This window comes from Thalassospira sp. HF15, assembly GCF_011806525.1.
Lineage (GTDB): Bacteria > Pseudomonadota > Alphaproteobacteria > Rhodospirillales > Thalassospiraceae > Thalassospira.
The window spans coordinates 1-55,539 of the sequence record NZ_JAAVKI010000010.1; the positions used below are offsets into that span (position 1 = coordinate 1).

At 52.2% G+C, this 55,539-nt stretch carries 42 protein-coding genes; 32 read left to right on the plus strand and 10 right to left on the minus strand.

Annotation, left to right across the window (positions count from 1 at the left end; genetic code table 11):
• From HED22_RS18810 to HED22_RS18835, 6 genes are all read left to right on the plus strand, one after another.
• The coding region (locus HED22_RS18810) for a calcium-binding protein (protein WP_167725175.1) at window positions 1-1,143 on the plus strand (1,143 nt) is incomplete at its 5' end.
• Between the two features lie 445 nt (window positions 1,144-1,588).
• A complete protein-coding gene (locus HED22_RS18815) occupies window positions 1,589-2,650 on the plus strand; it encodes a PD40 domain-containing protein (protein WP_167725177.1) in 1,062 nt (353 codons plus the stop codon).
• 821 nt (window positions 2,651-3,471) lie between these two features.
• Entirely contained in the window at window positions 3,472-8,331 is a 4,860-nt protein-coding gene (locus tag HED22_RS18820) for a cadherin-like domain-containing protein (RefSeq protein WP_167725179.1), read from the plus strand.
• 236 nt (window positions 8,332-8,567) lie between these two features.
• Window positions 8,568-10,745, plus strand: a complete 2,178-nt coding sequence (locus tag HED22_RS18825) for a type I secretion system permease/ATPase (RefSeq protein WP_254870289.1) — start codon at window positions 8,568-8,570, stop codon at window positions 10,743-10,745.
• Complete coding sequence (locus tag HED22_RS18830; RefSeq protein WP_167725183.1) at window positions 10,729-12,177, plus strand: HlyD family type I secretion periplasmic adaptor subunit; 1,449 nt, start codon at window positions 10,729-10,731, stop codon at window positions 12,175-12,177. Before HED22_RS18825 ends, HED22_RS18830 begins: the two co-directional genes overlap by 17 nt.
• Before the next feature lie 332 nt (window positions 12,178-12,509).
• A complete protein-coding gene (locus HED22_RS18835) occupies window positions 12,510-15,917 on the plus strand; it encodes an Ig-like domain-containing protein (protein WP_167725186.1) in 3,408 nt (1,135 codons plus the stop codon).
• Between the two features lie 224 nt (window positions 15,918-16,141).
• On the opposite strand, the gene HED22_RS18840 is transcribed toward HED22_RS18835, so the two are convergent.
• Window positions 16,142-17,269 (minus strand): Gfo/Idh/MocA family protein, encoded by a 1,128-nt coding sequence (locus tag HED22_RS18840; RefSeq protein WP_167725187.1) that lies wholly within the window; start codon window positions 17,267-17,269, stop codon window positions 16,142-16,144.
• 107 nt (window positions 17,270-17,376) lie between these two features.
• Between HED22_RS18840 and HED22_RS18845 the strand changes: the two genes are divergently transcribed.
• The 9 genes from HED22_RS18845 to iolB all read left to right on the plus strand — a co-directional run bounded on the left by HED22_RS18845 (window position 17,377) and on the right by iolB (window position 28,198).
• On the plus strand, window positions 17,377-18,207 hold the full coding sequence (locus HED22_RS18845) for a MurR/RpiR family transcriptional regulator (protein WP_167725189.1): 831 nt from the start codon (window positions 17,377-17,379) through the stop codon (window positions 18,205-18,207).
• Between the two features lie 214 nt (window positions 18,208-18,421).
• Window positions 18,422-19,426, plus strand: coding sequence for an inositol 2-dehydrogenase (iolG, locus tag HED22_RS18850; protein ID WP_167725191.1), 1,005 nt, complete (start codon window positions 18,422-18,424; stop codon window positions 19,424-19,426).
• Between the two features lie 431 nt (window positions 19,427-19,857).
• The gene (locus HED22_RS18855) at window positions 19,858-20,799 is read left to right on the plus strand and encodes a sugar ABC transporter substrate-binding protein (protein WP_167725193.1); all 942 of its coding nucleotides are present in this window, start codon (window positions 19,858-19,860) and stop codon (window positions 20,797-20,799) included.
• Between the two features lie 70 nt (window positions 20,800-20,869).
• Window positions 20,870-21,967 (plus strand): ABC transporter permease, encoded by a 1,098-nt coding sequence (locus HED22_RS18860; protein WP_167725195.1) that lies wholly within the window; start codon window positions 20,870-20,872, stop codon window positions 21,965-21,967.
• Window positions 21,967-22,746, plus strand: a complete 780-nt coding sequence (locus HED22_RS18865) for an ATP-binding cassette domain-containing protein (RefSeq protein WP_167725197.1) — start codon at window positions 21,967-21,969, stop codon at window positions 22,744-22,746. The genes HED22_RS18860 and HED22_RS18865 overlap by 1 nt, the downstream gene beginning before the upstream one ends.
• Window positions 22,746-24,659 (plus strand): 5-dehydro-2-deoxygluconokinase, encoded by a 1,914-nt coding sequence (iolC, locus tag HED22_RS18870; protein WP_167725199.1) that lies wholly within the window; start codon window positions 22,746-22,748, stop codon window positions 24,657-24,659. Before HED22_RS18865 ends, iolC begins: the two co-directional genes overlap by 1 nt.
• Window positions 24,656-26,485 carry a 3D-(3,5/4)-trihydroxycyclohexane-1,2-dione acylhydrolase (decyclizing) gene (iolD, locus tag HED22_RS18875; protein ID WP_167725202.1) on the plus strand — a complete coding sequence of 610 codons (1,830 nt, stop codon included), beginning with the start codon at window positions 24,656-24,658 and terminating at the stop codon, window positions 26,483-26,485. Before iolC ends, iolD begins: the two co-directional genes overlap by 4 nt.
• Before the next feature lie 4 nt (window positions 26,486-26,489).
• Window positions 26,490-27,395 (plus strand): myo-inosose-2 dehydratase, encoded by a 906-nt coding sequence (gene iolE, locus HED22_RS18880; RefSeq protein ID WP_167725204.1) that lies wholly within the window; start codon window positions 26,490-26,492, stop codon window positions 27,393-27,395.
• Window positions 27,395-28,198, plus strand: a complete 804-nt coding sequence (iolB, locus tag HED22_RS18885; RefSeq protein ID WP_167725206.1) for a 5-deoxy-glucuronate isomerase — start codon at window positions 27,395-27,397, stop codon at window positions 28,196-28,198. Before iolE ends, iolB begins: the two co-directional genes overlap by 1 nt.
• Before the next feature lie 94 nt (window positions 28,199-28,292).
• Here iolB and HED22_RS18890 read toward each other — a convergent pair whose 3' ends face one another.
• A complete protein-coding gene (locus HED22_RS18890) occupies window positions 28,293-29,027 on the minus strand; it encodes a response regulator transcription factor (protein WP_167725208.1) in 735 nt (244 codons plus the stop codon).
• Window positions 29,008-30,213, minus strand: a complete 1,206-nt coding sequence (locus tag HED22_RS18895; protein ID WP_167725210.1) for a sensor histidine kinase — start codon at window positions 30,211-30,213, stop codon at window positions 29,008-29,010. Before HED22_RS18895 ends, HED22_RS18890 begins: the two co-directional genes overlap by 20 nt.
• A gap of 441 nt (window positions 30,214-30,654) precedes the next feature.
• Between HED22_RS18895 and HED22_RS18900 the strand changes: the two genes are divergently transcribed.
• From HED22_RS18900 to HED22_RS18920, 5 genes are all read left to right on the plus strand, one after another.
• The gene (locus tag HED22_RS18900) at window positions 30,655-31,767 is read left to right on the plus strand and encodes a substrate-binding domain-containing protein (protein ID WP_167725212.1); all 1,113 of its coding nucleotides are present in this window, start codon (window positions 30,655-30,657) and stop codon (window positions 31,765-31,767) included.
• A gap of 75 nt (window positions 31,768-31,842) precedes the next feature.
• Window positions 31,843-33,408, plus strand: a complete 1,566-nt coding sequence (locus HED22_RS18905; RefSeq protein ID WP_217701914.1) for a sugar ABC transporter ATP-binding protein — start codon at window positions 31,843-31,845, stop codon at window positions 33,406-33,408.
• Window positions 33,405-34,430: an ABC transporter permease gene (locus HED22_RS18910; protein ID WP_167725214.1), complete on the plus strand. Its 1,026-nt coding sequence runs from the start codon at window positions 33,405-33,407 to the stop codon at window positions 34,428-34,430. Before HED22_RS18905 ends, HED22_RS18910 begins: the two co-directional genes overlap by 4 nt.
• 9 nt (window positions 34,431-34,439) lie before the next feature.
• A complete protein-coding gene (locus HED22_RS18915) occupies window positions 34,440-35,441 on the plus strand; it encodes an ABC transporter permease (protein ID WP_167725216.1) in 1,002 nt (333 codons plus the stop codon).
• A 63-nt stretch (window positions 35,442-35,504) separates the two neighbouring features.
• Window positions 35,505-36,452 (plus strand): SMP-30/gluconolactonase/LRE family protein, encoded by a 948-nt coding sequence (locus HED22_RS18920; RefSeq protein ID WP_254870292.1) that lies wholly within the window; start codon window positions 35,505-35,507, stop codon window positions 36,450-36,452.
• Between the two features lie 34 nt (window positions 36,453-36,486).
• On the opposite strand, the gene HED22_RS18925 is transcribed toward HED22_RS18920, so the two are convergent.
• A complete protein-coding gene (locus tag HED22_RS18925) occupies window positions 36,487-37,539 on the minus strand; it encodes a LacI family DNA-binding transcriptional regulator (RefSeq protein WP_217701915.1) in 1,053 nt (350 codons plus the stop codon).
• 301 nt (window positions 37,540-37,840) lie between these two features.
• Between HED22_RS18925 and HED22_RS18930 the strand changes: the two genes are divergently transcribed.
• The 12 genes from HED22_RS18930 to HED22_RS18990 all read left to right on the plus strand — a co-directional run bounded on the left by HED22_RS18930 (window position 37,841) and on the right by HED22_RS18990 (window position 50,461).
• A complete protein-coding gene (locus tag HED22_RS18930) occupies window positions 37,841-38,821 on the plus strand; it encodes an NAD(P)-dependent oxidoreductase (RefSeq protein WP_167725218.1) in 981 nt (326 codons plus the stop codon).
• A gap of 36 nt (window positions 38,822-38,857) precedes the next feature.
• The gene (locus HED22_RS18935; RefSeq protein ID WP_217701916.1) at window positions 38,858-39,853 is read left to right on the plus strand and encodes a substrate-binding domain-containing protein; all 996 of its coding nucleotides are present in this window, start codon (window positions 38,858-38,860) and stop codon (window positions 39,851-39,853) included.
• A gap of 85 nt (window positions 39,854-39,938) precedes the next feature.
• Window positions 39,939-40,946 carry a Gfo/Idh/MocA family protein gene (locus HED22_RS18940; protein WP_167725221.1) on the plus strand — a complete coding sequence of 336 codons (1,008 nt, stop codon included), beginning with the start codon at window positions 39,939-39,941 and terminating at the stop codon, window positions 40,944-40,946.
• Window positions 40,947-41,080: 134 nt separating this feature from the next.
• Complete coding sequence (locus tag HED22_RS18945) at window positions 41,081-42,028, plus strand: sugar-binding protein (RefSeq protein ID WP_167725223.1); 948 nt, start codon at window positions 41,081-41,083, stop codon at window positions 42,026-42,028.
• 98 nt (window positions 42,029-42,126) lie between these two features.
• Complete coding sequence (locus HED22_RS18950) at window positions 42,127-43,644, plus strand: sugar ABC transporter ATP-binding protein (protein ID WP_167725225.1); 1,518 nt, start codon at window positions 42,127-42,129, stop codon at window positions 43,642-43,644.
• Window positions 43,645-43,647: 3 nt separating this feature from the next.
• Entirely contained in the window at window positions 43,648-44,631 is a 984-nt protein-coding gene (locus HED22_RS18955; protein WP_167725227.1) for an ABC transporter permease, read from the plus strand.
• Window positions 44,632-44,698: 67 nt separating this feature from the next.
• Window positions 44,699-45,439, plus strand: coding sequence for an ATP-binding cassette domain-containing protein (locus HED22_RS18960; RefSeq protein ID WP_167725229.1), 741 nt, complete (start codon window positions 44,699-44,701; stop codon window positions 45,437-45,439).
• 24 nt (window positions 45,440-45,463) lie between these two features.
• Window positions 45,464-46,459, plus strand: a complete 996-nt coding sequence (locus tag HED22_RS18965) for an ABC transporter permease (RefSeq protein ID WP_167725231.1) — start codon at window positions 45,464-45,466, stop codon at window positions 46,457-46,459.
• Between the two features lie 446 nt (window positions 46,460-46,905).
• A complete protein-coding gene (locus tag HED22_RS18970) occupies window positions 46,906-47,259 on the plus strand; it encodes a hypothetical protein (RefSeq protein ID WP_167725233.1) in 354 nt (117 codons plus the stop codon).
• A gap of 227 nt (window positions 47,260-47,486) precedes the next feature.
• Window positions 47,487-48,236, plus strand: a complete 750-nt coding sequence (locus HED22_RS18975; RefSeq protein ID WP_254870293.1) for a transglutaminase family protein — start codon at window positions 47,487-47,489, stop codon at window positions 48,234-48,236.
• Between the two features lie 54 nt (window positions 48,237-48,290).
• A complete protein-coding gene (locus tag HED22_RS18980) occupies window positions 48,291-49,160 on the plus strand; it encodes a transglutaminase family protein (RefSeq protein ID WP_167725237.1) in 870 nt (289 codons plus the stop codon).
• 449 nt (window positions 49,161-49,609) lie between these two features.
• On the plus strand, window positions 49,610-50,461 hold the full coding sequence (locus HED22_RS18990; RefSeq protein WP_167725239.1) for a DUF1989 domain-containing protein: 852 nt from the start codon (window positions 49,610-49,612) through the stop codon (window positions 50,459-50,461).
• Between the two features lie 73 nt (window positions 50,462-50,534).
• Here HED22_RS18990 and modC read toward each other — a convergent pair whose 3' ends face one another.
• From modC to HED22_RS19020, 6 genes are all read right to left on the minus strand, one after another.
• Window positions 50,535-51,665: a molybdenum ABC transporter ATP-binding protein gene (modC, locus tag HED22_RS18995; protein ID WP_167725242.1), complete on the minus strand. Its 1,131-nt coding sequence runs from the start codon at window positions 51,663-51,665 to the stop codon at window positions 50,535-50,537.
• On the minus strand, window positions 51,662-52,354 hold the full coding sequence (gene modB, locus HED22_RS19000) for a molybdate ABC transporter permease subunit (RefSeq protein WP_175581326.1): 693 nt from the start codon (window positions 52,352-52,354) through the stop codon (window positions 51,662-51,664). The genes modC and modB overlap by 4 nt, the downstream gene beginning before the upstream one ends.
• Window positions 52,351-53,172: a molybdate ABC transporter substrate-binding protein gene (gene modA / locus HED22_RS19005; RefSeq protein WP_167725243.1), complete on the minus strand. Its 822-nt coding sequence runs from the start codon at window positions 53,170-53,172 to the stop codon at window positions 52,351-52,353. The genes modB and modA overlap by 4 nt, the downstream gene beginning before the upstream one ends.
• 129 nt (window positions 53,173-53,301) lie before the next feature.
• Window positions 53,302-53,820 (minus strand): hypothetical protein, encoded by a 519-nt coding sequence (locus HED22_RS19010; RefSeq protein ID WP_167725245.1) that lies wholly within the window; start codon window positions 53,818-53,820, stop codon window positions 53,302-53,304.
• A 58-nt stretch (window positions 53,821-53,878) separates the two neighbouring features.
• The gene (locus HED22_RS19015; RefSeq protein ID WP_167725247.1) at window positions 53,879-54,568 is read right to left on the minus strand and encodes an exonuclease domain-containing protein; all 690 of its coding nucleotides are present in this window, start codon (window positions 54,566-54,568) and stop codon (window positions 53,879-53,881) included.
• Window positions 54,569-54,573: 5 nt separating this feature from the next.
• On the minus strand, window positions 54,574-55,539 hold a 966-nt coding region (locus HED22_RS19020), incomplete at its 5' end, for a DUF294 nucleotidyltransferase-like domain-containing protein (protein ID WP_254870295.1).

Sequence of the window (55,539 nt, forward strand, 5' to 3'; positions counted from 1 at the left end):
GGCAGTTACAGCTTCATGGCGGGTGATGGCTATGTCGGCGAGGACAGTTTCACCTATCGCGTGACCGATGAGCATGGCTTGAGTTCCGAGGGCCTAGTCTCGTTGAGGGTCGGGCAATTTTTGACGGAACAGAGTATTACCAAGACAACAGGTGCTGCGGGTTGGAACTCATCCGGATATTCCAAGCAAAGTTACTCAGGTGAGCTGTCTCTGAGCATAAACGTTTCCAAAACAACGGCTGGGCGCATGTTTGGCTGGTCGTCAGGTAATTCCGGGTCCAGCTATGAAACAGTCGATTTTGCACTTTATACGGCTTCGAATGGTGCTCTCCAAGTTTATGAGAAAGGTGCCTATCTCACTGGTGGGTCATATAGCATTGGCGACGTCCTGAGTGTTTCGCGGAACAGTTCAGGTCAAGTGACTTACAGCAAGAATGGAGCTGTTTTCTATACAAGTGGCTCAACTGTGCCAACGGGCACACCATTGTGGGCAAGTACGCCAATACACGACATTGGTGGAACGCTTTCAAATATAAGTGTCACGGTAAATGGAGAAGTTGTCGAAGATTTTGCCTGGGAGTTGGATCCCGGCATGGAGCTCTCCGAAACAGATGTAGTGATCGATCCAGAAGCAATGGAACTGTCAGGTACATCAGGCCACGATGTTCTGAGTGGTGGAGCCTTGGACGATACACTTACCGGTGCAGCTGGAGATGACGTTCTTGAAGGTGGCGCGGGTAACGATACGCTTGTTGGTGGTGATGGTGCTGACAACTTTGTTTTTGGAGATGGATTTGGTAAGGATATCCTTGCGGATGCTGAATCAAGTGACAGTGTTTCCGTAATCGGAAGCACTGGCGTCAATGACTTGTGGTTCCGTCAGGACGGGAGCAGTCTGACCATCCAGTTGCTGGGTAGTGACGATACATTGACGGTCTCTGAGTGGTTCGATGGCACCAGCCAGCACCAACTGGATCAGGTGGCTTTGGCTGGCGGTGAGACGCTAAGTGGTGCCAATGTCCAGGCGCTGGTTGAAGCAATGTCTGTATTTGGTATCGATGAAATTGCTGCAGACACAATTGATAAGAGCAGCGAGGCCTACACCAATGTGCAAACGGTGATTGCAGCGAACTGGCAAAGCTAGAGTCTCAGAAGAGGGGAATTGAAGCTGCTATCAACAAGTCAGTAGCTTCAATTCCTAACCTTTTCACTGACTACATTGTGTAAGTAATTACATGAGACGGAAATTGTCAGCTTTTCTGTCAATCCTGCAGCTTTTTGTCAGCTTATGTGTCAATTGATGTCAACTTATCTGGCAATCGGAAATGCCAAGTTGTTGATTTCGCTGCATGTCGAATGTCATCTTTTGTGGTGCGTGACACATTTTTTCAAAATAACAATTTAATATCAATGGCTTACACTGAATGTGTCCCACGGTCAGACTGGGCAGTGGGGCAAAAGCCATGTCTTGGAGGTGGCTCCGGGTTGTCTAAGTGCCTTGTCTGGTTATTATCTAGGTTGAGTTCAGTGTGCGTATTGAGTCGCCCGCTAAGAAAGCATTTTGATTTGAGAGTTTCGGAGTGATGGTGGTGATCGACCTGACGCGCTTTAAAAGAATGATATTACGGGCGGCTTCGATATCAATCACGGTTATTGGTCTTACCCATCTCCAAGCTTGCGCAATGGGCCAATATCCATCTTCCGCAGAGAGTGAAGTCAAGTTTCATTTCGGGTTGATGGATTTCACGCCAGATAATCAGATGTTGATCTTCGAGTATGTATTACCGAATGGCGCCGAGAAAGTCGGATTTTACTTTCTGGGCTCAAAAGAGAGATTTCCTGTCGACTTACCGTCAAACAGATATTGGAGCGAACCGGCTGTAAGTCCGGATGGTCGCTATCTGGCATTGACGAGTGCGTGTGTTGTCTCTTGTTTAAAAGAAGACATGGGAGCGCAAATAGCTCTTATTGATCTGTCAAATAGTGAGCCGAACTTCAAGCTTATGACGACTGGGCCGGGATATAAAAGTGGTCCTGTGTTCACGAACAACGGGAAACATATTGTCTATGCTTTTGGTCCAGATAACGGCAGGTCTCATAGAGGACTTGCGCGTGTAAACTTTGACGGAGAAGAGGAAGTTCTTCAGAGGTTTGATGACTGGGGGATCGTGCGTGCAGTTCGTCATGCCTTTTTCGACAGTCACGGTAACTATTATGCTGCCATATATTCGGCGGACTCCGCGATCCGGAAGCCTCTTAAAAAGTATAGATCGGCGATTAGTTTTCCTGTTCTCTACAAATTCCGCCGAGGCGATTACAAAGTTCTAGATGTTGTTGAGTTTGCAAAGGAGACCTTCATCTCATCCCCATCTATTTCAAAAGATGACGAAATCGTTTTCTTGGGTTTCTCTGAGGAGGGGGCTGACCGTTTCAGGACTGATATCTATGCGAGTAAAGATAATGTTGTGAGAAAGATTTTACCTATGAATGCAAGAAACTCGTTCATGAAATCTTCTCGCGATGGGAGTGTGATGGCGATTATCTCAGCGGAAGATTTCTACAGCCAGAAGGATATTTATATTTATCGGCCTTCATCCGGTTTGGAAAAGACCGGAATCTCAGACGAGATTATTGCTGATCTTCAGCCTTGAGCTGTCGGGACAATTCCAAAAGACCGGACGATAAAAGCGCGACCAAGTGAGCCAGGGTTATAGTGTCATTGACGCTCTTTGGCGTGGGACACTCTGCGGCTAACATATTGATATGTTTCAGGCTGAATTGGACTTGCCGTGGGACACATACCTATTGATTTCATTGGGTTTTTTGTGCTTGTGCTGCTCCCTCCGGGCCTACCGTGGAGCAGTGTTTATAGAGCGTAATCACTGCTCCATCGCTCTCTATTTTTCCGTTCAAAATCAGTCAGAATTACTGGTCCGCCTGAATTGTCGAAATTATAGAAATCGGTGCGGACTTTCCTTCAAGACGTTTCATGGCAGAGCTAATCCCTTTGTATTCAAGCGATGGATTTTATTGGCCTCGGTCGAATTTAAAGCTGGGTAGCGTAGGGCTGTTGAGTTTCTATTATCTCCCGTCATGAAGTGCCAAGATGAACAGTTTCGAGAGTGGCAGAGGCTCTGGCAATTTCGACCTCGAAATTGCCACCATAGTGGCCCGTGAACTTAAGAGCGTTTTCCTATATGGCAGGCTTAATCGGGTCTTGGATATCAAGAATCCGAGCGGGATTTAGTTGGTTGTTTTACTTATGCTATTTAGCCCGTAAGTCGCAAAACTTATTACGATACAATTATTAATTGTTAACTTGACTGCTATGTAATTATAGGGCGTAATTTCATTTATCATTCTGATAGATATGGATTTTCCTTAGCGTAGGGGCAGTTTTTATCCAAAGAGTGCCAATTATGGTCCTTCTATCAGAATACAATAATTTCCTTTGCTAACCGGAGAATGGTCGATGTCAGTGAGCAGTTTGAACTGGGGTTCTGGTGGGATTGTTGGAACCATCAATGAATTGATGGATAACGTAACGGGTGAGTCGCAAATTACGCATTCAGCGTTGGGGCTTATTTCGTTTTCCGATGTCGACATTGACCGGTATCACAGCATCACTGTGAACGGCCCGGATGGGGCCATTGGCGGGTTTACCGCAATGGTTGCTGACCCGGCGACGGGAGACGGTTCAGGTACGGTTCTTTGGCAGTATTCTATTCCAGATGCGGCGACAGAACATCTCGGCGAAGGTGAGACCGTAACCGAGGTCTTCACCATGCACTTGATAGATGATCAGGGTGAAGAAGTGACGCAGGATGTCACGGTTACCGTTACAGGCAAAAACGACGCACCGGAAATCATTGCCCAATCTCCTGATGTAACGATCACTGCCCTGGCTGACGGTGCGGAAGGGGAAGGTGAGGCCACTCACTCCGCCACCGGTTCTGTTGAGTTCGACGATCTGGATCTCACAGACTCACATAGCCTGACCGTTTTCTCGCCATATGGTCACAAAGGCGAGCTCGTTGCCAACATCGTGCAGTCTGCAACAGGTGACGGCACGGGTGTGATTGAATGGAGCTATGTTGTCTCTGATGGTTCTCTTGATGATCTGTCGTCAGGCGACACCTTTATTGAGAATTTCCTGCTGCAGATCGATGATGGGCACGGTGGTGTTGTCCTGACGTCTGTGAACGTGACGTTAAGCGCGCCAGAAAATACGGCGCCAATCATTTCTGCGGATATTAGTGCTGCTCTTTCCGAAGATGATGCTCCGACGATTATCAATCTGTTGGCAAACTCAAGCGACAGTGACGGAGATGATCTTGATGTTCAGAATGCAGCGATCACCGTAAGTGACGGACGTCCTCTTGCCTATTCCCTGAGCTCGGAAACAGGTGGTTTGGCCTTTGATCCCGGTCAGTTCAATTACCTGGCGGAAGGTGAAAGTGTAACAATCACCGTCTCGTATGATGTTACCGATGGATCGGCGGCTGTGCCGGCTTCTGCGGCTATCGTCATCGAAGGGCGAAATGACGGACCTGTCGCCGTTCAAGATGTGGTGCTGGCGACCGAAGACACGACGACTTCGCCGATTACAGGCAATGTTCTTTCAAACGATACGGATGTGGACGGTGACACCCTGGAGGTCATCTCCGTAAACGGAGAGGCCGGGTATGTCGGGCAGCAGATTCAGGGTGTTTATGGCCTGATTACGATCGGCGCGGACGGCAGTTACAGCTACGTTCTTGATAACACGCTTCAGGCTGTTCAGGAATTGGCCGAAGGGCAGGTTGTCAACGAGAGTTTCAGCTATCAGATCCGTGATGAACATGGCGAAACAGCCATTGCCTCAGTTGATGTCACCATACATGGAACCAACGACCTTCCGGTTGTTGGCAGTGTCAAGCTTGGTGAAGTTGACGATGACGAAACCCGTATCATTACTTCTGCGGAGCTTCTGGCCAACAGTAGTGATGTTGATGGTGGCGCTCTGTCGGTTGTTTCAGTTTCTGTCGATGCTGAAGCCGGGGCTGTTTACGACAATGGTGACGGTACATGGACCTTTGTACCCCAGCTGGGCAATGTTCAGGACGATGTGCAGATCGAATTCGTTGTCTCAGACGGGACTGCGGAAACCACTGGAACAGCATCTATCGATGTGCTTCTGGGGAACGAAGCACCCGTTGCCGGTGATGACACATTCGAGATATTGGCCAACTCGCCGACTGTTATCGCAGCAGAAACGCTCTTGGCGAACGACACCGATGCAGACGGGGACAGTCTCAGCATTGTTTCAGTGCAGAATGCGGCAAATGGAACCGTTTCGCTGGATGAAAACGGAGATATCGTTTTTACACCCGACACTGGCTACACGGGCGGAGCTTCATTTAGCTACACGGTTTCTGACGGTCGTGGGGGAACAGATGTCGGCAGTGTTTCAGTCGATGTCCAGCCAGCGGTAGATGACTCATCAACGGTTGGCGAAAATACTTATTATCAGCGCTGGAATGCCGCCACGCTTGCAGATGGCAGCCAAGTGGTAATATGGGTCGATAAAAGAACTAATAAGCAGTTCATGGATGTTTACAGTCCCGACGGATCGGTGGTGGTTGATGATCAATATGTAGCCGATGAAAGAATTCTTGGGAGCCTGGTGCCGCTAAAAAATGGTGGTTTCGTATGGGGAGGGAGACGGCAATACGCGGTATACGCCGCTGACGGGCAAATGGTCGGAGATCCGCAAGCCATTCAGCTGCCGGGTGTTCCAGCAGGCCCCAAGTTTTCTGCGCGATCAGATGGTGGTTTCATGGTCGTCGCGTACCGGAACCAGACCACAGAAACTTGGGGCCAACGTTATGACGCCTCGGGCAATAAGGTCGGTGATTATTTCGAAGTCAAATATCCCCGAGCACCTGATTCCCAAGGCAATTCACAAGATATTCTGGGCGAGACTGTCCTCTCGGACGGCAGGTTTATTATTTACTCTCGGGAGCGTGTTTCCGGCACCTACACCCTTAATTTAAGGCTTTATAGCCGCGATGGGTATGCTCTTGGAGACCCATATGCTTTGGGCGACAGTTCCAGTTCCGCTATTGGAGGCAAGACTTTGACTCTAAGCGACGGCAGGTATGCCACGCTGTCGCAAGGTTCTGTAACGATATATAGCGTCAGTGCGACGAATGAGTTTATAGAAGAAACCAGTTTTGCCGTTGCGGCAAATACCGATTTCATCGAGCTTGCTGACGGCGGGTTTTTCGTTGTCGGCCGTAAGGACATAAATGGTACCACTGGAATTACCGGGCAACGATATAGCGCGGACGGCGTTGCGGTAGGTGCAGAGTTTAATTACGTTGATTTTGAACGTGCTAGTATTGGCAGAGTTGATATTGACGTTGCTCAGGATGGTGGAGCCTATGTGGTTTATCAGACCGGTAACGATAAACTTAGACGGTTTCATTTGAGCCAGCTTGTCACAGGTGGCACGGCTGCAGAGGGCTTCTTTGATTGGGAAGAAGTGGCTGCTGGAGACTTTGTTGAAGTTCTTGCCAATCGCAGCAACGTAATTGAAGCCTCTACGTTGCTTGACAACGATGCCGGCGCCGAAGGTTATTCCATTGTTTCTGTCCACAATGTAGAGCATGGAACCGTATCGCTTGACGCGGATGGTAATGTCGTCTTCACACCCGAGGATAACTATTACGGTAATGCTGTTTTTGGATATACATTGGTCAATAGTGCCGGCGAAACCAGTACGGCTTTTGTCACGATTGATGTTCGGGCCACTTTGGACAACGGAGAGGTTGTGACTTCGGAGGTCGAGGGGCAGCAATGGTCAACCATTGAGCTTGCTGATGGTAGCCAAGTCATTCTATGGCGCACTGCAGCAAATGGACCAAGTTACATTGATATTTATGATGCTGATGGTCAGTTGATTGCCAAAGATCAGTATCTGCGCGATGGCGCAAACATTCAACCGCTAGCGGGCGGTGGGTTTGCGATCTCCGCAAGCAACCAAGTTGGAAGTGCAATTTACGATAGTACCGGTGCGCTCGTGAAAGCTTGGGAGCCGCTTGTTGTTGAGAACTACTCCATGAGCCGTTCTAGAATTGTGCCACATTCTGATGGTACTTATGCTGTTGTGGCCTTTGGTAATCAACCTGGTGTGGGCTTTAGTCTTTTTGTCCAGCACTATGACACCGACGGTAACAAGATATCCGATACGTTCGAGCTTGATTACACCGATGGACCAAATCCCTTGCGCGGTGTGGAGGCAATCTCGGATAGTGCGTACATTTTATACGTCCTTCATCAAGACGGTGATGATTGGGCAATGCGTATGCAGGTTTACGATGTGCAATTAGGTGCGGTTGGTGATGCCTTCGATCTTGAAATTGCTCCGCCTGCTCAGTATTGGCAGGTAACGCATACGACTATCCGGTTGGCCGATGGACGTATGGCAACGATGATAGACGGAAAGGTCAATATCTACTCCCTAGATGCGTCACATGCTATTTCACTCGACAGCTCGTTCGCTGTTGGCGGTAGGACCGATAGCAGCGATTTGGTTGCTCTTGCCGACGGAGGAGTGTTTGTTCTCAAACATGAGGGATGGCGTGTGTTCGGCCAACGCTTTGATGCGGCAGGGAATGCCGTTGGCGGGGAAGTGGATTTTGAGGAACTAGGTGCCGGAGATGAGATTAGGGTTCGTCTGGAGCCGGCTTCTGACGGCGGGGCGGATATCGTTTATCAAAATGGTAGCAGCCTCACGAGAACTCATATTGATTCTGCGGTAACGGGTGGTGTTCTTGTTCGGCATCAAATTGAAGGAACCGATATAGATGATACCCTTTCGGGAGACTTCGCGTTTGACACCATCAATGGTTTTGCGGGGAATGATGTCATTTCCGGCGGTGCAGGTGATGATACTCTCACTGGCGGCGATGATGCTGACACCTTTGTCTTTGGCCGTGACTTTGATAACGATGTCATTACTGATGCCGAAACAGCAGATAGCATCCTGCTTCAATCCGAATTAAGTGCGGACGATGTCTGGTTGTTCCAGCAAGGTGATGATTTGGTGATCCAGTTGCTTGGTTCGGATGACAGTCTAACAGTAGCAGATTGGTATGCATCGACGGCGCAACAGGTCGGTGAAATCGAAGTCTCGGGAAGTACGTTAGACGCGGCGAATGTTCAGAGCCTAGTCGATGCGATGTCTGTGTTCGGGATTGGTGATGTTAGCGCCGACACAATCGACCACAACAGCACTGAATTCCAAAACGTGCAGACAGTAATTGCCGCAAATTGGCAAAGCAGTTAGGCCGATTTCCTAGAGCAGAACGTTATAATGCGTTCTGTGCTCTAGGCAGGGCTGGCTATCGATATGTTTCAAGCTTGTGAGGACTCTCCAGTCCACATAGTCAAAACCGTGTGCCTAGTTAAATGTTTGGAGTTGCTAATTTAATCAATCTATAATTGCAGTTTTGAACTGGACGATTATTAATACCCTTTCGTGCGCAGATGCAGGAGCTTCTGCGCCAAAGGTGGGGAAGTCTTTTGCAAGACCAAAACGGGGACAACCGACCAGATGACGACGGACCCAAGGATAGCGGTCTATTGGCGCTGGTCACGATTTTACGCTTTTTCAATCTGCCTGCAGATGCAGAGCAGATCCGGCATCAGTTTGGCAAACCCGGTGCGCTTTTCGCTATTGAGGATCTGCAGCTTGCAGCCAAGCGTCTGAAGCTGAAATCCCGGATTGTTCAGTCGGGTTGGGATCGCCTTTCCAAAACAAACTTGCCCGCCATTGCCGAAATCAAAAACGGTAGCTTTGTTATCGTTGCCAAAATTGATGAGGAGCAAGGCAAGGTCCTTGTGCAGGACCCGATTGCCGGGCGGGCCGTTACCGTCGATAAAGCCGAGTTCGAAGATAAGTGGTCCGGGCGTTTGTTGTTGGCAACGCGTCGCGCCGCGATTCTTGGTCAGGGCGGCAAGTTTGATATTTCCTGGTTCGTTGCAGCTCTTTCAAAATATCGCCGGATCTTTATTGAGGTGTTGGTTGCCTCTTTCTTCCTGCAGCTTTTTGCTCTGATCTCCCCGCTGTTCTTTCAGGTCGTGATTGACAAGGTTCTGGTGCATCGCGGACTGACGACGCTGGATGTTCTGGTCTTCGGGTTGCTTGTGGTATCGGTATTTGAAGTGCTGTTGGGCACACTTCGAACCTATATCTTTTCGCACACCACCAATCGGGTGGATGTAGAACTCGGTGCCAGGTTGTTTAGGCACTTGTTGTCACTGCCGATGGGGTATTTTCAGGCCCGTCAGGTCGGGCAAAGTGTTGCACGCGTGCGTGAGCTTGAAAGTATCCGCAATTTCATCACCGGGTCGGCCCTGACCCTTGTGATTGATCTGTTTTTCACCATCGTATTCTTTGCGGTGATGTGGCATTTCAGCCCGCTTCTGACCATGATCGTTCTGGGTTCCATCCCGTTCTTTGTCATTCTGGCCTTTGTCGTAACCCCCATCCTGCGTCGGCGTCTGGATGAGAAATTCCAGCGTGGGGCAGAAAATCAGGCATTTCTGGTTGAAAGCGTTACCGGGGTCGAGACGCTTAAGGCGCTCGCAGTCGAGCCGCAAATGCAGCGGCGTTGGGAAGAGCAACTTGCGGGTTATGTGCATTCAAGCTTCAAGACCGCCAATCTTGGGAATGTCGCTGGCCAGTTGACCCAACTGATTTCCAAAATCACGACTGTTCTGACGCTTTATTTCGGCGCAACCGCCGTTGTTGGTGGGGATATGACGGTCGGGCAGCTTGTGGCTTTTAACATGCTGGCCGGGCGTGTGACCGGGCCAATTCTGCGCCTCGCGCAGCTTTGGAATGATTTCCAGCAAGCGCGCATTTCAATTGATCGTCTTGGCGATATCCTGAACTCACCGACCGAACCAGCCTACAACCCGAACCGCTCCACACTCAATGACATCAAGGGTGATATCAAGTTCGATCTGGTGACTTTCCGCTATCGCCCCGATGGGCCAGAAATCCTGCGTCGGGTGGATCTGTCGATCAAGGCAGGTGAAGTCGTCGGTATTGTCGGGCCAAGCGGATCGGGCAAAAGCACGCTGACCAAACTGGTGCAGCGCATGTATGTGCCCGAAAGTGGCCGTGTGCTTGTTGACGGGATCGATCTTTCGATGGTTGATACCGCCTGGCTGCGGCGGCAAGTCGGTGTGGTATTGCAGGAGAACATCCTGTTTAACCGGTCGCTGCGCGAAAACATTGCGCTGTCTGATCCCGGTATGCCGATGGAGCGTGTGATCGAGGCCGCAAAACTCGCCGGTGCCCATGAATTCATCCTGTCGCTTTCGGATGGCTATGACACCAAGATTGGTGAGCGGGGATCAAACCTGTCGGGTGGGCAGCGCCAGCGTGTGGCAATTGCCCGTGCCTTGGTCAACAATCCGCGGATTCTGATCTTTGATGAAGCCACCAGTGCTCTGGATTATGAATCTGAGAAGATCATTCAGGAAAACATGCGCCGTATCTGTAAAGGGCGAACGGTGCTGATCATCGCCCACCGGTTGGCGGCGGTGCGCGATGCCGATCGCATCGTCACGGTCGAAGCCGGTCAGGTCATCGAAGATGGCACCCATGATGAACTTCTTCGCAACGGAGGTCGATACGCCAAATTGTATCAACTGCAGGCAGGGACGGTAAGTGATGTCGCTGCGCAGTAAGTTTGCAGAGTGTTGGGCTTACGCCAAGGAGGCCTGCAGCAAGGCCTTGCTGAAACTTGTCGAACGGTTCCCGCGCTTGAACCCGAATTCGGATCAGGCAAAATCACGTCGCTCAGCCGAGGAACGCGAGTTTCTTCCTGCGGCGATTGAAATCATGGAAACCCCGGCCAACCCGATTGGCAGGACAGTGGCGCTGTCGCTGGCCGCGTTCTTTACCATTGCCGTTGGTTGGGCGGTGATTGGCGAAGTTGATGTGGTTGCTGTCGCCCAAGGGCGGCTTGTTCCAAATGGTGGTGTCAAGCAGATCCAGCCGCTTGAAATCGGAACTGTGCGCGCTATTCATGTGCGTGATGGACAACATGTCGAGGCTGGGGATTTGCTGATCGAACTGGACCCGACTGAAAGCGAAGCCGACAAGGGACAGCTGTTGCATGAGCGTGATGCAGCGGCCCTTGATATTGCCCGTCTTAAAACCTTTCTGGATGGTCTGGATCGCCGGGAAATTCCGGCACTGCCCAAGCACGCGGCACTCAATGACGAAATTCTGCAAACGGCAGAACAAAAACTGCGAAGTGACCTTGCAGCCTTCTTTGCCAAGCTTGCTGCAAAGGATGCAGAGGCAGCAAAGCTCCGCGCAGAGCGTGCCTCAATCGATGCCGAAATCGCCAAAAGCCGGGAGCTTTTACCACTACTGGTCGAACGAGAAGGATCGCTTTCCGGGCTTGTATCGGATGGCATCAGCACCAAGCCGGTCTGGCTTGAAGTCAAGCAACAGCTGATCGAAACCAAAAGCAATCTTGAGATTTATCGCAACCGTCTTGAGGAAGCCGACGCGTCGATCTTGGCGGCCGAGAAAGACCGGGAAAATTTGATCGCACAAACCAAGCAGCAGACGTTGGAACAGTTGCTTGAAGCGCGTAACAAGTACGAGACCGCTGTCATCACACTGCGCAAAGCTGAAAGCCGCGAAGACCGCCATCAATTGCGTGCCCCGGTCAGCGGTACGATTCAGCAATTGGCAGTCCATACAGTGCGGGGTGTTGTCTCGCCCGCTGAAAGCCTGATGGTGGTGGTGCCCGATGATGTGGAGCTTGAGGCCGTTGCCAAGGTGCAAAACAAGGATGCCGGGTTTGTCGCGACAGAGCAGGACGCGGTGATCAAGATCGACAGTTTCCCTTTCACTCGCTACGGCAAGATCGACGGCAAGGTCAAAAGCATCTCGCGCGATGCTATTCAGGATGAAGATCTGGGGTTGGTCTATGAGGTCCGAGCTACCCTTGATAATTCAGAAATCTTCGCCGATGGCCGGATGGTTAAGCTGGTGCCTGGGATGACGGCGTCAATCGAGGTGAAAACTGGGAAGCGTCGGATTATCGAGTTTCTGTTGTCTCCTGTAATGAAGTACGGCGATGAGGCCCTCAGAGAAAGATGAAGCTTGAGCATCCTGTTAACGCGATGATAGAGCTGTGATCTAAACAAACAGCCCCGCAGCAGTTGCTGCGGGGCTGTTTTACAACGCAAGCGGATCTGATTTCTAAGACTTCTGTGTTTTAGTATGTAATAGTTGAAATAATCTAATTTTATACTCCATTTTTAGTGCAATATCGTTCTTGTTTAAACTAATAGATGCTTGTAAAGATGTTTTACAATTTTATATCGTGACATTTTCCGCAATCTTCTTCTTAATATTCATCATTAAATTCAGAGAGATAGGGGGCTCATCTACGTCGCTTCCTCTTTCGTCAGGCACCAAGGGGAATAGTCATGGCTGATCAACAAAATGAGAATGTTGTAGCAACGTCGGTTTGGGGGGCTGGTGTAGATTCCGGTCCGATCAATGAGCTGGCAGATGGTGCTCCGGGGGAAGCGCAAAACACTCATGCGTCTTTCGGTTTGATAGCTTTTAGTGATACGGACATCGCGCATTCTCACAGCATTTCGGTTGTTGAGCCGAACTCGTCTCTCGGAACATTTACGGCTTTTGTTGGTGACCCTGCAAATGGTGATGGAAGTGGGACTGTAGTTTGGCAATATTACGTCAATGATGCTGCGATTGAGTATTTAGGGGCTGGAGAAAGTACCACAGAAACCTTTGTGATGGTGCTGCTCGACGATCAGGGTGGAGAGGTTTCAAAAGAAGTCAGCGTCACCATCACGGGCAAAAACGATGCGCCCGAGATTGTGGTGTCATCGCCCGGTGCCATTATCAGCGAACTTGCCGATGGCGATGCCGGTGAAGGCGCGACAGAGCACACAGCGGACGGTACGGTCGAATTTTCTGATCTTGATCTGAGTGACGGTCACACTGTGTCGGTTGCGTCGCCTTCTGGCCACAAGGGGGTGTTGACTGCAACGCTTTCGCAGGATGCGACGGGTGGCAATAACGGCCTCGTTGAGTGGAACTATGTTGTTTCTGATGGCGCGCTTGATGAACTTGCAGAAGGCGAGACGCTGGTTGAAAGCTTCGAGGTCAGTGTTGATGACGGCCATGGTGGTGTCACGACGACAACCGTCGATATCACGCTGACAGGGACCAATGATGCGCCGGTTATTGACGGTGCAGTTGCAGTGCTTGGCGATGAAGACCAAGCCTCTGTGGTAGTTGATTTGCTGTCAAATGCCACGGATGTGGATGGTGATGCATTAAGTGTTGAGAATGTCGGTGTGACTGTCTCTGACGGTCGGGTACTGGATTATTCCATAGACCTGCAGACGGGCGCATTGGTGCTGGATCCTGGCCAGTTCAATGACCTTGCCGCGGGCGAAAGCATTACCATCAATATCGACTATGCGGTTTCTGATGGCAGGGTGCCTGTTGGGGCGTCGGCGGTTGTGACGATTGAAGGGCGCAACGATGCGCCAGCTGCCGTGGCTGACCTGGCGATTGTTACAGAAGATGTCACAACAGATCCATTAACAGGCAATGTTCTTGAGAATGACACGGATGTCGACGGCGACACGTTGCAGGTTGTTTCAGTAAACGGTCAGGCGGAACTTACCGGCCAGCAGATTATCGGAACATATGGCAGCCTTCTGTTGAATTCCGATGGCAGCTATGAATATCAGCTTGATAACGCCATTAGCGCCGTGCAGGCCCTTGCCGCAGGGCAGGTTGTGGTTGAAAGCTTTGCTTATTCCATCAGTGATGGTCATGGCGGAACATCGCAGTCCACACTTGATATCACCGTTCAGGGTACAAACGATGCGCCGGTTGTCGGCGATGTCGATTTTGGTTCGATTGACGAAGATACCAGTCGGATCATCACCGCCCAGGAACTTATGGCTAATAGCAGCGATATTGATGGAGATTCTCTAAATATCGCTTCGGTTTCTGTTAATCCACAATTCGGCACGATCACCGATAATGGTGATGGCAGTTGGACCTTTGTACCTTCGGCGAATTTTCATGGTGATAACGTCGAACTCAGTTTTGTGGTGTCTGATGGAGAGTTGGAAGATGGTGGCATTGCAACGATCGATATTTTGTCTGTCAACGATGCGCCGATTGCAGAAAATGATGGCTTTGTTGTCGAGGTTGATAGCACAGGCACTTTCAATCTTTTGTCCAATGACAGTGACATTGATGGTGATCCGCTAACAGTGACGCCATCCTCCTATGTGACAGCACAAGGTGTTGCGATTGCGGTGAACTCCGATGGTAGTTTCAGCTACAGCGCACCAGAAGGCTTTAGTGGCACCGACAGCTTCACCTATGAGATCAGCGATGGGCAAGGCGGCATGAGCACCGCGGTCGCATCAATTGAGGTGGATCACCGTCCCGATGTTTACGGCGGACGTATCGTTCTTCCTGAAGCGCAGACAGTTGAACACCGTCTTCACGGTATTGACGTCGATGGCGATGCATTGACGTTCGAGCTTGTCGATGGTCCGGCGAATGGCACAGTGACGGTCAATGCGGATGGCAGCTATAGCTTCACGGCGAATGATGGGTATGTCGGCGAGGATAGCTTCAGCTACCGCGTAACCGATGAGCATGGGCTGAGCCGTGAAGGTGTGATGTCGGTGCAGGTCGGGCCTGACCGCTCGCAGATGACTTTTGCGACGATTGATACGTCAAATGTTCATAGCAGCAATGTTGTCGATGAGGATGGCCTGCGTACGGATCACGATTATCCGAATACGTTCCAATCCGCTTCAAGCTCGATCAGTCTGCCAACGTCCGGGAAGTCCTATTTCGAAGTGACACCTGTTACGAGCGCCTCCGCGGCGGATTCCTGGAGGCTGCGCATTGGGATCATTGCCGCAGGCCGTGACCTGAGTGACCGTGTCGGCCGCGATAACCCACATCTGATCGGGTATTATGAGGATGAGTATGCGCTCGATCTCACACCGGAAGTGGGTGGTGGTAACGCATTGGCAGTGAACCAATATAGCGGTGGTCCAGATGGTGTCAGCGTTATCGCTGAGGACGCCTCTTTTTCTGATGGAGACAAGATCGGTCTGCTATATAACGCGGATACCGGAAGTTTGCGCTGGTTCCTGAATGGCGTTGACCAAGGGATTGTGTTTGAAGATATCCCGTCAGGAGAATACGACTTTGCTGTAAGTAGTGGCGACTTTGCTGTCGAATACAATTTCGGTCAGGAAGCGTTCGCTTATGACGGAGCAGATGCGACCGGTCTGTATGTAGTCGATCATGGTGCCGAGATTGATGGCACATCAGGCCATGACGTTCTGTATGGCAGTACTCTAAATGATGTCATTTCGGCAGATGCCGGTGATGACCTTCTCAAAGGCGGAGAAGGAGATGACACGCTCTTTGGCGGTGACGGGGCTGACACATTTGTCTTTGGTCTAGATGATGATGCAGATGTCGTAGAGGACGCCTCCGTTGATGATCATATTGAAATCACGGCGGGACTTGAAGCTGACGAACTATGGTTCCTTCAAGATGGCGAAGACTTGGTAATCCAATTACTTGGCCATCAAGACAGTTTGACGGTTTCAGATTGGTTCGATGGAACTGGTAACCATCAGGTCGAACACATTGAACTCGGTTCTGGTGCATCACTGGGCGGGGCAAATGTTCAGGCCTTGGTTGATGCCATGTCAGTGTTCGGTGTTGGAGATGTCATTGCAGATACGATTGATCGTAACAGCGAAGCGTTCTCGAATGTGCAAACAGTAATTGCCGCAAATTGGCAGAGCTAGCGGTATTGCTGATTAGAAAGTCAGCATACATTTAGACCAGATCAATTTTGATATGTGCTCTCCCCTCTCTTCAAAAGGTTTGATGAGAGGGGATTGATCCGGGCATTTTCGCTGGAAAATGAACATTGTCATCTTTTCTGGCACTTGACATCCAAAAACGATTTTCTACCTGACGTGACATATACAGGTGTCCGCGCGTGCTCGCGCGTTGTCATAAGTCGGGGCTATATCTCAGACAGCAAGACGCGCGTGCCGTTTTTCGCAGACTTGGCTATGGCGTGAATAACCTTTTCAAATTCGTAAGCGTATTCAAAATCAGGGTACGGGGCATTGTCATCGCGGATCGCGCGAAGTAATGCGGCGGCTTCAATGACCTTGAGGTCGTTAAAGCCAAGTTGGTGACCCGGTGCCGGACAAAATTCGCCGTAAGGCGGGTGGGCCGGTCCGGTCAGAATGGTTGTGAACCCTTGCTGTGCCTTGTCTCCTGAGTTGCGATAGAGATGCAACTCGTTCATGCGTTCCTGATCAAAACAGATCATGCCCTTGGTGCCGTGAACTTCCCAAGCCAGACGATTTTTGCGCCCCCAGGCCGACCGTGATGTCGAGAGACTGCCCTGCGCACCATTGGTGAATCTGACCAGTGCAGATGCTGTATCCTCATTTTCAACCTCTGCCCGCCCGGTTCCATCGGGGAGCGGACGTGTAGCATGGACAGTTTGCATGTCGGCAATCAAGCTTTCGATTGGGCCCGCAAGTCCGTATGCCATGGAAACGAGGTGACATCCCATATCACCCAGGGCACCAAGGCCGGCATCGGCAAGTTTGGCGCGCCAGGTCCAGGGAAGATCAGGGTCAGCCTGATAGTCTTCATCTACCCAGCCACGAAAATGCACGATCTTGCCGATTTCGCCGCTTTCAATTAGTCGACAGGCATGTGTGAAGGCCGGGTTTTTAATATAGTTATATCCGACCATGGTCTTGACGCCTGCTTGGCGTGCGGCATCGCGCATTTGGCGCGCCTGATCAAGCGTCAAGGCAAGAGGTTTCTCGCAATAGACATGCTTGCCAGCCTTGATCGCGGCAATTGCCATGTCGAAGTGAAGCGCATTCGGGGTGGTGATCGAGACAATATCGACATCTGCATCAGAAATCAGTGCGTTCCAGTCGGCAGTACTGCGTGCAAAGCCAAACTGATCAGCCATCTGTTTGGCTTTTTCGGCCGGGGTGTCACATAAAACCGCAAGGTGAGACTCCGGAACATCGCCCATGATCGCCCGTGCAGCACCAAATGCCAGCGCATGCGCCTTGCCCATGAACCCTGTGCCAATCAGGCCAATTCCCAGAGATTTCATTTATTGGAACTCCTCACCTAGTCAAAATAGAATTTTTGTTCTATTTAATGGATGATCATGGAACGAACCTTGCGTCAAGCAGAATCAAAAAAGGAAAAACAAACGCCATGAGTGATCAGATCGCGCCTGTCTCGCTTGAGGAATTCAATCACCGCTTGGCCGAAATATCGGAAACCATGCCCAAAAGGTTGCGCCAATGTGCGGAGTATGTTGCGCAAAATACGGATCGCATTGCCGTTTCCACCGTTGCGGAACTCTCTGTCGGTGCAGGTGTTCAACCATCGGCCTTCATGCGGTTCTGTCAATTGATGGGGTTTTCCGGCTTTTCCGAAATGCAGAAGATGTTTCGCGAAACCTATGCGCAAAAATGGCCTGATTACGCCACCAGGCTCGAAAACCTGCGTGCGAACGGGGATGACAGTCCCAGTGCGTTGTTGGCCGAGTTTGTTGAGGCCGGGCGGTTATCATTGGAAAATCTGGCGTCGACGGTTGACTTGGAAACGCTGGAAAAAGCAGTCGATGTTCTGGCCGCAGCCCCGATGATCCATGTGGTTGGTTTTCGCCGTGCCTTTCCGGTTGCGAGTTACCTGTCCTATGCTTTTGAAAAAATGAACATTGCCGCTGTTCTGCATGACGGTGTGGGGAACCTCAACCCATATCATGCGATCCGGAAAGGGGACGTGGTAATTGCCATCACCTTTGCGCCCTATTCGCAGGAAACCATTGATCTTGCTGCCTATGCGCATGGACTTGGCAATAAGGTGGTCGCGATTAGTGATGCGCTTAGCGGACCGATGCGCAAGACCGATGCCTTGATGTTGTCGGTCTCCGAAGTGGATGTCGGCGCGTTCAGGGCGCTTTCGGCGACGATCTCGTTGGCGATTGCGTTGGCGGTGTCTGTCGGGGCAAAGCGCGAGAAGCTTATTGATGGAAAATAATTATTGAAAAACAAAAATAATGGAATAAAAATTCCATAGCATGTCTGGGTACAGCGCATGCGTGTCAGCATAAACGGGTGCAATAGACATCCGCATGATCATCCCGAAATCATCGCTCTGCCGATTTGTCTGCTCCTGTCCTGCAGGCGGTTGGCCGCAGACGGGACGATCATCGCCAGTCAAGGCGGCAACGCCAAAGGGAAGGAATATCGGAATGCTTAAAATAGGTTTGTTGGGCGCGGGACGTATTGGCCAGGTCCACGCGGTGAACATTGTCGCGCATCCGCAAAGTGAACTGGTTGCGGTTTCAGACAAGTTTGATGAACCTGCCCGGAAGCTCGCGCAGATGCATGGTGCTGCCGTGCGCAGCAGTGAAGAAATCATTGCAGATCCGACCATTGATGCCGTTCTGATCGCAACATCGACCGATACCCATGCTGACCTGATGGAAGCGGCAACCGCCGCAGGAAAAGCTGTTCTGTGCGAGAAGCCGGTTGATCTTGACCTTAAGCGTGCTTTGGACTGCCTTGCGCGATGCGAACCACATGGCAGGCCTGTCATGGTGGGTTTCAACCGCCGCTTTGACCCGAATTTCGCCAGTCTGAAGGCAGCCTTTGACCAAGGCGAAATCGGCAAGGGTGAATTGCTTTCGATTACCTCCTTTGATCCAGCCCCGCCGCCAGTCAGTTATGTCAAGGTTTCAGGCGGCATCTTCCGGGATATGGCGATCCATGACTTTGATATGGCCTGCTGGATGTATGGCGCGCTTCCTGACAAAGTCACGGCCATCGGGTCGAGTATCGTTGATCCGGAAATTGGCAAGGCAGGCGACTTTGATACTGCGGTTACCACGCTTGAGTTTTCCGGCGGGCGCATGGCTGTGATTAAGAACAGCCGTCGTGCGGCATACGGTTATGACCAGAGACTGGAGTTTCTGGGATCAGAAGGCTTGCTTGCCGCGCATAACGTTCTGGAAAACACGATTGAGAAAATTACTACGCATGGGGCAACCAAGGCCAAGCCCGAGCATTTCTTCCTGGAGCGCTATGCCAAGGCCTATCAAATCGAATGGAACAGTTTCATTGAGGGTGTCGAAGGGGCAGCCGCACTTCCTGTCACTTTAAAGGATGGGATCAATGCACTGGTCGTTGCCGAGGCAGCTGCACTGTCAGCGCGTGAAGGGCGTAGTGTTGATGTGGCAGCAGAAATTCTGCCCTGATCAAACTCTATCCTGATCAGCGCTTTTAATCAGACCGGCACAGCCCCTGAGCTGTGCCAGTTTTCGTTTGTCGATCGGGTTTTCTTTGTCTGGCGAGTCGTTTGCACAGCTAAAAAACACCGCCTGTTATCGGCTTCAATTGACCACGACGCCGCACCCGAGCGAATTTGCTTCCACGACCGCTGAACGGCAGTTTACAGACGGTTTGGCCAAATTTTGTAGCCCCAATGCAGGGCTATCTCGCAGTGCAATAGAAAAAAAATGTTGATTTAGATAGAAAATAGAACAAAAATTCTATTCAACGGTTTCAGGGGCTCAGCTCGCCCACGCCGACAGGAGCAGTAAGGTTGCGTAAAGACGACTTGCTGCAGGAAGAACACATAAGCTCAATGGGAAAATCCCAATATTTCAGCCGACTAGGGAGGCAACAGATGAAAAAGGCGCTTACTGCCATTGCGGCAGCAGCATTTGCATTTGCCGGTTTGTCCGGGACTGCATCTGCAGAAAATGAAAAATTTGTTCTGATCAGCCATGCACCGGATTCTGATAGCTGGTGGAACGTGATCAAGAATGCGATCCAGGTCGCTGGTGATCAGATGGGTGCGGAAGTTGAATATCGTAATCCGCCGACCGGTGACCTTGCCGACATGGCGCGTATTGTCGAACAGGCTGCTGCGACCAATCCGGATGGCATTATCGTTACCATCGCTGACTTTAACGTTCTCAAAGGACCAATCACCGATGCCGTTGATAAGGGCATTCCGGTGATCACGATCAACTCTGGCACGCAGGAACAGTCCGAAGAACTTGGTGCCCTGATGCATGTCGGGCAGCCGGAATATGATGCCGGTTTTGGCGCAGGTAAGCGTGCCGCTGCTGCCGGTGCGAAAAGTTTTGTCTGTGTGAACCATTACATCACCAACCCGGCATCTGTTGAGCGTTGCCGTGGTTTTGCCGACGCACTTGGTGTTGAGCTTGGCAGCCAGATGATTGACAGCGGTCAGGACCCGTCGGAAGTAAAGAACAAGGTTAGCGCGTATCTGAACTCCCATCAGGATGTTGATGCAGTGCTGACGCTTGGTCCGAACTCCGCCCATCCGACACTTGCGGCCCTTCGTGACGCAGGCCTTGCCGGCGAACTCATGTTTGGCACTTTTGATTTGTCCTCCGAGATCGCCGAGGCGATCAAAGCGGGTGAAATCAACTTTGCGATTGATCAGCAGCCGTACCTGCAGGGGTATCTTCCGGTCGTCATTCTGACCAACTATGCCCGTTATAGCGTCCTGCCATCCGGTCATATCAACTCTGGCCCTGGCTTCATTACCAAGGACAACATCGCGCAGGTCGAAAAATACGCCGGCGAATACCGTTAAGACTTCCTCCCTCCAAGGGCGTGCCTCAGGCCGCCCTTGGCACCCACCTGTTAGTTAAAAGAGTAATGCCATGTCGGACGAGCGGCTCAAGCAAGTCTCAGCCATTCGCCGTGCCATGATCAGGCCCGAACTCGGTGCGATCTGCGGTACGATCCTGGTCTTTGTTTTCTTCTTCATGATTGCCGGTGATAGCGGCATGTTTTCCCCGGAAGGTATCCAGAACTGGGGGGTCGTATCGGCCCAGTTTGCGATTATCGCCGTGGGTGCCTGCCTGTTGATGATCGCCGGAGAATTCGATCTTTCTGTTGGCTCGATGATCGGGTTTGCCGGAGTGGTGATTGCCATCCTGTCTGTTCAGTGGGGCCTGCCAGTTTGGCTGTCGATTATTGCGGCCTTCATCGTTTGTACGGCATTGGGCGCACTGAACGGATTTCTGGTGATCAAAACCGGATTGCCGAGCTTCATTGTTACCCTTGCATTTCTTTATATTCTGCGCGGCCTGACCATCTGGCTGTCCATTCTGACCACCCGTCAAACCATTATTGGCGGCGTGAAGGAGGCCGCTGAGGGTGATCCGCTTGCCTGGTTGTTTGGTGGCGTCATCTTCAAGGGTTTCTTCCAGTGGCTTGGTGATATCGGCGTTATTGATACCTTTACCCGTGGCTCACGTATGGGGCAGCCGGTTGTTGAAGGCCTGCCGATGCTTGTGATCTGGGCGCTGGCTCTGGTTATTTTTGGTCATTGGCTTTTGACCAAGACACGATTTGGCAACTGGATTTTTGCGTCTGGCGGCGATGCACAAGCAGCACGTTATGTCGGTGTGCCGGTCAATCGCGTTAAAATCCTGATGTTCATGTTCACCGCATTTTGCGCAACCGTATTTGCGACCTGCCAAGTTATGGAATTTGGCTCGGCTGCTGCGGATCGTGGCTTGCTCAAGGAATTTGAAGCCATCATTTGTGTGGTTATTGGCGGTGCGCTTCTGACAGGTGGCTATGGTTCGGTCATCGGTGCTGCATTGGGTGCGTTGATTTTTGGTGTCGTTCAGCAAGGGTTGTTCTTTGCCGGTGCGGAAAGTTCGCTGTTCCGTGTGTTCCTTGGCGGTATTCTGATCTTTGCTGTGATCATGAATACCTATATCCGCCGCATGATTACGGGAGAACGGTGATGAGCACGCCATTGATTGAAATGGACAATATCGAAAAGCACTTTGGCCCGGTCATTGCCTTGGGCGGTGTTTCCTTCAATGTCATGGAAGGCGAATGTCATTGTCTTCTTGGTGACAATGGTGCGGGTAAATCGACCTTTATCAAAACCATGTCAGGGGTTCACAAACCGACAAAGGGCGTCATGCGGGTCAGTGGTCAGGAGACCACCTTTGATAGTCCGCGCGACGCGATGGAGTCCGGAATTGCAACCGTCTATCAGGATCTGGCAATGATCCCGTTGATGTCGGTGACGCGAAATTTCTGGATGGGGCGCGAGCCGCGCAAAAATTTTGGCCCGTTCAAGTGGATCGATTTCAAGCACGCCAACAAGGTGACCATGGATGAAATGTCATCCATGGGGATCAATTTGCGTGAACCGGAACAGGCGGTTGGCACGCTTTCGGGTGGTGAGCGACAGACCGTGGCAATTGCGCGCGCTGTGTATTTCGGTGCAAAGGTTTTGATTCTTGATGAACCGACGTCTGCTCTTGGTGTGCGCCAGACCTCAAACGTTCTGGCAACCATTGATCGGGTGCGCAAAGCCGGGATTGGCGTGATCTTTATTACCCATAACGTGCGTCATGCCATGGCTGTGGGCGACCGGTTTACCGTGTTGAACCGTGGCCAAACTCACGGCACCGCGAAACGTGGTGAAATCAAACCGGAAGAGCTTCAAGACCTCATGGCGGGCGGTCAGGAACTGGCCGAACTCGAAGGGTCGCTCGGAGGGACGATTTAATGAAGCGGCTTGATGTGATTACAATTGGACGATCATCCGTGGACCTTTATGGCGCTCAGATTGGCGGGCGCCTTGAGGACATGGCATCGTTCAACAAATATATCGGTGGTTCCCCGACCAATATGGCCTGCGGGACTGCCCGGTTGGGGCTTAAGTCCGCGCTCATCACCCGTGTTGGGGATGAACATATGGGCCGGTTTATCCGAGAAAAGCTGGTTGCCGAGGGTGTCGATGTCCAGGGCGTGATAACCGACCCAGAACGCCTGACCGCACTTGTTCTTTTGGGGGTCCGCGATCAGGAACAGTTCCCGTTGATTTTCTATCGCGAAAACTGTGCCGATATGGCGCTGTGCGAGGATGATATTGATCCAGATTTTATCGCAAGCGCACGCTGTGTCACGGTGACGGGAACGCATCTTTCCCATCCCAAAACACGTGCGGCAGTTCTAAAGGCTGTCCGGCTTGCACGTGAAGCCGGTGCGAAGACTGCATTGGATATTGATTATCGTCCGAACCTTTGGGGGTTGTCCGGGCATGGGGATGGTGAAAACCGCTTTATTGCCTCGGACGCTGTTACCAAAGAACTGCAGGCGACCCTGCATCTGTTTGATCTGATCGTCGGGACCGAAGAAGAGTTCCATATTGCCGGTGGTGTAACCGACACGCTGGAAGCATTGGAAAATGTGCGCGTGGTTTCCGACGCGACGCTGGTTTGCAAGCGCGGGCCAATGGGGGCTGTGGCATTTTCTGACAGGATTGGAAAAAGTCTTGATGACGGTATTTCCGGTCCGGGATTTGCCGTCGATGTGTTCAATGTTCTTGGCGCGGGTGATGGGTTTATGTCGGGCCTGTTGAAAGGCTGGCTAAGTGATGAGGATTGGGAAACATCACTGAAATATGCCAACGCATGCGGGGCATTTGCCGTTTCCCGACATGGCTGTACGCCGGCTTATCCAAGCTGGGAAGAGTTGCAATTCTTCTTTGATCGCGGTCTTAAAACCCCGGAACTGCGCAATGATGCAGAGTTGGAGCAAATCCACTGGTCTTCCAACCGGACGGGCAATTGGCCGGACATGCGCGTTTTTGCCTTTGATCACCGAATGCAGCTTGAAGATCTTGCAGACGAACTCAGTGTTTCGCGGGACCGTATCGGACCGTTCAAGGAACTTTGTCTGAGTGCGGTTCGCGAGGTTTCAGGTGGCAAGGAAGGGTATGGTATTCTGTGCGACCGCCGATTGGGGCGTGATGCCCTTTATGCGGCGGCGGGTACCGGGCTTTGGATCGGGCGACCGGTCGAACTTCCGGGTTCGCGTCCGCTTGATCTTGAAATCGGGCCCGATCTTGGCACTGATTTAAGCGAATGGCCAGTCGAACATGTGGTCAAGGTTCTGTGCTTCTACCATCCCGATGATGATGATGAAACAAAGGCCAATCAAGAAGCTACCATTTTGCGTCTTGCCTACGCGGCACGTGGCAATGGCTTGGAATTCTTGCTGGAAGTCATTCCGTCAAAAGTGCGCGAGTGTGATGATGAAACAACTGCCCGGGTGATTGATCGTTTCTATGAAATCGGGGTTTATCCCGATTGGTGGAAGTTGGAGCCGATGAAGACCGACACGGCATGGCGCAATGCCTGTGACGCCATCGCGAACAATGACCCATATTGCCGCGGTATCGTCGTACTTGGTCTTGATGCGCCCGAGGCGGAGCTTGTCGAGAGTTTCGAAGTCGCCGCGCGCTTTAATATGGTCAAAGGCTTTGCTGTTGGACGCACCATCTTTATCGACGTTGCGCGCGACTGGATGCGCGGTACGATGACAGATGAACAGGCCGTTGCGTCAATGGCCCAAAAATATCGCGCCCTATGTGATACCTGGGACGCGGCACGTGAAAAATCGGGAGGAGCGGCATGAAAACCGTTCGATTAACCGCAGCCCAAGCCATGGTGCGGTATCTTAGTGTACAGCTTAATCATGACGGCGAAGGTTTTTTCGGCGGCTGCTGGGCCATTTTCGGTCACGGCAACGTCGCCGGAATGGGTGAGGCACTTCATGGTGCAGGTGACAGTTTTCCGACATGGCGTGGCCACAATGAGCAGGGCATGGCCCATGCGGCGATTGCCTATGCCAAGGCATCAAATCGCAAACGCGCGATGACGGTCACAACGTCGATTGGGCCGGGTGCTACCAATATGGTGACGGCCGCAGCACTGGCACATGTAAACCGTTTGCCGGTCCTTCTTGTCCCCGGTGACGTGTTTGCCAACCGCGCACCTGATCCGGTTTTGCAGCAAATCGAAGACTTTGGCGATGGCACGATTTCGGCCAATGACTGCTTTAAACCGGTCAGTCGGTATTTTGATCGCATTACCCGTCCGGAACAGCTTCTGACAGCATTGCCACGCGCAATGGCGGTTCTGACCGACCCCGTCGATTGCGGCCCGGTTACACTGGCATTCTGTCAGGATGTTCAGGCAGAAGCCTATGACTGGCCAGAGAGCTTCTTTGCGCCGAAAACATGGAAGCAACTCCGACCACGTGCAGACCTTGATCAGATTGATAAAGCGGTAACTGCCATCAAAGCGGCGAAAAACCCGCTGATCATCGCCGGCGGCGGGGTTCACTATGCCGATGCATGTGACGATCTGCGCGACTTTGCCCACCAGCATAATATTCCGGTCGCGGAAACCCAGGCGGGGAAATCTTCCTTGCCGTGGGATGATGGCCTCAATCTGGGATCCATCGGGGTAACCGGGGCAAGCAGCGCCAATGCGGTTGCCGAAAAAGCTGATCTGATCATTGCGCTTGGTACACGCCTTCAGGATTTCACCACGGGCAGTTGGGCGCTGTTTAAAAATCCTAATCGTCGCATTCTGTCGATCAATGTTGCTGCCTATGATGCACGCAAACATGATGCGATTTCAGTTGTCGGCGATGCCAAGGTGACATTGGCCGAATTGACCAATGCCTTGGGCGATCATCACGCGAGTGTGGTCGATCCCGCACTTAAGCAAAGCTGGATCGATGCCGTTGATGAAGTGACAGCTTTACCGCAAACCAATGCATTGCCAACCGATGCGCAGGTGATCGGTGCCGTTCAGCGTGGCACAGATGAAAACGCAATTGTTGTTTGTGCAGCCGGCGGTTTGCCCGGAGAATTGCACAAACTCTGGAAAGCATCCCGACCGAATGGCTATCACGTCGAATATGGTTTCTCTTGCATGGGCTATGAGATTGCCGGTGGCCTTGGTGTGAAGATGGCCTGCCCGGATCGCGACGTTGTCGTGATGGTCGGTGACGGGTCCTATATGATGATGAATTCGGAACTCGCGACCAGTGTGATGCTGGGCCACAAGATCATCACCGTTATCCTTGATAACCGAGGGTTTGGCTGCATCAACCGTTTGCAGATGGCAACCGGCGGGGAAAGCTTTAACAACCTTCTTGATACCGCGCGCCATGTTGAGCCGTCTGCGATTGATTTTACTGCCCATGCCGGTGCAATGGGCGCGATTGCAGAAAAAGTTTCTTCTATCACGGAGCTTGAACAAGCAATGGTTCGCGCACGTAGGGCGGATCGATCCTATGCCATCGTGATTGATACCGATCCATTACCCAGTACCGAGGCCGGTGGCCATTGGTGGGATGTTGCCGTGCCAGAGGTTTCTGTACGGCCGACCGTCAACGAAGCCCGCAAGAATTACGAAGCAGCGCTGAAAAATCAGCGTCCCGGAGATTAAAAACATGATCCTTTACGGTACCAACCCGATTGCCTGGTCAAATGATGATGACCAGACACTGGGTGCAGAAATCAGCCTTGAAACCTGCCTGTCGGAAGCGGGCAAGATCGGTTTTGATGGCATTGAAAAAGGCCACAAGATGCCGACCGAGCCGGTGGCGCTTAAAGCCGCCCTTGATCCGCACGGCTTGAAATTCGTGTCGGGCTGGCATTCGCTTAATCTGCTTGTGCATTCGGTCGAGGAAGAGAAAAAGGCCATCCAGCCACATCTGGATTTGCTAAAGGCGATGGGATGTAAGGTCTGTATCGTCTGTGAAACGTCAAACGCTATTCATGGCAATGACGGCGCAGCTCTGAATAATAGCCCGGTTCTGCACGAAGATCATTGGGCGAAGTTCGGCGCAGATGTCGAGAAAATCGCGGCCTACTGTGCCGATCAGGGCATTGATCTGTTGTACCATCACCATATGGGTACGATTGTTGAAACGGCCGATGAAATTCATGCCTTCATGGCTAATACCGGCCCAAAGACCAAGCTTCTGCTTGATACGGGGCATGCCTGGTTTGGCGGGGCAGATCCGGAAGAACTTGCGGTACGTTACATGGACCGGGTTGGTCATATCCATTGTAAGAATGTGCGTCCGGCAATCAGCAAACAGGTTCGTGAAGAGGGGCTCAGTTTCCTTGAGGGTGTGCGCCGGGGTGTCTTCACCGTGCCCGGTGATCTTGAGGGTGGCGTTGCGTTCGAACCGGTTCTGAAAATCGCCGGTGAACATGGTTATTCGGGATGGTTGGTGATTGAGGCCGAACAGGACCCAAATGTTCGCAACCCGTTTGAGTATCAGTCGCTGGGGCTTAAATCGCTTCGTGATATGGCACGCAAAACCGGACTGGATAAAGGGGAAGCCTGATGGCTGATCTACTGAGAAAACCAAATGGAAGCACAGGCAAGGTCCACGATATTACAGCCGAAAGTGCTGGTTGGGGATATGTCGGCTTCGGGCTGTATCACCTGAAGGCTGGAGAAACTGCCGCCGAGGTAACTGGCGATCGCGAAGTTATTCTGGTTCTGGTCGAAGGCAAGGCGCAAATTTCGGTCGATGATCAGGATTTTGGCGAGCTTGGCAAACGTATGAGCGTGTTTGAGCGCATTCCACCGGCCTGTGTGTACGCCCCGAATGACAGTGAATGGAAAGCGGTGGCGACCACGGATTGCACAATCGGCGTCTGCACCGCACCGGGCAAGGGAAATTATCCGGCACGCGTGATCGAGAATATCGAACTGGTGGAACGTGGCAAAGGCGCGAATACCCGCTATATTCACCCGATTGCAATGGAAGAAAAAGACATTGCCGACAGTCTTTTGGTGACCGAAGTCTTTACCCCGCAAGGTAACTGGTCAAGCTATCCGCCGCATCGTCATGATGAGGATAACTATCCCGACATGACCTATCTTGAAGAGACCTATTACCATCGCCTGAACCCGAAACAGGGTTTTGGTTTCCAGCGGGTCTTTACCGAAGATGGCGAACTTGATGAAACCATGGCGGTTTCGGATGGTGACGTTGTTCTTGTGCCAAAAGGCCATCACCCATGCGGCAGCCCATATGGCTATGAAATGTATTATCTTAACGTCATGGCGGGCCCGATGCGCAAATGGCGTTTCCAGAACCATCCGGATCATGACTGGATTTTCCAGCGCGATAGCAAGTGAAGCCGTTGTTTGGCAACTTATCCAGCGCTGGCATATCAATCTGAGGAACCACTTCCAACCAAATAGGTGAAGCCGAAAAATAAAGGTTTTGCGCTTAATCTTGAGAAACAGGTGAGCCGGCAAGCCACGCGCCAAGTTCTTTGTTTGCGGTAATCAATCCTTCGCGATTGATGATTTTGCGCGCAATGGCGCTGGAAACGGCGCGCGTACGTTTGTTGAGCACAATGCCCTTTTCGTTTTGGTCTTGTTCCTCCACATCCAGTTTGTCGTAAAGTGATAGCAAACGGTTCTGTACAGTCCGAAGTGAGAGTTTTCGCCGTAGCGCAATTGCCTTGTCTGGAAGCCCGAGTGCGAGATCAAGCAAGATCAGATATTCGAATTCTGTCAAAGCACTACGAGAACGCATTTGCTGTGCCTGGATCTGATGGACCTCGCGATCAACAACAATCTGCGCTTCGATCAGGACTGCCCGCAAAGCCAGTCGCATCTTATCCTGTGTCGCCGTTTTCAAAACATAACCATATGCCGCCTGATCGGGAACGATCCGGGTAATGCCGCGCAAATAAGCCTCATCTGAATAGTTTGACCAGAACAGTATTCTGGTGTCCGGACGTTCTGCCCAGATGGTGCGCGCCGCTTCAATGCCGTTATGTTCCTTCATGCGAAGGTCCATCACGATTGCCGAGATCTGATGGCGATGCGCCAACGTTTCGGCCTCTTTGCCATTGTGTGCGACCAGGATTTCATCAAATTCGGGTAACGCATGTTCGACGATTTCCTTCAGGAAATCCGCGTGCATGTTGTCATCTTCAACCAGCAATATTTTCATTCATGGTTTCTCCTTCTTGTCTGGTCGCTTGATGCAACTGGATTGTTACCTGTGTGCCGTCCGTGGTTGAAAGGTCATATTTTGCACCGATCAGACGCGCCCGTGTCTTCATATGTTCGAGGCCACTGGGTGGCTTTCTTGGATTTGTCTGGAAGTTTCCGTTATCTGAAACCTTGATGATCAGGCAGTCATCGGGACTTTTGGTAATCAAGACCGAAACAAGTGACGCATTTGAATGCAAAACCGCGTTATTGATGGCTTCCTGACAGATGCGAAATACCGCAATGCGCGTTGTTTCAGGAAGCAGGTCAATCGCCCCGTCTGTCTCGTCATCGACCTTGAACTGCATGGCGCTGTCATAGCTTACAGCGCGTTCAAGGTGCGTTTGGACGGCATGATGGAAGCCAAAAAGATCAAGAATGGAAGGGATCGACGTATCGATAATATCGCGCAGTCCCTGGATCATGTTTTGGACTTGCTGCTGCAATCTTAAATACTGCGCCTCGCTCAGGCCGGGGCGGAGGTCGCGGGCGATGCGGGTCAGATCGGCCAAAGTCTGATCATGCAGGTCCATTCCGATGCGCTGGCGTTCGGCCTCAAGCGCATCGGTAAGGCTGAGTGCGCCAAGGCGCAGGCCTTCTTCACGGGCAAGGATTTCGGCACGAATGATGGCTTCCTTGTTTGCCTTTTCATTGGCGCGCAAGGCGTAGAAATAAGGTGCCAGCATATCTGCCAGAATGCGCATCTGTTCAAGGTGGCTTTGGTTGTAGAAGTCTTCCTTCTTCGAAGAGCAATTCAACGAGCCAACGACTTCGCCAAGGACCTTCATGCCGACACTGACGCGACTGCGAAGTTCATGGTCAATAATCGGGGCGCTGACGGCGCCGGGGAAAAGGAAACGCTGGTCCTGGAGGGCATTTCCCGTCAGTAGATGATCTGTTTTACCCAGCAAAATATCGCGGATGGGGGCCTTGTGCACGTTCGAACGCATCTTGCTCCAGGCCGTTTCCACGCCGACCTCATAAGCCGTCGCCCACCTTTTGTCCGTGTCAATCAGGCACACATCAAGGTGATCAAACTCGATAATCTTGTCGATCTCGGTTTTGACCGAGCTTAACGCCGAGTGAATATCAAGATTCCCCGCAAGCAAATTGGATATGCGAAGGTAATGAGCAAGATCCGACATGGGTGTTTTCCTCCAGCTCTTCGATAATATTCACCGGCATTTCTCTTGTCTTGCGGGAACCCGCAACTTGAATGCGTAACACCGTACGCGTTCTGCGGAAACTGCTCTTTACGATTTAATCGGAACTGATGAAGATTGCGCCATGGTTTGGTGGTTGCTTTTACAGGCAATTACCAACCCTTGCCGGTCGACGGCAAAGAAACAAACAAAAATAACAAGTCACATGCTGACATCAGGGGGGAATGCTCGGTCCACGCGAAAACCGCGTGAGAACGAAATTTCTCTTACAACCATCTGAAGTTCCGTCATTTCTGTTCGTTGATCAGAAGTGTCTGATCCGGCATGCGGCAAACGAGACGTCAAGAACTTGCACAATGCGGGCAGGGGCGCTGACCTGCTGAGGAAGCGATAAAGAACAGCGCATCCAACGGGAGGACTACCATGAAAAAACTACTGACAATGACCACCGCCGCTGTCGCATTGATGATGGCAGCACAGGTTGCGACTGCTGGCCCGAATACCGTTTCTGGTCCCGGTGCCGATCCGTCGTGTTTCACGCCGGTTTCCGATGACACAACCTACTTCCAGTGGCCTGCGCGCGAAGGCCCATACAAGATTGCGCTTGTGAATGGTTTTATCGCCAATGACTGGCGTGTTCAGATGATTGCGGTCGCGAAGGCCTATGCCGCACAGCCGGAAGTGGCCGCCGAAATTGAAGAATTCAAGGTTGTTTCTGTCGGTGAAGATATCGCAGCACAGATTGCAGCTGCCAACAACTTCATCGATCAGGGCTTTGACGCCATTATCATTAACGCCAACAACACCCGCGCATTCGGATCGGTGGTGCGTAAGGCCAACGATGCCAATGTCGTCATTCTGTCTTTCGACAACGTGATTGACGATCCCAACCAGATCGCGATCAACGTTGACCAAAAAGGGCTTGGCATGTCTGCTGGCGAGTTCCTTCTTGAGCAAAGTGGTGATGGCCCGGCCAAGTTCCTGCATGTGCGTGGTCCGGCAGGGCAGCCTGTAGATATCGCACGTAATGAAGGTTTCCTTGAGGTTATCAAGGAATCCGGTCGTGATATCGAAGTCGTCGATGTTGTCGGTAACTGGGCACCGGGTGACGGTCAGAAAGTGACGGCCGACGCGATTGCTGCTGGCGGCGTATTTGACGGGATTTATGTTCAGGGCGGCTCGCAAGGTGTCGCGACCGCAATGCTTGATGCGGGTGTCTTCAAGGCCCCGATTTCCGGGGAAACCGAGAATGCGTTTCGTCAGCTTTGCAACAGTGCGGGTCTTAGCTGCCAGTCAGGCGGGACGGGACCGGCACAATCATCTGTGACCATCAAAACCGCGATTGCGGCGCTTAAAGGTGAAGTGATCCCATCAGAAATCGCGCTGCCGACGTCGATTTCGTATTCACCTTTCGAGGAAGGTGTCCAGACGTTCCCGAAACTGCCGGGCAGCTTCTTTGCGGGTAACAACTTTGAAGCTTGCAACATTGGCTTTACGGCCGAAGAGATCGCGTCTCAGACAGGCGAGAACAACTAACAACAATAAACGACCACACGCCGTCGATGTCAGTCCTGGCATCGACGGTGTTCAAGACTGGTTAGGAAAACTGCCGTGTCAGAGAGCAAATCTCCTTATTTATTATCCATGTCGGGCATAACCAAACGTTATGGTGGTGTCCGCGCACTCGAAGATGTCAGTTTTGACACGCAACGTGGATCAATCCATGCGCTGCTTGGAGAAAACGGGGCTGGGAAGTCGACGCTGATCAAGATTCTATCCGGCGTCGTGCAGCCCGATAGCGGAACGATCGAGCTTGATGGTAACCAGGTCAGCTTTGCAAACCCGCAACAAGCCAATGATCTTGGCGTGTCATGTATCTTCCAGGAATTGTCCCTGTTGCCGGACCTGACCGTGGCCGACAACATTGGCATTACCCGTCCGCCGCGCAAATTCGGGATGATTGATTATCGCGCGCAGCGGCGTATCGCCGAAGAGGCGCTTGCGCGGGTTGGGGGCGATAATATTGACCCGATGGAAACCGTCAGCAATTTGTCGCTTTCCCGGCGTCAGATGGTGGAAATAGCCAAGGCACTGGCCCGGAATCCCAAAATTCTGATTCTTGATGAAGCGACATCTGCGCTGACTGCCGCCGATGTCGAAAAGGTCTTCAAGATGCTTCATCGGCTTCGCGATGAAGGAATGGCCATCATATATATCTCACACCGGATGCCCGAGATCGCCGAGCTTGCAGATACCTGTACGGTTTATCGCAACGGCACCAAAGTCGAGACATTCAAAAACGGTACGAAATCGGACAGTGCCGTTGTCGAGATGATGATCGGTCGGGAATACAGCAGTGTTTACCCGGCGAAAAGCACTAGACCCGCCGCATCCGAACCGATCCTGAAAGTATCGGACTTTTCGTGGAACGAGGAACTTAACGGCATCAATCTGGAAATGCGTCCGGGCGAGATCGTCGGGCTTGGCGGTTTGGACGGACAGGGACAGCGTCAACTGCAATTGGGTTTGTTTGGCACCCTGATTGGTGCAACCGGATCGGTGGAGATCAATGGCGCCCCGGTAAAGTTGAACAGCCCGAAGATGGCGAAGTCGGATGACATCGGTATTGCCCTGGTTCCCGAAGATCGCAAGCACGAAGGCCTGATGCTGTCGATGACGGTGCGTGAAAACCTGTCCTTCGCAGCAGTCGAAAAAATGAGCCGGATGGGCGTTGTCGATTCACACGCAGAAGAAGCGGCGATCGATGAGATGGTCGAACTTCTCAAGATCAAGGCGGACGGTATTGATGGCCCGGTCGGGGCGTTATCCGGGGGCAATCAGCAAAAGGTCGTGATTGGCAAGTGGTTGATGACCAAGCCCCGGATCATTCTGTTGAATGATCCGACGCGTGGCATTGATGTCGGCACCAAGCAGGAAATCTATCAACTGTTGCAGAAATTGGCGGCGGAGGGATGTGCAATCCTTTTGTATTCAACCGATTACGATGAACTGATCGGGTGCTGCGATCGTGTGCTGGTCATGTATGACGGCAGGATCGTTCGAACCCTTGCCGGCGATGACCTTAACGAAACAAATCTGGTTTCAGCTGCGCTTAACTTGCCGGAACAGGCTGCGGCACGTTCTGAACCAAACGAGAAACAGGGAGCGTCGCTATGACTGTGGGCTCTGAACCAGCAGATCTGGTTTCACGACAAAAATATTTCGGCTGGATTACCCGCCTTTCCGCCGCACAACGTGGTGTTCTGATCGCAATGCTTATCTTTGCAACCATGTTCATTGTCTATGGCTGGAAGCAGGCGGTGGGCCTTTCGCCAAACATGATAAACACTGCCGCGAACAAGGGCGCATTGCTGGCGCTTGTCGCCATGGCGCAGACCTTGCCGGTTATTACGCGCGGGCTGGATTTGTCGGTCGGGGCGACCTTTGTTCTGGCAAACTGTCTGGCATCGACAATTGTTGTCGGTGGGCCGGTCGCAACCACGTTTGGTGTTTTGGGTGTCCTGTTGCTTGGACTGGCATGCGGTGCGGTAAACGGTCTGATTATTGTTTATGGGCGGTTGCAGCCCTTGATAGCGACGCTGGCCACGAGTGCTGTCTATTTTGGCCTTGCACTTGCCATTCGGCCGCAGCCAGGCGGGTTGGTCAATTTTGAACTTGCTGACTTCATGACACGTTCGACGCTTGCCGTGCCGCATACTGTTTTGCTGTTGCTGGCCGTCGTTCTGTTTATCTGGATCCCCTATCGCCGCTCGGTCCTGGGGCGGGCTACCTTTGCCATCGGCTCATCCGAGCAGGCGGCTTATATGTCGGGAGTTCCGATCAATCGGGCAAAGATGCTGGCATATACCCTGAGCGGACTATTGGCATCCATTGGCGGCATCCTGTTGACGGCACTGACCTATTCCGGGGCCGCAAAAATCACGATTGCCAACGAGTACACGCTCAATTCCATCGGGGCTGTGGTCATTGGAGGCACGTCTTTGTTCGGTGGGGTTGGCAGCGCTGTCGGGTCGATTTTCGGTGCCTTTGTCATGCGGACGGTTGGTGATCTGCTGATCGTGTTTGACATCAATCCTGTCTTGCAGCCGCTTTTCGTCGGCGTCGTACTGCTTGTTGCGGTCAGTCTCGGTTCGTTGCGCGTCCTGAGAATCAAGAACAGACTAGATATTTATCGGTAAGGCGGAAAAATGAGTGTTTCAGGCGTAATCGCAAGGCAGTTTGATCGGGCAACGCTTATTGCTTTTGCATGTGTGATTGTTCTGCTTTTGATCGGGGCAATGGTTGAACCGGCCTTTCTGTCACCGAAATATTTGATCCAGCAGCTCCATACGGCCTCCTTCCTTGGCGTTGTGGCAAGCGGTGTCATGCTGGTCATTCTGTTGGGGCATATTGATCTGTCCATCCCCTGGACCATCGGTGTCGGCGGGATGATGGCAACCGGTGCCACCGGGTTCCTGGGGCCGGAATGGGGCGTTACCCTTGCCGTTCCATTCGGTGTTCTGTGCGGTGCATTGATCGGAATGGTAAATGGCTTGGGTGTGGCGTATCTGCGTGCGCCAGCGATGATCTTTACGCTTGGCATGAATGCCGTTGCGCAAGGTCTTATGGTGTATCACACCGGTGGTTTTGCCCCCCAGGACCGTGCAACTGAGTTCATGCGCGAACTGGCTGTCGGGCATTTTATCCCCGGCATTCCCAATCCGCTTCTTATCTGGATCGTTCTGGGGGCGGCGATTGTTTTCATGCTGAACCGGTCCGTTCTTGGCCGACGGATTTATGCGGTCGGAAATCAGGAACGTTCCGTCTTTTTGAGCGGTGTAGATACGCGCAAGGTTATTCTGGCGTGCTTTATCTTTTCCGGTTCATGTGCAGCGCTGACTGGCGTCCTGTTGGCAGGGTGGGCTAACCGTTCCTATCAGGCCATGGGGGATCCATACCTTTTGCCGACAATCGCAGCGATTATTCTTGGCGGCACCAACGTTCTGGGTGGTCGTGGCAAATATGTTGGCACGATCGCGGGCGTCATCTTGATTACAATCTTGCAATCGATGCTCTCGGTGGTTCAGCCACAAAGGTATTTTGCCCAACTCGGTGTCGATATTCCTGCGGATACCTTCCGGCAGGTCGTATTTGGCGTGGTTATCATCGGAATGTTGTTGATCTATGGCCGTCAGCAGTTGGTGCGTTAAAGGCCTTCATGGTCAACGTTGCCAACTTTCTGACGTCCGATGAATTTAGCAAAGGACAATCAATTGGCTAACTGTGCCGCACAAAAGCAACAAGACGCAGCGGGTATGCTGGAACCCTATCAGGTTCTTGACAGCCGGTTCCGCGACCTTGTGTTGGCAAATGTCAGGCTGAGGAAAATCTCTGGTGGGCATTTGTGGGCGGAAGGACCGGTATGGTTTGCAGCGCATCAGTGCCTGTTATTTTCCGACATCCCCAACCAGAAAATCTATCGTTGGATGTGTGATGGGTCGGTCAATGTTTTTCGCGACCATTCAGACTTCGCAAATGGCAACACGGTCGACTTGAACGGTCGCCTTGTTACCTGCCAGCACGGCACGAGGTCGGTTACCCGTACCGAACATAACGGATCAATCACAACGCTTGCGGATGGATTTAAGGGGCTTCGGCTGAACTCGCCAAACGACGTTATCGTCAAGTCGGATGGATCGATCTGGTTTACGGACCCGACCTACGGGATATTGTCGAACTATGAGGGGTATAAGGCGACACCGGACCAGAAAGACAATAACGTATTTCGTCTTGATCCAGACACAGGCAGTTTAACCAGTGTCACGTCGGAGTTTCGCCAGCCAAACGGGCTGGCATTCTCCAATGATGAAAAGTTGCTGTATATTGCTGAATCAGGAAGCAGCCACGACGCGTCCGTTCCAGCGGTCATTCGGGTTTATGACGTTGTGGACGGTAAGGCACTAGAAAACGGTCGTGATTTTGCCGAGATCGACAAAGGTTTGCCGGACGGGATCAGGGTTGATTGCGAGGGTAATGTCTGGAGTTCGGCTGCGGACGGCGTGCATTGCTTTGACCCGGCGGGGACATTGCTGGGCAAAATTCTGGTGCCGGAAACAGTATCGAATTTGACGTTTGGCGGTGCGCGCGGAAACGAGATTCTGATGACGGCAACGACAAGCGTTTACGCCATACACGTCAACACTCAGGCGATGGTCCGATAACCTATTGGCGACGGTGCGAAAACGTCCAGTAGGATCAGGCGTTCTCGTTGGATTTCTCGACAGAATCGCGTTCAACCATCAGGCATTCGACTTTTATCTGGTTCGGTGTAGCCAGTAGACCCCCGACGCTGTCTATCAGCAGTTCGGCGGCAATTTCGCCCATTTCGTAGTGCGGAAGAATAAGCGTCGTAAGGGCAGGGTGCGTGTGCTGCGCAATTTCGCGATCATCGAAGCCGACTACAGCCACATCTTCTGGAATGCGTAACCCAAGTTCGCGCAACGCGTCATAACAGCCCAGCGCCATCAGATCATTGGCGCAGAAAATGGCATCAGGCGGATTATCGAGTGCCATGAGTTCATGGGTCATTGAATAACCGGTTGATGGTTCCCAGTTGCCCGGACACACAAGTGTCGGATCAAACGGTATGTCGTTGCTGGAAAGTGCCTGACGGTATCCTTTAAGCCGGTCGCGCGAGGCATCGACACCTTTTTGTCCGTTAATGATCGCAATGCGTTTACGGCCAGCTTTTATCAGGCGTTCTGTTGCCGCCCGTCCTCCCAAAAGGTCGCCAGGCAAAACCGACGGAAGGGTCCGGGTGCCATCGTAGCAATTAACAAGGACCGTTGGTTTCTTTGACAATACCGGCGGCAGTTCGACCAGTCGCGTAAGGATCGTGCCGTAAATAATGCCGATGACGTTCGAGTCTGCCATCTGATTGACGATGCTTGCTTCAAGGTTCGCGTTGCCATGGCTGACAGCCATGCAAACATTGATCCCGTATTCCAGGGCCTTGTTGTGCGCCCCATCGAAGGCAAGGGCCATCCAGGGGTCGGTGCTGATTTCATCGGCAATAAAGATAATGACGGACCGTGATTTATTGTTCGGTGCCACTTGGTTTTCACGCCGAACAAGTTGGTAGCCAAGCTTGTTGGCAGAATCGATCACGCGTTGTCGTGTCGCTTCGGTCAATTTGGCAGGACTGCCGTTCAGGACCAGAGAGACGGTTGCTTGTGATACGCCCGCCATCGAGGCGACATCCATCATCGTTGGGCGATTTTTGCCACCGTAATGTTTCTTTTGCGACATAGAACTTGTTTTGCCTCTGGTCTTTTAGCCAAGCGATATCTTGCAGCGATGGCGTCAGATGGTGCGAAAACGACTGATAGGCAGCGTCTTGGCCCTGAGAATTGAATAGTTTGGCGAACGCCTAATCCACCAAGCCGACACTGGTAATACCTTTTCAATCCGATCAAGACAAGCCGTCTGCATGCTCTGCCATACAATCACTAATCATCGTTAAGGTTGAATTTATATCGACATTCTACCTCAAGGTCACTTGACTCGATATTATTAATTAATATTATTAATTCAATAGGGAGGATAATTAATGAAAATTTTGATCACGGGTGCAACCGGAAAGGTCGGTAAGGCATTTTTGGCGGCATTTCTTGATAACCATAGATATGCATCGGCCAAGGTCGTGGCGCTGTGCCATAACCGAAAAATAGATGCGGGTGAGAGGGTTGAGGTCATTACGGGTTCTCTGTCCGACCCGGAAGCCGTTGCGCACGCGATGGATGGCGTAACCCATGTGCTTCATATGGCGGCCGTGAAAGAAAGCCCTGATCTGGTTATTGATGTCGCGATCAAGGGGATGTTCCTGCTTCTTGAGGCCGCGCGCCAGTCTCCGACCCTAAAGCAGTTCATTCTTATCGGTGGCGATTGCTCTGTTGGGCATATTTTCAAGGATTATCCAGCGCCGATCACAGAAGTCTCCCCAAGGCAGGCCTACAGCGGCTGCTATGCGCTGACCAAGGTGCTCGAAGAGGTGATGATCGAGCAATATCAGATCCAGTATGGCCTGAATGGCACAGTTTTACGTGTGCCCTGGATCATGGAGAAAGACGATTTTAAATGCGCGCTTTCGTTCGGGGCTGACCAGTTCGGCGGTCCGGTCTGGAGCGACCTGATGAGTGCAGAAAAGGCATCGCGTCTTGCCGAGGGCAATTTTGTGCCGTTGATGCGCGACAAGACAAGTGCGTCTCTCAAGCGCAATTTTGTTCATGTCGATGATCTGGTTGCTGCGTTGATGGCGGCCCTCGATCACCCTGCCGCGATGCAGGAGCTTTTCAATATCTCTATGGATGAGCCGGTCGATTACGCACAGGTGGCAGAATACCTGATGCGAACGCGTGATATGGAGCCAGTGGAAATACCCACGCCGTTTCACAGTAACTGGCTCGACAACACCAAGGCGCGGCACGCGTTCGGTTGGCGGCCGCAAGTAGGTTTCGAGGAGATGATCGAGCGGGCCTGGGCATATGAGAGAAGCCCGAGCGATCCTCGGAAAATCTGGTATCCGGGGTAATCAATTCCGGGCCAGACCAACTAGGGAGAGCTAAACGTGAAACATAAAATGTTACTAACTCTCACATCTGCGCTGATTATCGCGGCAGGTGTTGGCACCGCAAATGCCGATGACAAAAAGACATTGGCCATTGTGGTGAAAGGCTTGGATAACCCGTTCTTCGAGCAAATCAATCTGGGTTGCCAGAAGTGGATTTCGGAGAACATGGACTCTGAATATGAGTGTTTGTACACCGGCCCTGCATCCAGTGCCGATGAGGCGGGCGAAGTTCAGATCGTTGATGACTTGCTGACCCGCGGTGTTGCTGCAATCGCAATTTCACCGTCGAATGCGCCAGCCATGGCTAACCGAATTCGTCAGATCAATCCGGATGTTCCGGTGATGACGATTGATGCCGATTTCCTTGAAAAAGATCGCGATTTGCGTGCGACCTATCTGGGAACCGACAACTATCTGATGGGTGTCAAAATGGCCGAAGAAGCCATGACTCTGAAGCCGGGTGGGGGATCGGTATGTTTGCAACTGGGTAATGTTGCGGCTGACAATATCAATGCACGTGCCGCTGGCTTCCGCGACACAATTTCAGGGGTAAAAGGGACCGAGCGCCTTGCGAACAGCAATGGCTGGACGGAAATCGAAGGTTGTCCGGTCTTTACCAATGATCAGGTTGATCTTGCCAACCAGCAGATGGCCGACACCTTTACGGCGAACCCGGATCTTGATGCCTTTATTCTGATTGGTGGCTGGGCCCAGTTCGCGCCGCAAGCCTATGCGCAGGTTACCGACCAGGTCATGGACCGGCTGAAGTCCAAGGAGTTGATCCTGATCGCTGGCGATACCCTTCCGCCGCAGACACAGGCATTCCGGGATGGGCGCAGTCATGCGCAGGTTGGTCAGCGTCCGTTTGAGATGGGGTATCGGGCACCGGATGTGATGATCGAACTGATCAATGGCAAAAAGGTCGATGATCCGCTCTATACGGGGCTGGATGTTTGCAATCAATCGGATCCGGGTTTTTGCGCGGATAACTAATACAAATCCTTGATGAACTGAGCCGGATTTGTCGATCAGATCCGGCTCGATTTTTATCCGGACTTACACAGGGGCGGAAGACGACGTGACAAATACAAAAAAAATCAATTGGGGTATTCTTTCGACGGCCAACATCGGCGTGGGAAAAGTTATTCCGGCAATCAAGAAATCACCCTCATCGAATGTGTTGGGGATTGCATCGCGCAATGCGGGCCGGTCAGCGAGGGTGGCCAATGACCTTGGAATTCAAAAGTCTTACGCCTCTTACGAGGCATTGATCGCAGATCCGGAAATCGATGCGATCTACAACCCGTTGCCAAACAACATGCATGTGGACTGGACGCTTGCCGCGGCGCGGGCGGGCAAGCATGTGCTGTGCGAAAAGCCTATCGGTTTGAATGCGCGCGATGCAGAGCGGTTAAGGGACTGTCCGAAGAACGTGCAGGTCGCAGAGGCGTTCATGGTGCGCTACCACCCGCAATGGATCCGTGTCCGGGAGATGGTCAGGAGTGGCGAGCTTGGTGAGGTAAGGGCGATCCAGGCAGCATTCAGTTACTTCAACAATGACGGGCAGGATATTCGCAACAGACCAGAGGCCGGCGGCGGTGCAATCATGGACATAGGCTGCTACCCGATCACAGCGGGACGGTTTCTATTTGAAGACAATCCCTTGCGCGTGATGGCGCTGATTGATCGTGATCCCACGTTCAAAACAGACCGCATGGCAAGTGTTGTTGCCGACTTCGGGGGCGGACGACAACTGTCATTCATGGTTTCCACGCAGTTGTGCCCGTATCAAACGTTAAACGTGTTTGGCACGAAGGCGCGCGTTGAAATCATGATTCCCTATAACGCACCTGCAGATGAAGAAACGGCACTGATCGTGGATACCGGTGAAAGCCTGGACGGCAGTCAGGCCGGTTGTGAGATTTTGCCTGCGTGTGACCAATACACCAAACAGGCAGAAATGTTCGCGCAGGCCATTTTGACGGGCACAAGCTTGCCATACGGAATTGAGGATTCGATTGCCTCCATGCGCGTTCTTGACGCGGTTTTTGCGAGTGAAGAGCAAAAAACGTGGGTCAATGTGTGATCAAAACCATCGACTTACGCAACCTGTGGTGAAAAACGCTTGATCCAAAATTATTAATGATATTATTAATTAAGAATCGCACAGATAATTTATAAACACAGTTGTGCGGATAATTAATCGGGAGGATTAAACGCATGAAATTTGCAACAACATTCGCCACCCTTGGTCTATCTATGGTTTTGGCCGGCGGGGCGATTGCACAAGAAAAGCAGCAGCTTGCATTCGTTGTGAATGCAGCATCGGACTTTTGGAAACTTGCAGAAGCCGGGGTTGAGGCAGCACAAGCTGAACTGCCCAAATACGAGCTGCAATTCCGATACCCTGCCCAGGGGACGGCAGCTCTGCAGAACGCGCTGATGGATGATTTGGTCGCAGGGGGCACGGACGCGATCATGATTTCGTCTGCAGACCCCAAGAATTCAATTGATGCATTCAACCGCATCGCAGCCCAGGTCCCGCTATTCACGACCGATAGTGACGCACCGCAAAGTGATCGCATCGCATATCTTGGATCATCCAACACTGCCGCAGGGGTCCAGGCTGGCGAAGTTGCCGTCAAGGCAATGCCAGATGGCGGAAAATGCATGGGCTTCGTCGGTTTCCTTGGGGCCGATAACGCGATTGAGCGCATCGCAGGCTTCCGTCAGGCTGTCGAGGGCAGCGGCATCGAACTTGTAGATGTGCGCGGTGATGACGTCGACTTTGCGCGCGCACGTTCAAATGTCGATGATGTGCTTGCGGCAAATCCGGACATTGATTGCATGGTCGGGTTCTATTCCTATAACCCGCCCAAAATATACGAAGCATTGCAGGCTGCGGGCAAATTGGGACAGGTTACCGTCATTGCATTTGACGAGGATCCGGTAACGCTTGGTGCAGTTCGCGAAGGCAGCTTTGCCGGGACGGTTGTTCAGGATCCCTACCAGTGGGGCTATCAGGGCATGCATCTGATGGCGGATTACCTTGAGGGTGATAAGTCGCAGGTGCCTGCAGATGGTTTGATCATCGTGCCGACGCAGGTAATCGACAAATCCAATGTTGATGAGTTCGAAGCCGTCGTTAAGGAAAGAATAGGCGGGTAATTTTCTTCCCCCTGCCTAGCGAGTGGGTGCACAGATCTGCGAGTGCGCCCACTCGCACCTTTCCAACGATGTCGAATGGACATTGGGGAGCCGAGTATATGAGTGCAGTGCATGGGCTTGATCTGCGACTTGAAGGAGTCACCAAGGTTTATCCTGGGGTGGTGGCCCTTAATGATGTTTCATTACAGATCAAAGCAGGAGAAGTTGTTGGACTTCTTGGTGAAAACGGGGCTGGAAAATCGACCCTGATGAAGATTCTCGGGGGGCTGATTGCCCCGACATCCGGGAAGATTATACTTGATGGTCAGCAGTATGACGCATTTGACGTCAAACAGTCCCAACAAGCGGGTATCGCGTTTGTTCATCAGGAACTGAATGTTTTTGATAACATGGATGTTTCTGCCAACATCTTTCTGGGTCGGGAGATCGTTCGTGGGCCTCTTAGGCTGACTGATCGCAAGGCGATGAATGAAATGGCAGAGCCGCTTATTGAGCGTGTTGGCGCGCCATTCAAGCCGGACACACCGGTTTCCACCTTGTCCTTGGCAGAACGCCAATTGCTGGAAATCGCGAAGGCATTGTCGATGAATGCGCGGCTGGTCATTATGGATGAGCCGACATCAAGCCTTACACTTTCTGAAACCAACATGTTGCTTAAGGTCATTGCCGACCTAAAGGCGCAAGGAATTGCCGTCGTCTATATTTCACATCGGCTAAGCGAGGTGGAGGAATGTGTCGACCGGGCCGTTGTGCTGCGTGATGGTCAAAATGTCGGGGTGCTTGAACGCGAGGCGGTCACGCATGATGCGATGATCCGAATGATGATCGGACGAGAACTCAAGTCACTTTACACACCACCTGCGGTGCCAGCCACCAAACCCATTCTTTCGGTCAAAAACTTTGCGATCAAAAGCAAGCCTGACCGCACGGCCAGCTTTGACGTGATGGCAGGCGAAATCCTTGGTGTTGCGGGCTTGATCGGGGCAGGGCGCACCGACCTGGCCGAAGCCATATTTGGTGTCGGAGACAAGCTTGGCGGAGAAATTCAGATCGATGGCATCGCGACGGAGATCAATAGTCCGACCGATGCCATCGACGCAGGGCTGTATCTTGTGCCGGAAGACCGCAAACGGGCCGGGTTGATCCTTGAATTTCCGACACTGGAAAATGTCACAATGGCCAACTTGCCGGCCTACACATCGCGCGGGCTTGTCTCCCAGAAACGTCAGATCGTCGTTGCAGAAGCCCAGCGCAGTGCGTTGGCAATTAAGACACACGACGTCCGCCGTGCAGCCAATGAAATGTCTGGCGGCAACCAGCAAAAAGTCGTTTTGGCGAAGTGGCTGTCCATGGATCCGAAAGTCATCATTTTCGATGAGCCGACCCGGGGGATCGATGTCGGTGCGAAAGCCGAGATTTATGGATTGATGCGATCACTGGCCGATCGTGGAGTAGGGGTGATGATGATATCGAGCGATATGGAAGAAGTGATCGGGGTCTCTGACAGGATTGTCGTGATGAAAGACGGGTTGATTACAGGGGAATTGCCGCGCTTTCGGTTTTCCGAAAGCAATGTACTCAATCTTGCCGTCGGCAAAGTGCTGGAAGAGGCCTGAGAAATGCAAAAAAAAGATATTGGTCTTGGCATTCTGATTATCGTGGTTGGCGCAATTGTCTATATGCGCAACCCGCTGTTTCTGTCGCCTATTAACCTTGGCAATACCGCAAACCTGATTGGTCTTTTTGGCTTGTTTGCCATTGGTCAAGGGTTTGTCATCATGACCGGCGGTATTGACCTTTCCGTTGGATCGGTGATTGCGCTGCTTGGCGTGTTGTTTGTCGACATGGTCGGCAAATTTGGCGTTCCCTGGCCGCTGGCTGTGGCGATCATTATTGGCCTGGGCGTTCTGATTGGACTGGCACATGGTATACTGATTACACGATTCAGGCTTCAGCCATTCGTCGTTACCTTGTGCGGGCTTTTGATTTATCGCGGCATCGCACGTGGATACACCGCGGAATCTACTGCCGGTTTTCCTTTTGGCTCCAGCTATCCGCAGCTCGAATGGCTTACAATCGGGCGGAGTTTTGGGATTCCGCACTCGTTCTTGGCGATGCTGATTGTGGCTGCTGTGATGTGGGTTATCTTGCATCACACTGTTTTTGGGCGTCATCTCTGTGCGGTTGGCAAGAACGAAGAAGCAGCACGCTTTTCGGGGATAAACACCCGTTTCGTGACGGTGATGGCGTACGTTATCTGTGCGGTGCTTGCATCCATCGCGGCCATATATTTCGCGATGTTCACCAAGTCAGTCCAACCGTCTTCGCATGGTAACTTTTACGAGCTGTATGCCATTGCAGCGGCTGTGCTGGGTGGATGTTCTCTGCGTGGGGGCGAAGGGTCGGTCATCGGCATTGTTCTGGGTGCAGTGTTGCTACAAGAGCTGCAAAACTTGGTGAACTTGCTGGGAATCCCGTCGTCGCTGAATTTCGCCGTGATGGGCGCTGTGATCTTGCTTGGTGTATTGGCTGATCAACAATTTGCAGCTTATCGCACCCGAAAAAACACCGAGAGAGCGCTGGGCTTGTTGCAAAAGTCATAGATCACAAAAGACAAACCTCTGCTCCCTGCCAAGTTACCGGGGCCAGCAGAGGAAAGGGGGGACATTCATGAATGTGCTTGAACTTAAAAACATATCGAAACGCTATGGCGCCATTCAGGCACTTAATAACGTGTCCCTTGCCATTGCACCGGGTGAAGTTGTCGGACTGATGGGGGATAACGGGGCCGGCAAATCCACCTTGGTCAAGGTGATTGCGGGGAACTTCGCCCCAACGTCGGGGGATATCCTTATTTCTGAGCAGAAAGCGGAATTTCAAAAGCCGTTGGATGCGCAGAAAGCTGGTATCGAGGTCGTTTATCAGGATCTTGCCATTTGCAACAACCTGAGTGCAGCTTCGAACGTGTTTTTGGGGCGTGAACCGACCCGCAGGATCGGGCCCGTCAAGGTTGTTGATTATGCCTTCATGCGCAGCAAATCCGCTGAGCTGTTTGCGCGATTGAAATCAGAAACCCGTCCGCGTGACCTAGTGCACAAAATGTCTGGCGGGCAGCGTCAGGCCGTTGCAATCGCACGAACTCTTTTGAGTGACGCAAAGATCGTCCTGATGGACGAGCCAACCGCGGCAATCTCCGTTCGGCAGGTGGCAGAGGTCCTGAACCTAATCCGGCAGCTTAGTGATCAGGGTATCGCTGTCGTTCTGATCAGCCATCGAATGCCAGATGTTTTCGAGGTCGCAGACAAGGTTGTTGTCCTGCGGCGCGGTGAACTTGTTGCGGACAAGAAAGCAGCCCAGTCATCACCAGAAGAAATTACCGGCCTGATCACCGGCGCGATTGAGCACGCATGAGTGGACTTAAAAAGGAAAATGAAGATGGCAACGCCAACTCTTGCTGAAGTTATCGACCGTTCACAACATCATGGATTGATCGCGCGGATTACCAGTCAGCAGATTTTCTGGGTGTTTCTGGCGGCTGTGATTGCCTGTTTGGCGTTGTCGATACTCACCGACAGTTTCGCGACCGAAAGAAACCTTTTTAATGTTACGCGAAACTTTGCCTTTGTCGGGATCATTGCGCTTGGCATGACTGCGGTTATTGCGTCAGGCGGGATAGATCTTTCTGTTGGCTCCACATTGGTGATCTCGGCAATGACGGTAAGCGTCATCATGTCCGCGGGAATGCCGTTTTGGGTCGGCTGTATTGCCGCACTTTCAATTTCACTGCTTGTGGGGGCGGTCAATGGTGTGCTGATTGCCTATGCGGGAATGCCGCCATTCGTTGTGACGCTCGGAATGTTGTCAGTCGCCCGCAGCTTGGCAATGGTGCTTTCTGACAACAAAATGATCTACGAGTTCGGCCCGGATCACGACTTTTTGCTTTGGCTTGGTGGCGGTTCGACCCTCGGTCTTCCGCACCCGTTGATCATCATGGTGATCCTGGCATGCCTGACCGCGTTCGCATTCAGGCATTTACGCTGGGGCCAGCACCTTTTCGCGATTGGTGGTAACGAAAATGCAGCGGTTCTGACCGGCATTCCGGTCGCACGCATAAAAGTCAGCGTGTATATGTTTTCCGCCCTGATGGCCGGTATCACCGGGGTTTTGGAAGTTGGCTGGCTTGGCGGAGTGACGACCAATCTTGGTCAGGCCATGGAACTGACCGTAATTGCGGCAGCCGTCATTGGCGGGGCCAATCTTGCAGGTGGCGGAGGCACCGCATTTGGTGCTGTGGTCGGTGCCTTGTTAATTGAAGTGATCCGCAACAGCCTGATTTTGCTTGGGATAAGCACATTTTGGCAGGGAACCTTTGTTGGATCGTTCATTGTCGTAGCTGTCGCGTTTGATCGCTTTAGGCAGAGAAAGTCCTAGAAGGATAAAGACATGTGATCTCGCAGCAGCTCGATTGTTTTCCGCGACCTGCAGCAAAGCGCCTAGTTGATCGCATGTCTTGAGCTGGTTGCGTCGAAACGCTTGCTGACCATTTTCCAAAAACTAACCTCAATCAGTTCGTTCCGGTCTGAAAGGTTGTAAAAGAACAATCCTCCTTGAATGTTCTGCGATGTTGGATCGGAGAAGGCAAAGTGTCATCTCGGATTCAAATCAAAAAAGGGCTCTTCCTGCACGTTTCAAGCGGAAGCCTTTATGATCGCTGTATTAGACAGCAATTTTCCAATCATTTGAAAAATTGAGAGGCCCATTCTTCCTCGTCATTGCGCGTAGTTCGCAAAGCGGAAGAGCTGTGTTTTCTTGAGCCTTCTTTGCGCGAAAAGCCCGGACATTCAAGTCATTCATCTGCCCTTTTGGAAGGAAAAATTATGAATTATCCCGATTGGTTAAAGCCCTATATTCTTGGTGCTGCATCCGGTGCTGCCTTGGCAATGGTCGTTGGTTTTACCTGGGGCGGTTGGGTGACCGGCAGTGATGCGCGTCAGATGTCAAAGACGATGTCGCATGATAATGTGATTGCAGCGTTAGTACCTGTTTGTCTTGCCAAGGCAAGTGGTGATTTAGATCGCAAAGCAAAACTGGACACGATCCGGGATGCTTCACGCTATCAGCAAAGAGAAGCCCTGATGGAAGCTGGCTGGGCGACAATGCCGGGCACAGAAATTCCAAACCGGGATCTCGCACAGGCCTGTGTCAAAGCACTTGAAGAAGATTTGTCATAATCGCTGAAGCTCAAGCAGATCAACTCGATATGAGATGAGAGGTATGTCTCTGCTTTGCCGCCAAAGGCGACAGCATTCGATTGCTGCTGTCACTCTTGCAAAGCTGTTTCTGTCGAGAAAGCCAACCTCATGATCGTTCCCTCCTCGCACACTGGCCGGTTAGGGCAAAGCACATGCGTATAAGCATAGGATGCTATTTCGAATACCAATTGCGACAGATCACACCAATGATTGCCCTGTTGAATGTTCACCACTCCCGGGTTGATGATCTGGAGGGTGATGATCTTTTGGAGACTGTGCCGGATGTCGCGCAAACCCCCTATATCGATGGGTTTGGCAATGTATGTACGCGTTTGATCGCACCAGTCGGCAAGTTTGTCCTGAAATCAGATGGCATTATCCTCGACGATGGATCCGAGGATGAGGACTGCCGCGATGCACAGCAACATCCGATAGAGGACTTGCCCTCTGATACACTAGTCTATCTGCTGGGCAGTCGTTATTGCGACACAGACCTTCTGTCAAATGAGGCGTGGCGACTTTTTGAAAGCACAGAGCCGGGATCGGCAAGAGTCAAAGCGATATGTGATTTTGTCCATCGCCATATCACGTTCGGATACCTTGAAGCGCGCGCGACGCGCACAGCTTCCGAGGCATTTCATGAACGACGTGGCGTTTGTCGGGATTTCACCCATCTTGCGATCGCACTGTGCCGCTGCATGAACATACCGGCGCGCTACTGTACCGGATATCTCAGCGATATTGGCGAGCCTCTTCCGCATCCGAGCGGGGATTTTGCTGCATGGATGGAGGTGTACCTGTCCGGCAGATGGTGGGTCTTCGATCCCAGAAACAATTCGCCGAGGATCGGACGCATCTTGATTGCCAGAGGACGGGATGCGGCGGATGTGCCGTTGCTGCAAAACTTTGGCGAGAGCGATTTGCTGGAATTCCGTGTGTGGACAGAAGAATTATGATGCTTCGACAGTGCGGGTTTGGGGCAATCACATGCGGGGTCGAGAGGCGGTGTTATGCTGTCTCTTGAGCTTATCCACACAACGACTTACCGCTATCGTCGGCCGGTTTTGCTTGGACCGCATCGATTAATGCTGCGTCCAAGAGAGGTGCATGAAACCCGTCTGGTTTCCTTTGAAGTCAGGATGAACCCCGAGACGCCGTTAATCTGGACACGTGATGTTTCTGACAATGCAATCGCGACAGCAAATTTCAAAGAGAAGACCGACTATCTTGAAATTGAAAGCCGATCCATACTCCAGATGACCGTTACACCATGGCCTGTTTTTGCGATTTCGGCAGCTGCGTGCAGCTTTCCGTTCTTGTATTCAGATGATGAATGGATTGATCTCGGTACTTTGACTGCGCAGCATTACCCAGACCCGAATGGATGGCTATCGGAATGGGTGAATGGTTTCATTCTCAGTTGCCCGACTGACACACTTTCGTTGCTCAAAGACATCAGCTTCGGGATATCTCAAAGAACGGCCTACAGGGCGCGCGAGAGCGAGGGCACGCAGACGCCACTCGAGACTCTTGAAAAACAACAAGGGTCTTGCCGCGATTTCGCTGTTTTGTTCGTTGCGGCGGCGCGGTGCCTTGGTCTTGGCGCGCGCATTGTGTCTGGCTATCTCGTGAACACGCATGGTGGCTTGATTGGGTCAGACGGCTCAGGCTCTACCCATGCATGGGCCGAGGTGTTTCTTCCAGGTGCGGGCTGGGTCGCATTTGATCCGACAAATCGCAGTATCGGATCTAGCAATCTTATTGCGGTGGCAGTGGTCCGTGAAATGTCTCAGGCCGTCCCGGTCGCTGGTCAATTCATCGGGGAGAAAGGCGCGCTCCTCGAAATGAGCGTTGCCGTAAGCACCAGTGAAACCGAGTGACTGTTTTGGAGGATATCAAAGTAAAGGTAAACAGTCATGGCCGGTCAGTGCAGGTTCACGGTTGAGATAGCCGATGAACACTCTCAATTAGTATGATTTGTATTTGTAGATGAGAACCAATTGAGTTTCCACGAATTTACGCTCTTTATGGTTCTATTGATCCGGCATTTGCCGCGCTTGATAACGTTGCATTGTATCCGCATATGGGCAGCGGCACTGTGGAAACGCGCGATGCCATGGCGCAACTTGTTGTCGATAATCTTGATGCCTGGGATCAGAAGCGTGAACTGATCACGCCAATTGCGTGATCTTCCCGCCGCTTTGCAGGTTACCTGATCACACAGAATTTCTCGGGAAATTGAGCTGGCGGCGCGCAGAAACATGCTTGTTTCACAGGCGTGCTGTGCCATTCTGTCGCGCATCTATTTTCCCGTTATTGAGGCCACTCCATGACATCCAAGCCCCAGCACCAAGCCCCGGAAGATGCCAATGCACGCCGAGCGGTAAAGCCTGTCGTTGTCTATCCCAACGGAACCCTGCCCGAGCCTGATTTTGCCACCTTGGCCGAATTCAAGGCATCAATGAAGAAAGCAGATGAGGTTATCGTGCCACCCCGCGATGCCCGCACGTTTCATGTGCCCAAAGGACATTTTTTCCGCATCGTCAGTGTCGAAGGCCCTCAGGTCGGTGACCTTAACCTTTGGAATGCCAATGACTTGAAGGAACGGTTTTTCAGCGGGAAGACGCGTGCCCTGCATCGAACCCATGTGACGACAGGCGACCGGTTGTGGTCCAATATGCCCTATCTGCGGTCAATGGCGCTGATCAGTGAAGATACACTGGATTGGTATGGCTTTGATCAAGATGGCGGCAGTGTTCATGACGTGATTGGCACCCGTTGTGATCCCTTTACCAACCGCCTGCTGTCAGGGCAGGATTATCACCATTGCTGCCATTCCAACCTTTGCCGTGCGTTCAGCAGCGAGACCGGAATGTCGATGCAGGAAGCCGATCACTATGTGCATGATGTGCTCAATGTCTTCATGTGTACTGGCTTTACCAAGGACACCCATCAGTATTTCATGAAGGCAAGCCCGGTACGTCCGGGAGATTATCTTGAAATGTTTGCCGAGATTGATCTGCTGGGGAATCTGTCGACCTGTCCGGGGGGCGATTGCAGCTCAGAGCATTCAAGCGATGAAGCGGCATGTTATCCGCTGAAAGTGGAGATCTATGAAACGGATCCAGCCTTGCAGGACAAATGGGATTGGCCTGCACACAATGCGTATCAGCATCCGTGAGGTCAGAAGAACAACGCCCCGTCGAGACATGCGTCGGGGCGTTTTTTATTTGGTGGGCTTCGATCAAATAACCCTAGCGATCGCGCAACTGACCATTCACGGTGACCGATTTGATAACCGCAAACACCTTTTGATGGGGTTGGAGTTTCAGGCGCGACCCGGACCATTTCGTGATGCGGGCGTGGATTTTTGGGCGTCCACTGGTTTCAGCCAAAAGGGTGGCGTCGGCATCCTGACCAAAGCACATGGTGACGTCGATGGTGTCACCGGGCTCATCACTGATTTTGGTGATGGTCACAGGGATGATGTTATTCGCACTGATGTCGCGGGGCGGGGTTCGGGCAATCATGACATCACGGGCGCGAACATGCAGCCGGACCTTGTCTGATTGCGGACGGCCGAGATACGGCACAACAAGACGTTGCCCGCCACATTCAAGGAAGCTGACCTCGGCTTTGGGATCGCGGCTGACAATGCGAGCGGGCAAAACCGTCCCGGCATCAAAGCGCCCGGAAAGTGGTGGCAGGTCGGTCCGGCCCAGCATTTCAAAAACCGATCCGGTCGCAAGGGTTTTGCCCTGATCAATCACAACCATGTGGTCGGCAAGGCGGGCGACCTCGTCAACGGCGTGGGTGACGTACAGGATCGGTACCTTTCGGTGATCACGCAGCCATTCGAGATACGGCAGGATTTCCTGTTTGCGCGCATGATCAAGAGCCGAGAGCGGTTCATCAAGCAGCAACATATCCGGATTGGACAAAAGCGCACGTCCCAGTGCGACGCGTTGCTTTTCCCCACCGGACAGTAGATTGGGACGGCGATCCATCAGGTCTGCGATATCAAGCATTGCAAGGATGGCCTGTTGTTCGTCTTGCGACAGCTTGTGTGGATTGCGGCGTGCGCCGTAAAACAGATTGTCACGCACGGATTTATGCGGGAACAGGCGGTTGTCCTGAAATACACAGCCAACCCGGCGTTCTCGGACCGGCACATTGATGCCGCGCGAATGTTCAAACAGGACGTGATCGTTGATCTGGATGTGGCCTCGATCCGGGCGGACCAGACCGGCAATCATATTGACCAGGGTCGTCTTGCCACTGCCAGAAGGACCAAACAGGGCAGTAATGCCCGGTTCAGGGATGCTGAATTCCGCAGAAAGCCGAAAGTCGTTGAAGGTATGTTCGAGATTGACACCGATGCTCATGATACGGCCCTTTTGCGGATGCGGCGGAGTGCTATTTCAGACAGCAGCAAGCCGGCAAAGGCCAGACCGATGGAGAGGGCAGCGAGACGTGCTGCCGCCAGTTCCCCACCCGGTGTCTGGATTGCGGTATAGATCGCAAGCGGCAGTGTGCGGGTTTCGCCCGGAATGTTTGAGACGAACGTTATGATTGCACCAAATTCGCCAAGGCTGGCGGCAAAGGCCGTGATCGCACCGGCAATGATGCCGGGAAGGGCCAACGGCAGTGTCAGTGAGAAGAACCGGTCAATCGGACCTGCGCCCAGTGTTTCTGCAGCCTGATAAAGGCCGTGATCGACGTTTTCAAGGCTCAGCCGGATGGCGCGCACCTGAAACGGGAAACTGACGATGGCTGAAGCCAATGCTGCCCCCGTCCAGCTAAAGACAAAGCGCAGATCAAAGGTCTCATAGAGCCACGCCCCCAGCGGAGCGCGGGTACCCAATGCGATCAGCAACAGATAGCCCATGACAACCGGCGGCAGGATCAAGGGCAAATGCACAACGGCATCCAGAACAAATCGCCCCGGAAAACGACCAAGTGCAAGGGTGGTCGCAACGATTACTGCAAAGGGAAGGGCACACGCAACAGCAACGCCAGAGATGCGCAAGCTTAGAAGAAGTGCTTCAATTTCGGCGGGGGTCAAACTGATCATTGTTCGGGGACGGCTGCCTGCGTTGTTGCAAGAGGTTCAAAGCCATAGTCGGCAAAAATGCGGCCTGCGTCATCCCCCAAAAGCCAAAGCAGGAATTTTATCGCGTTGGCTTCGGCCTGATCGGCAATCAAGGCAACCGGATAGGTGATGGCAAGGTGACTGTTTTCAGGGAAAGTGCCAATGATTTTGACCTTTTCTGAAATGCCGACATCAGTCTGATAAACAATGCCAAGCGGTGCTTCGCCGCGTTCAACAAGTGCCAAGGCAGCACGAACATTATCAGCCCGTGCAAGCCTTGGATTTATGGTTTCCCACTGCCCTAAGGATACCAGCGCCTGTTTGGCATAAATCCCGGCCGGAACATGATCCGGGTCACCGACCGCAATACGGTCATCAGAACCGATCAGTGATGTCAGGTCAGTGGCCGCATCTATGGTAATTGGGACAAGGCGGCTGTCGCCGGGGGCAATCAGCACCAGCCGATTTCCCAGCAGATCATATCGGCTATTGGGTTTGATCAGCTGCTGATCATCAAGCCAGTCCATCCATTTATTGTTAGCCGAGATAAAGATATCGGCAGGGGCGCCTGCAGCGATTTGGCGTGCCAATGTCGAGGAACTGGCAAGAGACAGGCGGACTTTATCACCTGTTTGTTGTTCATAGGTTTTTGCCGCGGTTTCAATGGCATTGGTCAAACTGGCAGCGGCAAAGACAGTAATGTCGCGCGCATGGGCAAGCGTCGACATCCCGCCAAGAGTCAACATGCCGATAAGAAACAGGACGACTGCAGATGATGGTCGGCGCAACGTGTCGGACATGGACCTCTGGAACGGCTGTATGGGAAGCGTTGCAGACCACTATAGCAAAAATCACCCGCAATCAAATGGATGACGGCGACGACCCGCTTCAATTGCGCCAAAAAACAGAAACAGTTGTCTGGATGATGTTCAGAAACAGACCGCTGCCCGCAGTGGGTCATCTGCACCTATATCAAACCATTCATCCATCGCGGTCGGGAAGCCGTTGCTATCAAGCGACAATTCCGGCGTGATATAGCCACGGCGGCCCTGGGCACAATCAACAAGATGGGTCAGGGCAAGCGTTTCACCACCCTTGCGCAGCAGCAGGGTCATGACACGTTTTTCATCAGGGTTTTCGGGATTGCTAACAAGTTTGTCCCTGTCAATCGCAGTAAAGCGGTTGGTTGGTGCTGAGACCAGTGTCCAGGGAGCAAAGATGTTTTCGTCGGTAAAGGTCTGAATGACACTGATGGTTTGTGGCAGGCGTGCCTCATAGCGGTCAAACCAAGTGTACTCATCCCAGATCATGTAGCCGAACATCGCAATTGCAGCCACAAACGGAATGACATATTTCGGTGCCTTGCGGCCCCAAAGCCGGAACAGCAACATGACCACGCCAGCCGATGCAAACCCAACGACAACTGTCGTGAAAATGAAGACATACATGCGGGGGTGGCTCCCAAATTGCTGTTATTGTTGATGAGGGATGAACCCTGATAACCGATTAGCGCAGTATCCGGTCGAGCTCAAGTTCGCCTTTCGGATCACGTTTGGCGATCTGGGCCAAAAACAGGCCCGAGGCCGCGATAGCATCAGAAAGCGCATTATGAGCGCGGAACGGCGGCAGGTTGTGACTGCGGCGTAGTGTATCCAGTCGGAGAGCGCCAGCCTTCATTGGTTCACCACTACGGCGGATGTCACGCAGTGCCAGAACAAGAGTATCCACTGTCGGAATTTGCAGCGGTGCCCCAAAGCAACGTTTGCAAGCCTGCCCAAGAAAACCGAGTTCAATCGGCGCATGGTGGGCGACCAAAACCCTTCCGGCCATCTGCGGCAACAAAAGTTCAAGGGCTGCCTCGATACTTGGGGCATCGGCGACGTCACTGTCAAAGATCCTGTGTACCACGACCGAGCTTTCGCTGAGTTCTTTGGTTGGCCTTACCAGAATATGTTCACAACTTGAAAAATCAACCGAGAGCTGACGGATGATCACCCAGCCGAGACTGACGATTTCGGACTTTTTGGGATCAAGCCCGGTGGTTTCCAGATCAAGAGCGATGAATTCGGTCTCCATGACCGACCGCTCAGGATCGGCAGGTGGCACATCGTAATAGGTTTGCAAGGCACCGTTTGCCTTACGCTGGACGAAGTCACGATACAGCCGACTATCGAGGATTTTTTGGCGCAATCCCATATGGCTTACGTCCCGCTTTTGCCAAAGGCGTGCTCAAGCGCGCCCTGAAGATTCTTGACCACCGAGAAGGCATCTTTTAGATGGCTGCGTTCAAACGCCGAAAGGCTTTCAGGCTGCAGGAAGTTATCGGGCCGTTCGCCATGTCGGATCTGCCGAACCTGATGTTTAAGGCGCGTGATGCTGATAAACTCAAAGGCATCAAGCAGGTCGGAAGCCCCTTGATTGCTGATGGACGGGAATGATTTGACAGCATTGAGCCGTTCATAGGTGTTCACTGCCTCTACCCCGTTGGCAAGAGCATGAATCCGGGCAAGATCGACGATTGGCACCACGCCGTTATGTTTCAGATCCAGTGTCTTGTCGTGTTCGCCGCCACGGATCATGACAAAGTTCTTGAAGAAACCAAGCGGGACGTGATGGGTCAGGGCATTGCCCACCATATAGGCCTGGAAGATCCGGTTGTCCTTGGCCTTCGAAACAATCATGCGGTGCAGGTCTTCAAACAGGCTTTTGGTCCCGTGAACCGGGCGCAGGTCGAACCAGACAGAACACAGCATCAATGATTTTGGTTCGGGCTGTTCGATCCATTTGTTGAAATATTTCTGCCAGGTGCGGGCGGGTTGGCGCCATTCTTCGGTCTTGGCCATCATATCGCCGGGGCAATATACATAGCCAACTCTGTGCAGGCCATCGCAGACGTAATCGGCCAGCTTTTTGAAATAGTCCCCATGCTGATCGGGATCATAGCCGTCATCAATGATCAGGCAGTTGTCCTGATCTGAAAGCGCGGTTTGTTCCTGACGGCCCTGCGATCCGCCTGCCATCCAGACATAGGGAACCGGCGGGGGACCAAATTCTTCCTCGGCCAGTTGCAGAAGGCGGGCGGTTGCAGCATCTGACAGGGTGGTTACGATATGGCCAGCATTTTGGGACGTTGCGCCCGCTTCGATCAGGGGGCTTAGAAGCTCCGG

Excerpts from the sequence above, each read along its gene's own strand:
- HED22_RS18820 (WP_167725179.1), top strand. The coding sequence starts at position 3,472 with ATGTCAGTGAGCAGTTTGAACTGGGGTTCTGGTGGGATTGTTGGAACC.
- HED22_RS18830 (WP_167725183.1), top strand. The coding sequence starts at position 10,729 with ATGTCGCTGCGCAGTAAGTTTGCAGAGTGTTGGGCTTACGCCAAGGAG.
- HED22_RS18835 (WP_167725186.1), top strand. The coding sequence starts at position 12,510 with ATGGCTGATCAACAAAATGAGAATGTTGTAGCAACGTCGGTTTGGGGG.
- HED22_RS18840 (WP_167725187.1), bottom strand. The coding sequence starts at position 17,269 with ATGAAATCTCTGGGAATTGGCCTGATTGGCACAGGGTTCATGGGCAAG.
- HED22_RS18845 (WP_167725189.1), top strand. The coding sequence starts at position 17,377 with ATGAGTGATCAGATCGCGCCTGTCTCGCTTGAGGAATTCAATCACCGC.
- iolG (WP_167725191.1), top strand. The coding sequence starts at position 18,422 with ATGCTTAAAATAGGTTTGTTGGGCGCGGGACGTATTGGCCAGGTCCAC.
- HED22_RS18855 (WP_167725193.1), top strand. The coding sequence starts at position 19,858 with ATGAAAAAGGCGCTTACTGCCATTGCGGCAGCAGCATTTGCATTTGCC.
- HED22_RS18860 (WP_167725195.1), top strand. The coding sequence starts at position 20,870 with ATGTCGGACGAGCGGCTCAAGCAAGTCTCAGCCATTCGCCGTGCCATG.
- HED22_RS18865 (WP_167725197.1), top strand. The coding sequence starts at position 21,967 with ATGAGCACGCCATTGATTGAAATGGACAATATCGAAAAGCACTTTGGC.
- iolC (WP_167725199.1), top strand. The coding sequence starts at position 22,746 with ATGAAGCGGCTTGATGTGATTACAATTGGACGATCATCCGTGGACCTT.
- iolD (WP_167725202.1), top strand. The coding sequence starts at position 24,656 with ATGAAAACCGTTCGATTAACCGCAGCCCAAGCCATGGTGCGGTATCTT.
- iolE (WP_167725204.1), top strand. The coding sequence starts at position 26,490 with ATGATCCTTTACGGTACCAACCCGATTGCCTGGTCAAATGATGATGAC.
- iolB (WP_167725206.1), top strand. The coding sequence starts at position 27,395 with ATGGCTGATCTACTGAGAAAACCAAATGGAAGCACAGGCAAGGTCCAC.
- HED22_RS18890 (WP_167725208.1), bottom strand. The coding sequence starts at position 29,027 with ATGAAAATATTGCTGGTTGAAGATGACAACATGCACGCGGATTTCCTG.
- HED22_RS18895 (WP_167725210.1), bottom strand. The coding sequence starts at position 30,213 with ATGTCGGATCTTGCTCATTACCTTCGCATATCCAATTTGCTTGCGGGG.
- HED22_RS18900 (WP_167725212.1), top strand. The coding sequence starts at position 30,655 with ATGAAAAAACTACTGACAATGACCACCGCCGCTGTCGCATTGATGATG.
- HED22_RS18910 (WP_167725214.1), top strand. The coding sequence starts at position 33,405 with ATGACTGTGGGCTCTGAACCAGCAGATCTGGTTTCACGACAAAAATAT.
- HED22_RS18915 (WP_167725216.1), top strand. The coding sequence starts at position 34,440 with ATGAGTGTTTCAGGCGTAATCGCAAGGCAGTTTGATCGGGCAACGCTT.
- HED22_RS18925 (WP_217701915.1), bottom strand. The coding sequence starts at position 37,539 with ATGTCGCAAAAGAAACATTACGGTGGCAAAAATCGCCCAACGATGATG.
- HED22_RS18930 (WP_167725218.1), top strand. The coding sequence starts at position 37,841 with ATGAAAATTTTGATCACGGGTGCAACCGGAAAGGTCGGTAAGGCATTT.
- HED22_RS18945 (WP_167725223.1), top strand. The coding sequence starts at position 41,081 with ATGAAATTTGCAACAACATTCGCCACCCTTGGTCTATCTATGGTTTTG.
- HED22_RS18950 (WP_167725225.1), top strand. The coding sequence starts at position 42,127 with ATGAGTGCAGTGCATGGGCTTGATCTGCGACTTGAAGGAGTCACCAAG.
- HED22_RS18955 (WP_167725227.1), top strand. The coding sequence starts at position 43,648 with ATGCAAAAAAAAGATATTGGTCTTGGCATTCTGATTATCGTGGTTGGC.
- HED22_RS18960 (WP_167725229.1), top strand. The coding sequence starts at position 44,699 with ATGAATGTGCTTGAACTTAAAAACATATCGAAACGCTATGGCGCCATT.
- HED22_RS18965 (WP_167725231.1), top strand. The coding sequence starts at position 45,464 with ATGGCAACGCCAACTCTTGCTGAAGTTATCGACCGTTCACAACATCAT.
- HED22_RS18970 (WP_167725233.1), top strand. The coding sequence starts at position 46,906 with ATGAATTATCCCGATTGGTTAAAGCCCTATATTCTTGGTGCTGCATCC.
- HED22_RS18975 (WP_254870293.1), top strand. The coding sequence starts at position 47,487 with ATGATTGCCCTGTTGAATGTTCACCACTCCCGGGTTGATGATCTGGAG.
- HED22_RS18980 (WP_167725237.1), top strand. The coding sequence starts at position 48,291 with ATGCTGTCTCTTGAGCTTATCCACACAACGACTTACCGCTATCGTCGG.
- HED22_RS18990 (WP_167725239.1), top strand. The coding sequence starts at position 49,610 with ATGACATCCAAGCCCCAGCACCAAGCCCCGGAAGATGCCAATGCACGC.
- modC (WP_167725242.1), bottom strand. The coding sequence starts at position 51,665 with ATGAGCATCGGTGTCAATCTCGAACATACCTTCAACGACTTTCGGCTT.
- modB (WP_175581326.1), bottom strand. The coding sequence starts at position 52,354 with ATGATCAGTTTGACCCCCGCCGAAATTGAAGCACTTCTTCTAAGCTTG.
- modA (WP_167725243.1), bottom strand. The coding sequence starts at position 53,172 with ATGTCCGACACGTTGCGCCGACCATCATCTGCAGTCGTCCTGTTTCTT.
- HED22_RS19010 (WP_167725245.1), bottom strand. The coding sequence starts at position 53,820 with ATGTATGTCTTCATTTTCACGACAGTTGTCGTTGGGTTTGCATCGGCT.
- HED22_RS19015 (WP_167725247.1), bottom strand. The coding sequence starts at position 54,568 with ATGGGATTGCGCCAAAAAATCCTCGATAGTCGGCTGTATCGTGACTTC.